Source organism: Flavobacterium sp. (assembly GCF_031422135.1).
GTDB lineage: Bacteria > Bacteroidota > Bacteroidia > Flavobacteriales > Flavobacteriaceae > Flavobacterium.
The window spans coordinates 1-57,671 of record NZ_JANOQD010000066.1; the positions used below are offsets into that span (position 1 = coordinate 1).

At 32.4% G+C, this 57,671-nt stretch carries 46 protein-coding genes and 1 pseudogene (1 of these 47 running past the window's edge); 19 read left to right on the forward strand and 28 right to left on the reverse strand.

Going from position 1 to position 57,671, the window contains the following annotated elements; translation table 11 throughout:
• Positions 1–144 precede the first annotated feature (144 nt).
• Positions 145–381: a hypothetical protein gene (locus RMO70_RS09080; protein ID WP_310556120.1), complete on the reverse strand. Its 237-nt coding sequence runs from the start codon at positions 379–381 to the stop codon at positions 145–147.
• 83 nt (positions 382–464) lie between these two features.
• On the reverse strand, positions 465–656 hold the full coding sequence (locus RMO70_RS09085) for a hypothetical protein (RefSeq protein WP_310556121.1): 192 nt from the start codon (positions 654–656) through the stop codon (positions 465–467).
• Here RMO70_RS09085 and RMO70_RS09090 point away from each other — a divergent pair.
• The 6 genes from RMO70_RS09090 to RMO70_RS09115 all read left to right on the forward strand — a co-directional run bounded on the left by RMO70_RS09090 (position 651) and on the right by RMO70_RS09115 (position 7,321).
• Complete coding sequence (locus RMO70_RS09090) at positions 651–821, forward strand: hypothetical protein (protein ID WP_310556122.1); 171 nt, start codon at positions 651–653, stop codon at positions 819–821. The two genes, RMO70_RS09085 and RMO70_RS09090, sit on opposite strands and share 6 nt — an antisense overlap.
• Positions 822–1,043: 222 nt before the next feature.
• Positions 1,044–2,573 carry a glutamine-hydrolyzing GMP synthase gene (gene guaA / locus RMO70_RS09095; RefSeq protein WP_310556123.1) on the forward strand — a complete coding sequence of 510 codons (1,530 nt, stop codon included), beginning with the start codon at positions 1,044–1,046 and terminating at the stop codon, positions 2,571–2,573.
• A gap of 139 nt (positions 2,574–2,712) precedes the next feature.
• On the forward strand, positions 2,713–4,656 hold the full coding sequence (locus RMO70_RS09100; protein WP_310556124.1) for a LysM peptidoglycan-binding domain-containing protein: 1,944 nt from the start codon (positions 2,713–2,715) through the stop codon (positions 4,654–4,656).
• A gap of 17 nt (positions 4,657–4,673) precedes the next feature.
• On the forward strand, positions 4,674–6,593 hold the full coding sequence (locus RMO70_RS09105; protein WP_310556125.1) for a LysM peptidoglycan-binding domain-containing protein: 1,920 nt from the start codon (positions 4,674–4,676) through the stop codon (positions 6,591–6,593).
• Positions 6,593–6,997, forward strand: coding sequence for an OsmC family protein (locus RMO70_RS09110; protein ID WP_310556126.1), 405 nt, complete (start codon positions 6,593–6,595; stop codon positions 6,995–6,997). The genes RMO70_RS09105 and RMO70_RS09110 overlap by 1 nt, the downstream gene beginning before the upstream one ends.
• A gap of 90 nt (positions 6,998–7,087) precedes the next feature.
• Positions 7,088–7,321 (forward strand): DUF3820 family protein, encoded by a 234-nt coding sequence (locus RMO70_RS09115; RefSeq protein ID WP_310556127.1) that lies wholly within the window; start codon positions 7,088–7,090, stop codon positions 7,319–7,321.
• Positions 7,322–7,377: 56 nt separating this feature from the next.
• On the opposite strand, the gene RMO70_RS09120 is transcribed toward RMO70_RS09115, so the two are convergent.
• Complete coding sequence (locus RMO70_RS09120; RefSeq protein ID WP_310556128.1) at positions 7,378–7,752, reverse strand: RDD family protein; 375 nt, start codon at positions 7,750–7,752, stop codon at positions 7,378–7,380.
• Between the two features lie 205 nt (positions 7,753–7,957).
• On the opposite strand from RMO70_RS09120, the gene RMO70_RS09125 reads away from it, so the two are divergent.
• Positions 7,958–9,571, forward strand: coding sequence for a CTP synthase (locus tag RMO70_RS09125; protein ID WP_310556129.1), 1,614 nt, complete (start codon positions 7,958–7,960; stop codon positions 9,569–9,571).
• 212 nt (positions 9,572–9,783) lie between these two features.
• On the forward strand, positions 9,784–11,676 hold the full coding sequence (gene yidC, locus RMO70_RS09130; RefSeq protein ID WP_310556130.1) for a membrane protein insertase YidC: 1,893 nt from the start codon (positions 9,784–9,786) through the stop codon (positions 11,674–11,676).
• A 68-nt stretch (positions 11,677–11,744) separates the two neighbouring features.
• Here yidC and RMO70_RS09135 read toward each other — a convergent pair whose 3' ends face one another.
• Positions 11,745–12,713, reverse strand: a complete 969-nt coding sequence (locus RMO70_RS09135) for a fasciclin domain-containing protein (protein WP_310556131.1) — start codon at positions 12,711–12,713, stop codon at positions 11,745–11,747.
• Positions 12,714–12,776: 63 nt separating this feature from the next.
• On the opposite strand from RMO70_RS09135, the gene RMO70_RS09140 reads away from it, so the two are divergent.
• From RMO70_RS09140 to pafA, 6 genes are all read left to right on the forward strand, one after another.
• The gene (locus RMO70_RS09140) at positions 12,777–13,496 is read left to right on the forward strand and encodes a hypothetical protein (protein WP_310556132.1); all 720 of its coding nucleotides are present in this window, start codon (positions 12,777–12,779) and stop codon (positions 13,494–13,496) included.
• Positions 13,497–13,567: 71 nt separating this feature from the next.
• Positions 13,568–14,755 carry a tRNA 2-thiouridine(34) synthase MnmA gene (mnmA, locus tag RMO70_RS09145; protein WP_310556133.1) on the forward strand — a complete coding sequence of 396 codons (1,188 nt, stop codon included), beginning with the start codon at positions 13,568–13,570 and terminating at the stop codon, positions 14,753–14,755.
• Positions 14,756–14,808: 53 nt separating this feature from the next.
• Positions 14,809–16,437, forward strand: a complete 1,629-nt coding sequence (locus RMO70_RS09150) for a S8 family serine peptidase (protein ID WP_310556134.1) — start codon at positions 14,809–14,811, stop codon at positions 16,435–16,437.
• Between the two features lie 8 nt (positions 16,438–16,445).
• Positions 16,446–17,384, forward strand: a complete 939-nt coding sequence (locus RMO70_RS09155; protein ID WP_310556135.1) for a nitronate monooxygenase — start codon at positions 16,446–16,448, stop codon at positions 17,382–17,384.
• 20 nt (positions 17,385–17,404) lie between these two features.
• Positions 17,405–17,815, forward strand: coding sequence for a hypothetical protein (locus RMO70_RS09160; RefSeq protein ID WP_310556136.1), 411 nt, complete (start codon positions 17,405–17,407; stop codon positions 17,813–17,815).
• A 76-nt stretch (positions 17,816–17,891) separates the two neighbouring features.
• Positions 17,892–19,505: an alkaline phosphatase PafA gene (gene pafA / locus RMO70_RS09165; RefSeq protein WP_310556137.1), complete on the forward strand. Its 1,614-nt coding sequence runs from the start codon at positions 17,892–17,894 to the stop codon at positions 19,503–19,505.
• A 68-nt stretch (positions 19,506–19,573) separates the two neighbouring features.
• Here the strand turns inward: pafA and RMO70_RS09170 are convergent, their stop codons facing one another.
• From RMO70_RS09170 to RMO70_RS09190, 5 genes are all read right to left on the reverse strand, one after another.
• On the reverse strand, positions 19,574–21,385 hold the full coding sequence (locus tag RMO70_RS09170) for a carboxylesterase family protein (protein WP_310556138.1): 1,812 nt from the start codon (positions 21,383–21,385) through the stop codon (positions 19,574–19,576).
• A 47-nt stretch (positions 21,386–21,432) separates the two neighbouring features.
• Entirely contained in the window at positions 21,433–21,873 is a 441-nt protein-coding gene (locus RMO70_RS09175) for a hypothetical protein (RefSeq protein WP_310556139.1), read from the reverse strand.
• A 371-nt stretch (positions 21,874–22,244) separates the two neighbouring features.
• A complete protein-coding gene (locus tag RMO70_RS09180) occupies positions 22,245–30,260 on the reverse strand; it encodes a T9SS type B sorting domain-containing protein (protein ID WP_310556140.1) in 8,016 nt (2,671 codons plus the stop codon).
• A 102-nt stretch (positions 30,261–30,362) separates the two neighbouring features.
• On the reverse strand, positions 30,363–31,562 hold the full coding sequence (gene lysA / locus RMO70_RS09185) for a diaminopimelate decarboxylase (protein ID WP_310556141.1): 1,200 nt from the start codon (positions 31,560–31,562) through the stop codon (positions 30,363–30,365).
• Positions 31,563–31,666: 104 nt separating this feature from the next.
• Positions 31,667–32,092, reverse strand: coding sequence for a hypothetical protein (locus tag RMO70_RS09190; protein ID WP_310556142.1), 426 nt, complete (start codon positions 32,090–32,092; stop codon positions 31,667–31,669).
• A gap of 168 nt (positions 32,093–32,260) precedes the next feature.
• On the opposite strand from RMO70_RS09190, the gene sucC reads away from it, so the two are divergent.
• Positions 32,261–33,454: an ADP-forming succinate--CoA ligase subunit beta gene (gene sucC / locus RMO70_RS09195; RefSeq protein WP_310556143.1), complete on the forward strand. Its 1,194-nt coding sequence runs from the start codon at positions 32,261–32,263 to the stop codon at positions 33,452–33,454.
• Positions 33,455–33,673: 219 nt separating this feature from the next.
• Positions 33,674–34,009, forward strand: coding sequence for a hypothetical protein (locus tag RMO70_RS09200; protein WP_310556144.1), 336 nt, complete (start codon positions 33,674–33,676; stop codon positions 34,007–34,009).
• Here RMO70_RS09200 and RMO70_RS09205 read toward each other — a convergent pair.
• The 6 genes from RMO70_RS09205 to RMO70_RS09230 form a co-directional block, all read right to left on the reverse strand.
• A complete protein-coding gene (locus RMO70_RS09205; RefSeq protein ID WP_310556145.1) occupies positions 33,996–34,469 on the reverse strand; it encodes a DUF1569 domain-containing protein in 474 nt (157 codons plus the stop codon). The genes RMO70_RS09200 and RMO70_RS09205 overlap by 14 nt on opposite strands.
• A 7-nt stretch (positions 34,470–34,476) precedes the next feature.
• The gene (locus RMO70_RS09210) at positions 34,477–34,989 is read right to left on the reverse strand and encodes a transcriptional regulator (RefSeq protein ID WP_310556146.1); all 513 of its coding nucleotides are present in this window, start codon (positions 34,987–34,989) and stop codon (positions 34,477–34,479) included.
• Between the two features lie 12 nt (positions 34,990–35,001).
• Positions 35,002–35,298 carry a type II toxin-antitoxin system HigB family toxin gene (locus RMO70_RS09215; RefSeq protein ID WP_310556147.1) on the reverse strand — a complete coding sequence of 99 codons (297 nt, stop codon included), beginning with the start codon at positions 35,296–35,298 and terminating at the stop codon, positions 35,002–35,004.
• A 79-nt stretch (positions 35,299–35,377) separates the two neighbouring features.
• The gene (locus RMO70_RS09220; protein ID WP_310556148.1) at positions 35,378–35,845 is read right to left on the reverse strand and encodes a DUF1456 family protein; all 468 of its coding nucleotides are present in this window, start codon (positions 35,843–35,845) and stop codon (positions 35,378–35,380) included.
• A 27-nt stretch (positions 35,846–35,872) separates the two neighbouring features.
• The gene (locus RMO70_RS09225) at positions 35,873–36,916 is read right to left on the reverse strand and encodes an aminotransferase class I/II-fold pyridoxal phosphate-dependent enzyme (protein ID WP_310556149.1); all 1,044 of its coding nucleotides are present in this window, start codon (positions 36,914–36,916) and stop codon (positions 35,873–35,875) included.
• A 2-nt stretch (positions 36,917–36,918) separates the two neighbouring features.
• The gene (locus tag RMO70_RS09230; RefSeq protein WP_310556150.1) at positions 36,919–37,929 is read right to left on the reverse strand and encodes a dipeptide epimerase; all 1,011 of its coding nucleotides are present in this window, start codon (positions 37,927–37,929) and stop codon (positions 36,919–36,921) included.
• Positions 37,930–38,031: 102 nt separating this feature from the next.
• On the opposite strand from RMO70_RS09230, the gene RMO70_RS09235 reads away from it, so the two are divergent.
• Positions 38,032–38,433: an excinuclease ABC subunit B gene (locus RMO70_RS09235; protein ID WP_310556151.1), complete on the forward strand. Its 402-nt coding sequence runs from the start codon at positions 38,032–38,034 to the stop codon at positions 38,431–38,433.
• 78 nt (positions 38,434–38,511) lie between these two features.
• On the opposite strand, the gene RMO70_RS09240 is transcribed toward RMO70_RS09235, so the two are convergent.
• The 12 genes and pseudogenes from RMO70_RS09240 to uvrB form a co-directional block, all read right to left on the reverse strand.
• Positions 38,512–38,970, reverse strand: coding sequence for a DUF6252 family protein (locus RMO70_RS09240; RefSeq protein ID WP_310556152.1), 459 nt, complete (start codon positions 38,968–38,970; stop codon positions 38,512–38,514).
• 17 nt (positions 38,971–38,987) lie between these two features.
• A complete protein-coding gene (locus RMO70_RS09245; RefSeq protein WP_310556153.1) occupies positions 38,988–40,250 on the reverse strand; it encodes an OmpA family protein in 1,263 nt (420 codons plus the stop codon).
• Between the two features lie 3 nt (positions 40,251–40,253).
• On the reverse strand, positions 40,254–40,763 hold the full coding sequence (locus tag RMO70_RS09250) for a hypothetical protein (RefSeq protein WP_310556154.1): 510 nt from the start codon (positions 40,761–40,763) through the stop codon (positions 40,254–40,256).
• A gap of 31 nt (positions 40,764–40,794) precedes the next feature.
• Positions 40,795–41,880 carry a hypothetical protein gene (locus RMO70_RS09255; protein WP_310556155.1) on the reverse strand — a complete coding sequence of 362 codons (1,086 nt, stop codon included), beginning with the start codon at positions 41,878–41,880 and terminating at the stop codon, positions 40,795–40,797.
• A 22-nt stretch (positions 41,881–41,902) separates the two neighbouring features.
• Positions 41,903–43,465: a hypothetical protein gene (locus tag RMO70_RS09260; protein ID WP_310556156.1), complete on the reverse strand. Its 1,563-nt coding sequence runs from the start codon at positions 43,463–43,465 to the stop codon at positions 41,903–41,905.
• Positions 43,466–43,470: 5 nt separating this feature from the next.
• Positions 43,471–43,959, reverse strand: a complete 489-nt coding sequence (locus RMO70_RS09265; RefSeq protein WP_310556157.1) for a T9SS type A sorting domain-containing protein — start codon at positions 43,957–43,959, stop codon at positions 43,471–43,473.
• Between the two features lie 66 nt (positions 43,960–44,025).
• Positions 44,026–44,463 carry a hypothetical protein gene (locus RMO70_RS09270; protein ID WP_310556158.1) on the reverse strand — a complete coding sequence of 146 codons (438 nt, stop codon included), beginning with the start codon at positions 44,461–44,463 and terminating at the stop codon, positions 44,026–44,028.
• A 29-nt stretch (positions 44,464–44,492) separates the two neighbouring features.
• Positions 44,493–44,648 carry a hypothetical protein gene (locus RMO70_RS09275; protein WP_310556159.1) on the reverse strand — a complete coding sequence of 52 codons (156 nt, stop codon included), beginning with the start codon at positions 44,646–44,648 and terminating at the stop codon, positions 44,493–44,495.
• A gap of 205 nt (positions 44,649–44,853) precedes the next feature.
• Positions 44,854–47,625, reverse strand: coding sequence for a response regulator (locus RMO70_RS09280; protein ID WP_310556160.1), 2,772 nt, complete (start codon positions 47,623–47,625; stop codon positions 44,854–44,856).
• Between the two features lie 89 nt (positions 47,626–47,714).
• Positions 47,715–47,828: pseudogene (locus tag RMO70_RS09285) on the reverse strand (UvrB/UvrC motif-containing protein); the annotation flags it as partial.
• A gap of 135 nt (positions 47,829–47,963) precedes the next feature.
• The gene (locus RMO70_RS09290; RefSeq protein ID WP_310556161.1) at positions 47,964–49,031 is read right to left on the reverse strand and encodes an NHL repeat-containing protein; all 1,068 of its coding nucleotides are present in this window, start codon (positions 49,029–49,031) and stop codon (positions 47,964–47,966) included.
• 99 nt (positions 49,032–49,130) lie between these two features.
• The gene (uvrB, locus tag RMO70_RS09295) at positions 49,131–51,122 is read right to left on the reverse strand and encodes an excinuclease ABC subunit UvrB (RefSeq protein WP_310556162.1); all 1,992 of its coding nucleotides are present in this window, start codon (positions 51,120–51,122) and stop codon (positions 49,131–49,133) included.
• A gap of 398 nt (positions 51,123–51,520) precedes the next feature.
• Between uvrB and gltB the strand changes: the two genes are divergently transcribed.
• Both gltB and RMO70_RS09305 read left to right on the forward strand, forming a co-directional pair.
• On the forward strand, positions 51,521–56,047 hold the full coding sequence (gene gltB / locus RMO70_RS09300; RefSeq protein ID WP_310556163.1) for a glutamate synthase large subunit: 4,527 nt from the start codon (positions 51,521–51,523) through the stop codon (positions 56,045–56,047).
• Between the two features lie 57 nt (positions 56,048–56,104).
• Positions 56,105–57,559, forward strand: coding sequence for a glutamate synthase subunit beta (locus RMO70_RS09305; RefSeq protein ID WP_310556164.1), 1,455 nt, complete (start codon positions 56,105–56,107; stop codon positions 57,557–57,559).
• Positions 57,560–57,574: 15 nt separating this feature from the next.
• Here RMO70_RS09305 and rlmF read toward each other — a convergent pair whose 3' ends face one another.
• Positions 57,575–57,671 carry the end of a 23S rRNA (adenine(1618)-N(6))-methyltransferase RlmF gene (gene rlmF / locus RMO70_RS09310; protein WP_310556165.1) on the reverse strand. 848 nt of this gene lie beyond the right edge of the window, so only the last 97 of its 945 coding nucleotides appear in the window; its start codon lies beyond the right edge, outside the window — the gene reads right to left on this strand; it ends in the stop codon at positions 57,575–57,577.

Sequence of the window (57,671 nt, forward strand, 5' to 3'; positions counted from 1 at the left end):
TCGTTTGCATAATGCATACTTTGGGATTTGACTTTCAGCTTATCCGTCTTTGGCTCTACACTAAACTTACACTTTACGGTCGCATCTTGAACTACGATATGTTTTGCCCCCATTTTTTATAAATTAAAAATTACGAATTATTTTTTATTCTACTTCTGTTGGGTATAGGAGTTGGTCTCCATTAAAACGTTCATATTGATCTACAATTTCATTCATTCGTCTTGTAACATCATTAACAATGAAATCAAAAACTTCTTCATCTTCTAAATCAAAAGGTTTTAAATAATCAAAAACAATTTTGAGGTCTCTTTCCTTATCAGAAACAACAATTTCAGTACCGCCTAATAGTGGAAATAGTACTTCATAGTGTTTGTCTGTCATACTTTTATGAATTAAAAATTAACGAATAAAAAAATTCCCAAATAACCAAACAATCATACCATAGCCACTTTAACTTCCAGATTTTATGATGTTTGTAAGTCAATACCTGCTCGCAAATATATAGAATCTATGTTAAATGTTTTCATATCAAGTATTATTTTTTGTTCAAAAATTTCTATAGCCTTTTGCGATGAAGCATCATCGTATTTAGTTTCTCTAACCACCTGCTCCAGTGCAAGTCTTTTTCTATAATCGTTTAAAATATCAATTTGCATATTGATGATAAATTTGGAATTGATATTGATGATATTTATAATGTTAAGGAGATATTAGAATTGGATTTAAAAGAAAAATTCGGATTAAAGATAACTAAATCTCAAAGCACTCTCGAAGAAGACAAACTGCATATTGGTTACTTGAAATTGGAAAAAATCATCTGATTACGTTGTCTAATTAGCCCTGATAGAAGCGAAAAGCTTTTGAAATTATAAATGCATTTTTTCTTAAAATAAAATAGCGACCAAAGGAAGCTCATTTTGTTTTTTAGAAAAAAGTATTTATAATGAAAAACTTGTAGCGAAGAGCAGGAAATAGCTCCTAATTTTTTTTAAAAACTTTAAATTTCTATTTTTAAGTTTAAAATTTTAAAAGTACTTTTGCCTATGCAACACAACGTACTTATTTTAGATTTTGGGTCACAATACACACAATTGATTGCCCGTAGAGTTCGCGAACTCAATATTTTTTGCGAAATTTTTCCTTTCGACAAAATTCCAACTGATTTATCAACTTACAAAGCCGTAATTCTTGGTGGAAGTCCATTTTCTGTTCGATCAGAGGATGCTTTGCATCCAGATTTGTCTGAGATTCGTGGTAAAATGCCTTTGCTAGCGGTGTGTTACGGTGCACAATATTTAGCGCATTTTTCAGGAGGAGAGGTGGCTGCATCGAACACTAGAGAATACGGTCGTGCAAATCTTACCTATATTAAGGAAGGCGAAATTTTTTTTGAAAATGTAAATTTGAATTCTCAAGTTTGGATGTCACATTCTGATTCGATTAAAAAACTGCCTACAAACGCAGTGAAAATGGCTAGCACACACGATGTCGAAAATGCGGCTTATCGAATTGAAGGGGAAACAACCTTTGCGATTCAGTACCATCCTGAAGTTTTTCATTCGACAGATGGGAAACAAATGCTAGAAAATTTCTTGGTTAAAATTGCAGAAGTGCCTCAAAACTTCACACCAAATGCTTTTGTTGACGAAATGGTAGCTGAGCTTAAAGAAAAGTTACAAGACGACAAAGTAGTTTTGGGGCTTTCTGGAGGTGTCGATTCTACAGTAGCAGCTGTTTTATTACATCAAGCAATTGGTAAGAATCTGTATTGTATTTTTGTCAATAATGGTTTGTTGCGTAAGAATGAATTTGAAAACGTACTCGAACAATACAAAGGAATGGGTTTGAATGTAAAAGGTGTTGATGCTGGCGATCGATTTTTGAGTCAACTTGCTGGAATTTCAGATCCAGAAACCAAACGCAAAACCATTGGTCGTGTTTTTATTGAAGTCTTTGACGATGAATCTAAAATTATCGAAGATGTGAAATGGCTAGCCCAAGGCACAATTTACCCTGATGTTATCGAATCGGTTTCTGTAAAAGGGCCATCGGCAACAATAAAGTCGCATCATAATGTGGGTGGTTTACCTGATTATATGAAGTTAAAAATTGTAGAACCTTTGCGAATGTTGTTTAAAGATGAAGTGCGTAGAGTAGGAGCCACCTTAGGAATTGATTCGGAACTGTTAGGAAGACATCCGTTTCCTGGGCCTGGATTGTCAATCCGAATTTTAGGAGATATAACCCCAGAAAAAGTTCAAATTTTGCAAGATGTCGATGCTGTTTTTATCAACGGATTGAAGGAACACGGTTTGTATGATACCGTTTGGCAAGCTGGTGCCATACTTCTCCCTGTGAACAGCGTGGGGGTGATGGGAGACGAACGAACGTATGAAAAAGTTGTTGCACTTCGTGCCGTTGAATCTACTGATGGTATGACAGCGGACTGGGTGCATTTACCGTATGAATTCTTGATGAAAATTTCTAACGATATTATCAATAAAGTGAAAGGTGTAAATAGAGTTGTTTATGATATCAGTTCCAAACCGCCAGCAACAATTGAGTGGGAATAATTTTAAAATAAAACAGATAAAAAGATTGATTTTACCGTTAAATGAATTAGAATAACAAAAATGTTAAAATATATTATGATAAGTCATTACAATAAATAACTTTGTGATGACTTATTTTTTTTTAATAAAATTGTACTCTATGAAATATCTTTCTTTATTCTTTTTATGTTTATCAAATTTTGTTTTCGCTCAACAGGAACAATCCATTTCTCACAAAGTTACTAAAGGCGAAACGATTTATCAAATTTCAAAAAAATACAACGTTACTCCTGACGAAATTTATAAAATAAACCCAGATGCAGAAAAAGGATTGCCAGAAAATGCGATATTAATTATTCCAAACAATCAATCGTTTTCATATAATTTAAAGAAAAGTAATATTGCAGTAAATACGAATTTTGGAAGTCATATCGTTCAAACTAAAGAAACCCTTTATGGTATTTCAAAACAGTATAACGTGTCTATTGAAGACTTAGAAAAGTTGAATTCTGAGGTTTTAAAAGAGGGTATAAAATCTGGACAAAACCTTCAAATTCCCGAAAAGAAAATTCAAAAAGAGGTTGTAAAAAGTAATCTTAAAACAACAAACGAAAATACGGTAAATTCCAAAAATCATATTGTTAAACCTAAAGAAACATTGTTTAGTATTGCTAGATTGTTTAATGTTTCTGTTGATGATTTAGATAAAACGAATGCTGAAATCTTGCTTGATGGTCTTCAAATAGGGGAAATAGTGACTATTCCAAACAAGAAAAAAACACTCAATGGTCAAGCCAGAATTATAAATTCGGAAACCGTTTTTCATATTGTAGAGCCTAAAGAAACTAAATTTTCCATTGCGAAGAAATACGGAATTAGCCAAGAACAACTCGAAATTCAAAATCCTGAAATTGTAAACGGTTTGATTATAGGTAATAAACTAGCTATTAATACCAAGCAAATAAAAGCCAAGAACGATAATGAAGAATTGATGATTGCTCTGGCTGAAAAACAAGTTGCTATCGAAAAAAGTAAGGCTAAAACACTCGAAATTGAAGATTTGCAAGACAAATTGACGGTTCAAAAGCAAATGAATCAAAAAGTACTGAAAGTAAATTCGCTAAAAGTAAATCTAAATGCTATCGATGAAACCAAAGGAGGATCGGCAGAGAAGTTAAAATTAGTTTTGGAGGCAAATAAAAACATCCAAGAGATACTAATATCCAAGTTAGATTCGTTAGTAGTAACAATGAGTGACGATTTAGAGCTACTAAAAACCAAAGAAATTGATGATTTGGAACAATCAAAGCAATTAGAAAAAGAATCCTATAAGAATATTGGGCAAACAAATTCAATGTTGCAATTGCTAAAGAAAGACCTTGCTGATAATAGAAAAATTTATACGGGTTTAATGTTTAAAGTTCAAAAAATTTCTTTTGATGAAAACCGAGAATACAAGAAAAAAGTAAGAGAAAATCAAAAAAATAATTTAGATAAAAATGATTTAGCTTCCATTGAAGCTATTGGTAAAATAAAGGAACAACAGGAAACCAATGATAAACGAAATGAATTGCTTTTAACAAAAATTGATTCTATTGTGGTTGAAAAAAATATTGAATTAAAACGTAGAATAGGAAAAGCATCATTCTACAGTGCTGAAGCTCGAGATTATGATGATAAATTAGCGCAAGCAAAACTAAAACGCTACCAAAAGAAAGCAGTTGAAACTCAAAATGAGAATCAAAATCCGACAACAGTAGTTGTTAAAACCCGTGAAGAAATTAGAAAAGAGCTAAGCAAAGATGCCTTTGATCAAAATGCGATGATTAAGATTGAGGTTTTAAACGCTATTAAGGATGTTAGTAATGGATACTATGTTGTAGCTGATGTTTTTACTGAAGCAAAGCCTAGAGATGAGTTGGCAATGAAACTTACTGATTCTGGGGAGATTAATACTAATTTCTTTTATAATGTAGGTGTTTTTTCATATTATGTTTACACAAAAACATTTGATAATGTTGATGAAGCATTATATGAATGCAAACAAAAGTCAGGAAAACTACTTTATGAAAAAATGTTTATTGTACAAATTAAAAACGATTAATAATCTAAAATTTAGAGATGAGATTTTTACATAAATTTGTTATAGTTGTACTTTTTTTTCCTTGTTTTTTGTATTCGCAAAATACAGTACAACACAAGGTTGAAAAAGGAGAAACTATTTTTCAAATTGCAAAAAAATACAATGTTTCGACAGCTGAAATTTTTAAATTGAATCCAAATGCACAAAACGGAATTCAAGAAAATGTTCTATTGTTAATTCCAGACAAATCTGGAAGAGGAATCCTAAAAAAAGTTGAGATAAAAACAGCTACATACACTGTTAATCATAGAGTTTTGCCTAAAGAAACTTTGTATGGAATTTCAAAATTATACAACATTACTGCCGAAGATATTGAAAAAGAAAACAAAGAAATCTTAAAAGAAGGGTTGAAAATTGATATGGTTTTGATAATTAAAACCAAAACACCAGTAAAAAAACAAGAGGAAAGTAAGCAAATTGCCTCAAAAAAGCCTATTTTTCATATCGTAAAACCCAAAGAAACTAAGTATTCCATTGCCAAGCAATATGATACTACTGTGGAAAAGTTAGAAAAACTAAATCCTGAAATAATTTCTGGTTTACCTGACGGATACAATCTTCTAATTAGTGGAGAAAGACCAAAAGTAATTGAGTTAAAACCTGAAATTTCAATAGAAGCACCCAAGATTAGCGAAGTGTTGCATTTAATCGAAGCCAAAGAAACATTATTTAGTATTTCGACTAAATATCAAGTAACTCAAGAGGAATTGATTGCTTTGAATCCAGAATTAAAAGACAATATAAAAGAAGGAACCACAATCAAAATTCCTTTGAAGAGTAGTGCTACAACTCAAAAGAAACCCTACAATGATTTATCAAAAACAATCAAATTAAATGGAACAAAAAAGCTAGCTTTATTACTGCCGTTTAATATAGCTAAACTAGATCAAGACACTATAAACTCTACGAAATCAAGATTAAAAAAAGATAAATTTCTAAATATGACACTTGATTTTTACGCAGGAGCATTAATAGCTATAGATTCTGTTAAAAAAATGGGATTAAATGTTGATATTACTATTTTAGATTCTGACGAAACAAAATCAACTTCGGATATTTCCCGTTTAATATCGCAATATAGATTAAAATCGATGGATGCAATTATTGGTCCATTTTATCAAAACAATGCTGAGAAAACAGCTGAATTGTTAAACTCTTCAAATGTACCTGTCATATCACCATTATCAAAAGATTATGACAAAAGTTTTTCTAATTTAATTCAAGCAACTCCAACATCTGAATTCGTTAAAAACGAGATGTTTGAATTTATGCGTTCCAAAAACGGAAACATAATAGCCGTTGTGGATCCTAAAAAAATAGCCGCAAAGCAATATTTACTTGAAAACCATAAAGATATCGTTTTTGCTGAGTTTAACGAAAAAGGCATTCTAAATGTAGAGCAATTAAAATCACTTTTATCCAAAGACAAATTGAATTTTGTACTAATGGAAACAGAGCGGACTAATCTTATTTTAAGTACAACAAGTGCCTTGCTCAATGCACTTAAAGAGTATCAAATTCGATTGGTAATCCTTTCGGAAAACGAAGCATTAGATTATGATGAAATTGCAATGAGCAGATTAACAAAACTCAAAATGCACTATCCATCACTGGTTCGAGATAACGATTCTGAAGAAGCTAAAATTTTTGAAAGCACATTTAAAAAGAAAAATAAAATACTACCAAACGCCTTTGCGACCAGAGGATTTGATGTAACTTTTGATGTATTAATGCGATTAAATCAAGAGAAATCATTTCTAGAAACGCTTGACGAAACGGCTTCGGAACAAGTTGAAAATAAATTTTATTACACACCAAACGCAAATGGTGGCTATACAAACAATGGTGTTTATGTTTTATATTATGACACCGATTTAACCATAAAAGAAGCTAAATAATGCCAACTTCAAAAATAACATATCAAGGAGATTTACGCACATCATCAGTGCATTTACAATCTGGAACAGTAATCCTTTCAGATGCACCATTGGATAATAACGGCAAAGGAGAAGCCTTCTCGCCAACTGATTTAGTTGCTAATGCTCTAGGAAGTTGTATTATGACAATAATGGCTATAAAAGCCAGAGATTTAGATGTTAACTTTACAAATTCAACCGTAGAAGTAACTAAGATTATGCAGACAGAACCAAGAAAAATTGCTAAAATTCAATTGGTTTTTGATATGTCAATTTCGGTCTCGGAAAAAAACAGACTCATTTTAGAGCGAGTTGCAATGAATTGCCCTGTCCTGTTAAGCTTAAATCCGGATATTGATAAAGAAGTAACTTTTAATTGGAAGTAATATTTATTGATAGTTTTGTCATTTCGACGAAGGAGACTCGAGTGATAGCGAACAGACGAAGTAAATCACAACTTAATTACTTTATGCACTTTGAACACTAACCAAGAAATTTTAATTAAATTGGCTCATACTAAAATGCCTTTTGGTAAATATGAAGGCAAATATCTTATTGATTTACCAGAGTATTATGTGGTTTGGTTCAAGAATAAAGGATTCCCAAAAGGACAACTTGGTGAACAATTAATGATGGTTTACGAACTTAAACTCAATGGGCTTGAAGAACTTATACGAAATATAAGATTCAAATATCCATTAAACAAATAAAAAAAATCCTGTCTCAATAAATTGTGAGACAGGATTTTAATTTTTATGAGATGAAATTATACTTTGTTTACAACCTTAGTTTTAGCTAAAGTATCGCCTAATCTTGGTTTGTCAATGATTACAAAAATAGCATCTAATAGAGGAATGAATAATGTTACATTTCTTGTTAGGCTGGCCATAAAATCTCCATTAAGTGACGATCCATCTTCTCTAACTGCAGCATACTTCATTACTTTTTTACCAATACTTTGCCCACCAAATAAGGCATCTCTAAGTAAGAAATAACCTAAAGCAACTAGATATCCTACATACAAAAGTGCAGTTATACCAGTGGCACCAGTTATAAAAGCAAATACCAACATTGGTAAATAAGCAATTACACCATCAATAAGGTAAGCTAAAAATCTGTTAACTTTTGAAACTTCATTCATAATTTTTAATTTTAAGTTTGTTTATCTATCAAATATATAAAAAAAATGTTAAAAAAATAAAATCTTAGTTTAAGTTAAAAAAAAGATATTAACAGTTGTTGATAATCAATTGCACAAATAAACAATTTAATTAAAATCCAATACTTCAAAAAATGCAATAACTCAATTAAATTCTTATTTTTGCGCAACACAACAACACAATACAATGAATCAAACAAAATATATTTTTGTAACTGGTGGCGTAACTTCTTCCTTAGGAAAAGGAATTATAGCAGCATCATTAGCAAAATTATTGCAGGCAAGAGGTTACAGAACAACAATTCAAAAATTTGATCCTTATATCAATGTCGATCCAGGAACTCTAAATCCTTATGAACACGGTGAATGTTATGTTACTGACGATGGTGCTGAAACCGATTTAGACCTAGGTCACTATGAACGTTTCTTAAATGTGCCAACATCACAAGCCAACAACGTCACCACGGGAAGAGTCTATCTTTCGGTAATCGAAAAAGAACGTCGTGGCGAATTTTTGGGCAAAACCGTACAAGTCGTACCACACATTACCAACGAAATCAAAGAAAGAATGCAATTGCTAGGCAATTCTGGCGATTACGACATTGTGATTACCGAAATTGGAGGAACAGTGGGTGATATAGAATCCTTACCTTACATCGAATCCGTACGCCAGCTCGTTTGGGAACTCGGCGAAAACAACGGAATAGTGATTCATTTAACTCTTGTGCCTTTTCTAGCCGCAGCTGGGGAATTAAAAACCAAACCAACCCAACATTCTGTTAAAACCTTGATGGAGAGCGGAATCAAAGCCGATATTTTAGTGTGCAGAACTGAATATGTACTCTCCGAAGATTTGCGTCACAAACTAGCCTTGTTTTGCAACGTCAAACGAGAAGCCGTAATCCAGTCCATTGATGCTTCTACTATATATGATGTTCCTAATTTAATGCTCGAAGAAGGATTAGACAAAGTTGCACTCAAAAAATTGGCATTGCCAGAAAAAGCAGCGCCAGATTTAAAACAATGGAATGAGTTTCTCCACAAACTCAAAAATCCAAAACACGAGGTAAGCATTGGTTTGGTCGGAAAATATGTCGAATTACAAGATTCCTATAAGTCCATATTAGAAGCCTTGATTCACGCTGGAGCGACAAACGAGACAAAAGTCAATGTCATTAGTCTGCATTCAGAACATATCGATGCCAAAACGGCAGAAAATCAACTCAAAGGACTCGATGGCATACTAGTTGCACCAGGATTTGGAGGTCGAGGAATTGAAGGAAAAATCGAAACTGTTCGTTACGCTCGGGAACAAAACATCCCTTTTCTAGGAATTTGTCTTGGAATGCAAATGGCAGTTGTCGAATATTCTCGAAACGTATTAGGTCTAGCAGACGCTAATTCGTCCGAAATGAACGAAAACACCACGAATCCAGTCATCAGTATTATGGAAGAACAAAAAACCATAACCGACAAAGGCGGAACAATGCGACTTGGAGCCTGGAAATGCGATATTAAGCAAAACACATTGGCACACAAAATATACGGTAAAACCAGTATTTTAGAACGACATCGTCACCGATATGAGTTCAACAACGAATATCAAGAACAGTTAGAAAAAGCAGGATTAAAAGCCACTGGAACAAACCCAGAAACAGGATTGGTTGAGATTATTGAGATAGAAAATCACCCGTTTTTTATAGGTGTTCAGTACCATCCAGAATACAAAAGTACCGTTGCTAACCCACATCCATTGTTCGTCAATTTTGTGGCTGCAGCGGTAAAGAATAAGAAAAATTAGGAGCATTTTTTTTGGGCATATTTACAATTTTTAGTTCCTGCTGTCCGCTATATCTTTTTTTTATTTGTCTATTATCAGTAAAGTTCAAGACAAATAAAAAAAAGGATACCGCTTCCATCAGGGCTATGGACTAAATTTTTCGCATATTTGCACTTTAAAAGAAAACAATAAACAAGAATAAAGCTTTTTACCAAAAAGCAAAATTAATTAAAATGGAGAAAAAGAAATTAGACTTAAATTCAATCATAGGTTTTGTGTTGATATTTGGAATTATGATGTGGATAATGTATCAAAACCAACCATCAAAAGAAGAAATAGCTAAAAAAGCAAAGCAAGAACAACTTGAAAAGCAAAAAAGTACCAATAGCCAAAAACCAACTGTCATTGCTCCAGTTGTTGCAACAAGTGACCAAGCAAATCCTGAAGCCATTGCTAAATTGCAAACCACATTAGGAAGTTTTGCCTATTCTGCAACATTACCATCTGCAAAAATTGGATTTACAACTATTGAAAACGAATTGATAACATTAAAAATTGCAAATCAAGGAGGTTACATAGCCGAAGCAACACTCAAGAATTTCAAATCCATTTCTAAAGATTCTGGAAAACTAGTCCAATTAGTAAAAGAGAATAATGCAAATTTGAACATTACGCTTGTTACTAAAGACAATCGCGTTTTGAATACCAAAGATTTGTTTTTCGAACCAACATTAACTAAAGTAGGAGAAGATCAAGTGCTTTCTATGAAACTAAAAGCAGGACAAAACCAGTTTTTAGAATACAAATACGTCTTGAAACCAAAACAATATATGTTAGATTTTGATGTTCGTTCAGAAGGGCTTGCATCCGTTTTAAATACATCAAAACCAGCTGATTTAGAGTGGAGTTTAAAAGCCATTCGCAACGAAAAAAGCATTTCATACGAAAATACAATAACCGATTTTATGTATGAATATGAAGATGGAAAAGACGATTGTCTAGGACAAGGCGATAGCGAAGAAGTGGTTAACGATGTGACTTATGTGGCATATAAGCAACATTTTTTCAGTTCTATTTTATTAACCAAAAAACCTTTTAAATCAACAAAATTAGCATCACAAAATTTGGTAAAAGACGATAAAAAAGATACTATTTTTACTAAAAATTTCAAAGCAATTTTACCATTAGCTTTTAATAACGGAGAAGTTGATTACAAAATGAATTGGTACTATGGTCCAACAGATTATAAAATATTAAACGGATACGATAGAAATCTTGACGAGATTATTTCTTTTGGTTGGGGAATATTCGGTTGGATAAACAAGTTTATTTTCATACCATTATTTGGATTTTTGGGTGCATTTTTATCCTACGGAATTGCCATTATTGTATTTACAGTAATTATAAAAATGGCAATGGCGCCTATTACCTACAAATCATTTTTGTCGCAAGCCAAAATGAAAGTGTTGCGTCCAGAAATTACCGAGTTGAATGAAAAATTTGGTAAAGATCCAGTCAAAAAGCAACAAGAAACTATGAAATTGTATAACAAAGCAGGTGTGAACCCTATGGCGGGTTGTATTCCAGCTTTGATACAAATGCCATTTATGTTTGCCTCGTTTCGATATTTTCCTGCGGCAATCGAATTGAGACAAAAAGGATTCTTGTGGGCAGACGATTTGTCTTCCTATGATTCTATTTTAAAACTACCTTTTACTATCCCGTTTTATGGAGATCACGTGAGTTTATTTCCTATTTTAGCTTCGATTGCTATTTTCTTTTATATGAAATACACCACGGGAGATCAGCAAATGGCGGCGCCACAACAAGACGGAATGCCTGATATGGGGAAAATAATGAAAATAATGATTTACATTTCTCCATTAATGATGCTTTTCTTTTTTAATAATTATGGTTCAGGATTAAGTTTGTATAACTTGATTTCGAATTTGGTAACATTAGGATTAATGTTTGTCATTAAAACCTATATCGTTGACGAAAAAAAGATACACGCTCAAATAGAAGAGAACAAATTGAAAGAGCCTAAAAAACCAAGTAAATTCCAACAAAAAATGCAACAAGCAATGGAACAAGCTGAGGCGCAAAAGAAAGCTAATAAAAAATAAAAGTCATAAAAAAATCCCCAATTCCATTACGAATTGGGGATTTTCCTTTGGGGAAAATTGGAAATATATTACAATGTAGGCAGAAGTACTTTGTCCAAAATGTGTATTACGCCATTAGAACACTGAACATCAGCTGGAGTAACATTACTTACTCTTAGGTTTACATCTGTAATTCTAACAGTTGGTGTCAACGCTAAAATAAACGATTGATCAGGTAATGCAGTTGCTTTCGATCCAGCAGTTAAACTAGCAGCTAAATTGTTTCCGGGTATAGCGTGGTAAAACAAAACTTTAGTTATGTTTGCAGCAGAAACAGCAGCTATTCCACCTGGAGTAGCTGGATCATTGTCTAAAGCTGTAAAAGCAGCATTAGTAGGTGCAAATACTGTTAACGGTCCCGCTCCTGACAATGCGGTTTTGACAGCTGCTTGTGCCGCACTAGTCACAACAGTTGCTAGTGTTGAAAACGCAGGGTTTGCTGCAGCGTGTGTAACAATTGTTGGTAAGTCTATTACTTTATCCACAATGTGTATAACCCCATTGGAAGCTAAAACATTAGGAGTTGTAACAACAGCTCCTCCATTTAGTTTTACTTCTGGACCTGTTTTTTTTACATACATACTCATTGTATTCGTTCCAGAAGTAGCACTTTTGGCAAGGGTTTTGATATAGCTGTTGTCAACTAAAGCAGTGGATTGAACTGAACCAGTAACTACGTGATTTAACAAAATCTCTTTCAATGTAGCAGGTGGAACATCATTTAAACTGTTAAACTGGTTAGCGGTTAAAAAAGATCTAAAAGCGTCATCAGTTGGAGCAAATACGGTATATGAGGCACTACCATTTAATGTACCTACTAGCTCAGCTTTAGTTAGGGCTTGAACTAAAATGGTTAAATTAGCATTCCGACTAGCTAATGCTGAAATCGTGTTGCTAACTGGTAATTGCACAACGGCATCGTCATCGTTGCATGAACTAATTGTTACAGCTACAAAAGCAAATAAGGCAATTTTCTTGAGGTTTGAAATAATCTTCATAATTTTGAGTTTTAATTGTTAATACGAATTTATAAATTAATCTTTAATATTGTTCAATAAAAAATGAAAAAAGTTAAACAGAGTGAAATATTCATGTTTTTGTTAACGTTTTGTATTACTGTAAGTTACGCACAAATAGAAGATGCAAAAGTTTCAAAAGGGTTGCGTCACGGTAAACAAAAAGGATATTATGAAAATTCTAATATTTTGCGTTACGAAGGCAACTTCAATAACGGAAAAGAGCAGGGACTCTTTACTTATTACGCAGAAAGTGATAAAATTATTGTGATGGCAACCAGAAATTTTGATGGTAAAAATAATGCGTACACTATATTTTTTGATGAAAAAGGGAATAAAGTAAGCGAGGGAAATGCTAAAAATAGACTTCGCGAGGGCATTTGGACGTATTATCATAATACATCAAAAGAAGTAATGACTATCGAAAATTATAAAAAAGATAAGCTGGAAGGGAGTAGAAAAGTTTTTTACATCACTGGAAAATTAGCGGAAGAAGTTTTTTACAAAAATGATTTGAAAGAAGGGGTGTCAAAAAAATATTCTAAAGAATCTAAACTGGTGGAAGAATCTGTTTTTAAAAATGGACTTTTGCAAGGAAGTTACAAAGTATTTGATGAATCTGGTAATCAAGTAATAAGTGGACAATTTGACAAAGATCTCAAAAAAGGACTTTGGAAATACTATGCTGGTGGAAAATTGATTAGACAAGTTAATGTTGATACTATTAAAGGAATCATAAAACCACAATTTAGAAAAAAAGAGTAACTATCTTTGCAAAAAAAATAAATTACAATTTTGGAAATCTAAAAAGCCAAAATTTAAAATCTAAAATTATAATGAAACGTGTTGTCGTAGGTCTTTCAGGAGGAGTTGATTCTAGTGTTGCTGCTTATTTATTACAAGAGCAAGGTTATGAAGTAATAGGTCTGTTTATGAAAAACTGGCACGACGACTCTGTTACAATTTCTAATGAATGTCCTTGGCTTGAAGATAGTAATGATGCCTTATTAGTAGCTGAAAAACTTGGAATTCCTTTTCAAACTGTTGATTTAAGCGAACAATACCAAGAAAAAATCGTTGATTATATGTTCAGCGAATACGAAAAAGGAAGAACACCAAATCCTGATGTGCTTTGTAATCGAGAAATTAAGTTTGATGTTTTTATGAAAATTGCACTCTCACTCGGTGCGGATTATGTGGCTACAGGACATTATTGCCGTAAAGGTCAAATCGAAGTAAACGGAAAACCAACATATCAACTTTTATCAGGAGTCGATGATAATAAAGATCAATCATATTTTCTTTGTCAATTATCTCAAGAACAATTGGCAAAAGCATTATTCCCTATTGGTGAACTTACAAAACCTCAAGTTCGTGAAATTGCTGCAAAAATGGAATTGGTAACAGCAGAAAAAAGAGATTCTCAAGGATTATGTTTCATTGGAAAAGTGCGTTTACCTGAATTCTTGCAACAACAATTACTACCTAAAGCAGGCGTAATTTATGAAGTGGATGCAAACCACGAAATATATTATCCAAAAGAAATCAACTTTGATTCCATAGAAGAAAAACTAGCTTTTGAAGCTAATAATATTGATTATACTCCAGAATTGGCAAATGTAGTTGGAAAACATCAAGGAGCACATTATTTTACCATTGGACAACGAAAAGGGCTGAATGTAGGTGGAACGAAAGAAGCTTTGTTTATCATTTCAACGAATGTTCATACCAATACAATTTATACTGGTCAAGGCTCCAATCATCCTGGATTGTTTAAAAAATGCTTGTTTGTAAAAAAAGAAGAAATCCATTGGATTCGTCCTGATTTGAAATTAGAATCAGGTCAAACAATGCCTGTTTTAGCTCGTATTCGATACCGACAAGAACTTCAAAAAGCAACGTTGCATCAATTTGAAAACGGAATGTATGTTGCTTTTGAAAATCCACAATCTGCTATAACTTCAGGGCAATTTGTATCTTGGCATATCGATGATGAACTTATTGGTTCAGGTGTTATTTCATAAATCTAATTTTTAAACATCTTTTTGTATCTTTGATTCATTAAAATTCACTTTTAATGAAAAATGTATTCTTTTTATATTGTCTCGTAACGTCATTTTCAGTTTTTTCACAAGAAGATGCTTGGGTTTATTTTAATACAAAAGTAAACGCTCAATATTATTATAACAATCCATTGCAAATGCTTTCGCAAAGAGCTTTGGATAGAAGGTCCACTCAAGGTATTGCATTAGACATTAAGGATATTCCATTGCATCAGCCTTATATTGACCAAATTAGTGAAGCAACAGGAATTACAGTTATGGCTAAATCAAAATGGTTAAATGCACTTCATATACGAGGAACTCAGACAAATATTGCTGCATTGACTAGTTTGTCATTTGTTGAAAAAGTAGTTTATGCCAATCATAGTCTAAATCCAAGCGGTAGAGTTGCTTCAAAAACACAAAAAGCAAATAAGACTGATAAATTTCAAGAGTTTAAGATTAACTTCAATTACGGAACTTCTGCAACGCAAGTTCAAATGCTAAACGCACATATTTTGCACCAGCAAAATCATACAGGACAAGGAAAAATAATAGCGGTTATGGATTCTGGTTTTCCAGGTGTGGATACAACAACTCCTTTTCAACGATTGCGGGATAATAACTTAATTTTGGGTGGTTACAATTTTGTAAATGATAATGCCAATCCTTATGTAGGTTTTCAGCACGGTACTCAAACCCTTTCTAATATGGGAGGATATGAAGATGGACAGTTAATTGGAACAGCCCCTGATGCAAAATACTACTTGTTCGTGACTGAAGATTATGCTAGTGAAAATCCTATTGAAGAATCCAACTGGGTGGAAGCAGCAGAAATGGCTGATAGTTTAGGAGTTGATATTATTAGTACTTCATTGGGATATTATGGATATGATAATCCAAATTATAGTTATACTTATAGTGATATGAACGGAGTAACTTCATTTATTTCTCAAGGAGCTAGTATTGCTTTTACTCGAGGTATGATTTGTGTAACATCTGCAGGAAATTCAGGGAATTCCATCAATCCTTTAAATAGATATATTTCTGCTCCAGCAGATACCGCTAATACATTAACTGTTGGAGCTGTAAATGCTGTTGAAGTTAAAACAGGATTTAGCTCTATTGGACCATCGTTTGATGGAAGATTAAAGCCAGATGTTATGGCATTAGGCGCTAGTGCAACTGTAGCCTTTGAAACAGGAGTCATAGGGACTAATAATGGAACCTCTTTTTCTTGTCCAATTCTAGCTGGTGGAGTAGCCTCATTGTGGTCAGCGTTTCCTAGTAAAACCAATTCCGAAATTGTACAATTAGTCAAAGCGTCATCGGATAGATTTAGTAATCCGAACAACAATTACGGGTATGGAATTCCTGATTTTCAAGTTGCTATGAATTTAGCTTTGGGAACTCCAGAATTTAATAGTAACTTGGTTTTAAATATTTATCCAAATCCTACGTCAGACTTTATAATTGTAACAAGTCCAGATTTTTTAATTGGAAAACAAATAAAACTTTACAACAATTTAGGGCAATTAGTACAACAAACAAGTATCGAAAATAAAAACCAACGCATCTCAATACAATCTTTAGGTACTGGAATCTATTTTTATAATATTTCTTCCTTTGAAAAAACAATACAAGGTAAAATAATAAAGCAATAAAATTTTTAATGAACAAAATTACTTCACTTTTCAATATAAAATACCCAATAATTCAAGGCGGAATGATATGGAATTCAGGTTACAAACTAGCAAGTGCTGTTAGTAATGCTGGAGGTTTAGGTTTAATTGGAGCAGGGTCAATGTATCCAGAGGTATTACGGGAACACATTCAAAAATGCAAAAAAGCAACCAGCAATCCTTTTGGTGTTAATGTGCCAATGTTGTATCCTAATATTGAAGAAATAATTGCAATAATTGTTGAAGAAGGTGTTAAAATTGTTTTTACTTCTGCTGGAAATCCTAAAACTTGGACTAGTTATCTTAAAGAAAAAGGAATCACAGTGGTTCACGTTGTGAGTAGTTCAAAATTTGCACTCAAAGCACAAGAAGCAGGAGTTGACGCCGTAGTTGCCGAAGGATTTGAAGCAGGCGGACACAACGGTCGTGAAGAAACTACTACTTTTACTTTGATTCCAATGGTTAAAGAAAAAATAAATATTCCATTAATTGCTGCTGGTGGTATTGCCACAGGTCGTGGTATGCTCGCAGCAATGATTTTGGGAGCCGATGGCGTTCAAATGGGGAGTCGATTTGCCGCTTCAACAGAAAGTTCGGCTCACGATAATTTTAAACAAACCATACTTGAAGTAGAAGAAGGTGGGACGCAATTGACTTTAAAAGAACTTGCTCCAGTACGATTAATCAAGAATAAGTTTTATAACGATATTCAAGAATTGTATGCAAAATGTCCTACTCAAGACGAATTAAAAATACTATTAGGTCGTGCAAGATCCAAAAAAGGAATGTTTGAAGGTGACTTGATAGAAGGGGAACTCGAAATAGGACAAATTGCGGGATTAATTCACGATATCAAACCTGTTGCTAGTATAATTGATGCTGTTATTGCTGAATTTGAATTGGCTAAAACAGAAATAAATAATTTATAAATAAAGTTCAATTATTCTTAATGAAACAATTAATAAATATTTCAGTACTGCTTTTTCTTTTTTCTATCTCAAAAATATATGGTCAAACTTATAATTTTGAGACAACGGATTTAAGCATTTCTGTAAAAGATAACACTAAAAAGTGGAGTGATTTTGCTAATCCTAAAGATGTAAAAATTTCGGTAGTTTTAGATACTAAAAAAGACAGAATAACAATTTATTCTGAAATTTATCAGTTTTTTAAAATTGTTAATTACAAAGAAAAACAAATTGTAAATAACCGAGATATTGTTTCTTTTGATTGTGTGAATCAAGAAGGAACGAAGTGCTTATTGGCAATTCATACCATTAATGATCAAAAAAATTCAAATCAACTATATGTCTATTTCAAAGATATTGTTCTTATTTACAATATGATTTATGTAGAATAAATTTAAGGTATTGTTTATATTTTAATTCTAGTATTTAAATTCTAATGCCTATTTTTGCAGAATTAAAATAAAAAAAATGAAAAAAATAGTTGCCATTCTTGCTTTATTAGTTTCAATAGCAGGTATTTCACAACAAAAACCAAAGTTAATCGTAGGTATTGTTGTGGATCAAATGAAGATGGAATACCTATACAGATATGAAAGTGATTTTTCTGATAATGGTTTCAAACGATTAATGGGAAATGGATACACTTTCCATAATATGCATTATAATTATGCTCCAACTTTTACAGGACCAGGTCATGCTGCAATTTATACTGGTGCAACTCCATCCATAAATGGGATTGTAGCAAATGAATGGTTTCATAGAACACTTAAAAAAGAGATTTATTGCACTGGTGATGAGTCTGTAAAAACTCTTGGTGATGGTTCTGATAAGGAAGGTATGATGTCTCCAAAATTATTGCAAACTACTACAATTACTGACGAATTGAGATTAGCCACTAATTTTAAAGGTAAAGTAATAGGGATGAGTCTAAAAGATCGTGGTGCCATATTGCCTGCTGGACATTTTGCCAATTGGGCATTTTGGATGAGCAAAAAGGGAGCATTTATTTCCAGTACTTTTTATGGAACTGCGTTGCCAAATTGGGTAACCGATTTTAACAATGAAAAACGCTACTTGCCTTATTTAGAAAAAGGTTGGAAGCTATCAAATCCTGCTGAAGTTTATAAAGAAAGTCTTCCAGATGAAAATCCGTATGAAGGGACAATGTATAAGAAAAAGCCGTTTTTTCCTTACGATACCAAAGCTATGATGGAAAGCAACGATCCAGCCGTAATACGATTGAGCCCTTTTGGAAACAATTTATTAGCTGATTTTGCAATGACGGCCATCGAGAAAGAAAGTTTAGGAACTGACGATATTACAGATTTTTTAACAGTAAGTTTCTCCTCTCCAGATTATATAGGGCATACTTTTGGGTCTCGATCTATAGAAATGCAAGATACCTACTTGCGTCTTGATCAAACTATTGCCGAGTTGTTAACCTATTTAGATACAAATGTTGGCAAGAATAATTATTTACTATTCTTAACATCTGATCACGCAGCTGCTGAAAATGTAAATCATTTAAAAGATAATAAATATGAAGTAGATCATATTAGTTCAAAAAATATAGAACAAGCTTTTTCAGAATTTTCTAAAACCACTTTTGGAGAAGATTTAGTATTAAACGTTTCCAATTTCAATATTTTTTTTAATAAAGAAGTTATCAAGGCAAAAAATTTGGAATTAAATAAAGTGAAAGAATCATTTAGAACCTTTATGTATACCCAAAAATATATTAAACGAGTATATTCTGAAGAAGAGATTTTAGCTTCAACAGGATCTGATTTTTATTTAAATTTTGTAGCTAAAGGTTTTGATCCTGTTCAAAGCGGAGATTTGTTATTTACTTTAAAGCCTGGTTTTGTCGAATATATGGGCGTAGGAACTACACACGGTTCGCCTTATACTTTCGACACCCACGTGCCTTGTATTTTTTATGGTTGGAATATTCCAAAAGGAGAATCTCACGATAGAAAAGAAATAACTCAAATTGCACCAACACTTGCACAAAAAATAAAAATTCAGTTTCCCAATGGTACAGAAGCTAAAGTAATGACGGAAGTTTTTGATCAAAAATAATTCCCCAATCAAGTGAATTTAAAAAGCCGAAACATTTTTAGTTGTTTCGGCTTTTTTTTTTTAGAAATTTATTTTTTTGCGATTCGTTTAATAACTTCTCCGTATTTGGTAATTATTTTAACGTAATAAATTCCTTGTTTTTTGATTTCCGAATCAAAACTTTCTTCGAGTACATTATTTTCTTCTTTTTGAAGATTTCTTTCCGTAATAATTCTACCAGAATCATCAAATAATTGAACTATAACATTACCTTGGTAAGCACTTTCGATCGAAAGAGTTACCTTTTCAACAAATGGATTTGGACTAATAGTTATATTCATTGCTTCTGATACTTCTGAGTCTTTCAATTGAATTGTGTGCGTTGTTTTACAACTACTACCATCGGTTACTTCTATAGAAACTGTGGCATTCCCTTTTGCAATACGATTAATCGACAATAAATTATTTGAGATGCTGTTAAACTCATTTATTTTTGCAATCTCATTTGCTGAACTAACAATTTTATAGTTTAACTCTTGTCCTTCGGGATCAGTAAAATAGTCATTTAAATCAATACTTTTGTTACTTGAAAAGTATTCTAAACCTCTTGTTAGGACAGGATTTAGATTGATACTAATATCAATACTAACAGAATTTCCTCTTGCCAATTGACGACTATATGGTGTAACAGTAAGTTTTCTTGTTACTGCATTAGAATTCCATTGAATCAAAACAGTATTGTTTAAGGGGTTTTTGTCTACAAATGTGCCTCCAACAACTTGCCAGTCATAGTAAAATGCTGTTTTTGGAACAGAGTAGCTTTGTGCAGGACAAGTAGTGCATACACTAGTATTTCCAGTTATTGTAACGTCATTTGGTTTTAAACGAGTGTCATAAAAATACTGACTTCCTCTTGGTGCAATGTCAGTATATAGATTAGAACCATTGTAATGTACGTCGTGACCACGATTTGTATATGGGTAAAAAGTATTTGGGGCACCTACACTAGCAGATCTTATACTCATTTGATTTCCTCCATAAACTGTTGGCAAATTAAAACCTGGCAACCAGCTTAGTGAAGAAAAAGGCTCGCCGCTGTTATATGGAACTACATTGTCATCAGAACTATGAAAGTAAACTGTAGGAACATCAGCAGGACCTTCAATATAAGTGAGTTCTCCTAATGCGCCAGCATGACTCAATACCCCGTTTGCTTTACCACTAACTAGACTTCCATCAGGATAAGTTTTATTATCACCAATGCTTTCTATGCCTCCCAAATCTATTCTTCCAAGATAATTTCGAGTTGAGGCTGGTCTTTCAGAATCTTTGTCTAAAAAAACACTATGCAATGCTAAAAATGCACCAGAACTGTGCCCACCAATAAAAACTTGATTTGGATCAACACCGTAAGCAGCCGCATTTTTTCTAAAAAACCTCACAGCTGATCGTCCATCCTGTGATGCTCTGTAAACAGCTCTCTTAGAAAGTTGTTGATCTCCAACATTCATTCCTAATCTATAATCAATTGTTGCAGTTACAAACCCACGTTTAGCATATGCTTGACAAAGTTTCACTATATCGACCTTTGTTCTGGTTCCATTTACAAAACCACCACCAAATGCAAAAATGATGACAGGTCTTTTGGTTAATGTGTCACCTGATGGGCGGTAAATATCCATTTTTAATGTTACAGTTACCTGTCCATAAGAATCTTCGTTGGCAAGTTTATTGCCAAATAAATTTGTTGTTTTTACCGTGGGGATGTTGTTACTAAAAATTACCCCTTTAGTTTCTTGTATTGTCGTTATAGTTTCATCTCGATAACGATTAGGTAGTTGTTGTCCTTGTGCATACATTGAATATGCAATAGCAAGACAATAAAATAATTGTTTTTTCATAAAATTAGAATTTAGTTTGGTTTAAATTGGTTGTTAAAAATTGTTTATTATTTTGTATATAGTTTGTTTACTTTTTTTTGAAATTTATTATTTTTGTGATATACTTTTTCGATTTCTTTATATTTTGATGGAAGTATTTTTTGGCTAATGATATATTTTTCCAATTCTTTATCATAAACTTCTTTATCGGTCTCCATCAATTTTTGGAGTTTACCCATTTCTTTGGATTCGTCATCTGTAAGTTTGATTGTATTTCCAGCAAATTGAGATTGTAGTATTTCCGTGAGTCTTTGTTCTGAAATTTTAATTTTCAGAGCATTTTGTTGCATAGAAACAATTGTATTAAAAGGGAAGTCTAATGTATGTTTGTATATTTTTATGAATGTTTTCAATTCAGCTTTAGAATATTTTTCTTTTTCCTTTACTTGACTAATAGTATTTAATGAAAAGAGGAGTATGATTGTTTGAAATATTAACGTTTTTATCATAAAATTTTTAAGTATAATTAATAACAGATGTTAAAAAAAATGTTATATTCAAATATAAAACATTTTATTGATTATACTTCAATTTTTAAAAATAAAATAGAATGTATTTTTTTATGACAAATTGACGTAGTCAACCCGTATCTCAAAAAAATAAAATATTCTTAGTAGCATTCAAATTGTATTGATACTACTAAGAATATTGATATCGTTTAGATTGAAATTTTGGTATTACTCTTTTTGGAAGGTTAAAAGATTGTTGTTGCTAGATTCAAAATCATTTTTATTTAAATGATTTTGAATCTAACTCAAATATAAAAAATTGCAAATTTTGTATAAAAAATATTTTGGAATTTTCTGTCTCTGGTTTTTTATTATCGTTTCATTGCAAAATGTGATTTGAATATTTTTTCTTGTCCATTTTCCATATAGGTTACAGTAAACCAATAATCGTCTGCTGGAAGTGGTTGCCCATTATATATTCCATTCCAACCTTCAGAAGTTGGACTTATCTGTTTAAGGAGTTTTCCATAGCGATCAAAAAGATATACTTTGGCATTGGGTTGGTCTTTAATACCTTTAATATTCCAATGTTCATTATAACCATCACCATTTGGAGTGAAAAATTTATCATAATCTAAAACAATTACAGAAAGTTTGGTGCTTTCGCAACCATTTCCATCATAAACAGTAATAAGGTGCGTTCCATATTGTACATTTTCAAAAATATTGCTTTCTTGAATGGATTCGTCATCAATTTGATACGAATAGTCACCTAAACCAGTAGCGGTAATTACCACTTTTATATTATCTGCAAACGAATATTCCACGCTGGCCGAAGCAATGGCTGGTTCTGATCGAATTACGGTAGCAAAATTTGGTTTAGAGGAACAATTTGGATATAATTTATCAGTGGCAATTACAAAATATTCTCCTGCTGATGTAGCTTCAAATGTAGCTCCAGTTTGCCCAGAGATAGGAGTAGGGTTAGTTCCTAAATACCATTCAAAAGTATAATCAATAGTGCTTAAACCACTATCTATTATGTGCGAACTTAATAAATTTCCAGTAGTTTGATCAAAACAAACTGTTCCGTCATTTGGTGTTGTTTCTGCAAGTTTATTTACTTTGTAAACAAAAGATAAAGTGGCATCGCATTTATTTACAGTAGTAGTATTGACTACACTAACAAAAATGGTTTGAGGATTTGACGTATTTGTAAAATTTGCTAAATCTGTAATTGGGTTTATTGAATTTAAATCACTTTGAGAAGCATAATATTGTATCACATAATTTGGATTCCCATTTTGAGGACTTCCAAGAATTCCAGCATTTAGAGTCGATAAATCAAATTTTGTAAAACCATCATTATCATCATCAGTATCACAAACAAGAGTTGTATTTGGATTGGGTTGTGTTGCTGTAGTTTCCAATTCGGCAACTAAACTTAGCGGAGAAACATTTCTACAATTTGTTATATTGTTTCTTAAACTGACCCAAATGGTTATAGAAATACTAGTATAACTATTCGGTAAAGAGCCATTTCCTGTTTTAGCATCAGCTTCTGTAAGATGGTAACTCACTGTAAACTGGGAAGGATTTATTTCTCCTGAAGTGGCTTGGATGTTTTTGGTGCTTAAATCAAAAGTAGCTTGGTTACTTCCCGTATTTCTACATACATAAAAATCACTCATTGGAACAACAACTGGTAAAGGATTTATTTTTAATGTCAAAGGTTTAACTGAATAACATCCGTTTGAATCTTGAAAACGTATCCAAACTATTTTCTCAGGTTGGTTGACTTGATAATTACTGTTTGGAATCATATCTGGACTTGTAATTCCTTCATTTGCTCCTGCTTCAGAAGTATAACTTGTTATGGTGTAATTCGAAGGCGTATTTGGAGTAATGGTCATCGAGCCAAAATAGTTTGCTAAATCAAAGGATTGAATTCCGTTATTGTCTAAATCACATTTGCTAGTACTGAAATTATTCACAATAATTGGACTGTATTTTGTGAAATTCAAAACTTCAATCGATGAACATAAAAGCGTGCTATCTGTAATTCGAACGTAAATAGGAGTATTGTAATTACTAATTGAGTACTCTTCTGGAGTCTGAAAAGCTTGATTTTGCTGAAAAGCATCATTGAAACTTGAGTAAAAAGCTACACTTACATCTGTTAGGGTTAAAGGAGCAAGAATTCCGTAGGTGATTTGCGTTAGATTTATTTTTTCTGAGCCATCAGCATTATTGTCGCATAAGTTTATGGATATTGGAAAATTATAATCAGTATGAAAAGGATTTAAATTTATTGTAGAATAAGAAAAACAACGGGTCAAATTAAAAGTTACCTTAACAAAAACCACACTTGGATTCGGGAATTGATTAATATAATTTGAAGGTGAATTTATAGCATTTTGATTTGATTGTAATTCCGCCAAAGTTCTAAAGTAGGTATAACTTACATTATTTTCAGTGGTAACTTGTGATGTTCCTGCAAACTGGACTTTGGTCAAATCAAATACTTCGACACCATTATTATCTACATCACATACTAAAATTTCTACTACTGGAACAACCACGGGTAATAAGTTTACTTTTATCTCAAATGGAATATGGGCTTCACATTTTTGATTGGTGCCATTGTTTATAATTTGTGCAATTATGGTTTGCGGGTTTTGAATGTTTGTATAAAAATTTGAATTCACAATGGGAATATTTGCGTTGAAATTTGCTAACGAAGCAAAATATTGTATTGCATAATCTGGATTTCCATTTTGTATACTTCCTAAAATAGAAGCATCTAAAATGGATAAATCGATGTTTGTAAATCCGTTATTTATACCGTCATTATCACAGTAGGTTGTTGAAGCCACTCTTGGAGCTGTAATTGTTGTTGCAATTTCTGCATTCAGATTCAAAGAAGCAATGTTTCTGCAACCGGTACTATTATTTTTAATACTTACCCAAATTGTTGTTGTGACGCTTTCATAAAGAAAAGGTAATGCATTAGCTCCTGATTTTGCATCATCTGAAGTGGAATGGTACGAAACGGAAAACTGCAATGGGTTTTGTCCAGCTAGTGCTTCCACATTTTTGGAACTCAAATCGAAAGTAGCTTTTCCAGTGACTACATCTTTACAAGAATAATAAGTTGTCATAGGACCAGCAAGTGGCAATGGTAAAACATTTAAAGTTAAAGATTTAACAGAATAGCACCCATAAGAATCTACAAAACGTATCCAAATTATTTCTTGTGGTTGATTGACTTGATGATTCGTATTTGGAATCAAATCTGGACTTGTAATTCCTTCATTTGCACCAGCTTCAGAGCTATAACTTGTTATGGAGTAAATCGAAGGATTTGCTGGTGTTGTCATTGTGGCAAAAGAATCTTCAGGATCAAAAAACTGAATGCCATTGCTGTTTAAATCACATTTGCTTTCTTGTGTGCTGAAAACAAGTATTGGATCAGGTTTTACAAATTTAAGTTGTTCTATTGAGGAACATTGGGAAACAATATTCGTTATTTTTACAAATATTGGTGTTGAAAAATTTGTAAAAGTATAAGGATTTGGAATGGTAGAAGTTCCCAAAAGTGCTTGTGCATACGTATTATAAAAACTCAAAACTACATCGGCAGTTGTTTCAGGGGCAATTATGTCAAAAGTTATTGTTGCCAAATTCACTTCTTCTGTATTGTCTGCGTTGTCATCGCAAAGAGTAATTTGCGTTGGAAAAATATACGTTTTGTAAAAAGGGACTAAAGTAATTTGAGCATACGAATCACAATTAGTCACTGGAGACGATAATCTCACGTAAACCGTTAACGGATTAGTAACTGAATTGGTATAAGAATTTGGATTGATTATATTGGTTACAATAGGATTATTATTGGCTTGCATTTCTTGCAATGTTCTAAAATAAGTAAAAGTAACACCCGTTTGTGCAGTAATTAATAGTTGTGCATCTGTAAGGTTGAATGTGGCAATACCATCGTTATTATCGTCACATTCTGTAAGAGTTGGGTTAGCAGTTATAAGCGGAACTTGCGGTAAATTTTGTATAATTACCGATTTTGTTCGGCTACAACTATTGATAACATCAGTCCCTTTTACAAAAATTGCTTTAGGAAATTCGGAAATTAAAATGTTATAATTATTAATGTTTGTTGTTATCGGATTTGAATCTGCATCAGCATCAAATTGGCTTAAAAAGTATTGAAATGTAAACGGACTTGGATCAAAAACAACAACACCATTTAGCGATACTAAGTCGATAACATAGTCACCATCAAGATCATCATCACAAATGTCGATTGTACTGTCTAAAAATTTTGGTAAATTATAAATTTGTAATTCAATTCGTTTTACAGTATAACAAAGCGTGATATTATCTACAAAACGAACATATACATACGAAGTTTGATCACCAATAACAGTATGTGCTGTAGGAGTTGGAATTTGTGTTCCAGCACTAGTAGCTAAAAAAAATGTGTTATGATATGTAATGGTATAATTCGTTGGATTCAAAATCATTCCATTAGTTCCAGTTCTAGGTATCGAAGTTTCTAAATTAAAAACTCCCTGCAATTGGTTTGTTGTTGATATGTCACAAGTAAACTGAATTTCATCAAAAGCTTCTATAATTGGTTGTCGCTTAAAGTTTAATTTTGCTATTGAAAAACATTTGGTTACTGGATTGGTTACTTTTACAAAAACTATTGCAGATAAATTATTTGCATCAAAAGACGTGATGTTGTAATTTATAGTATTAAAGTTAGAAAAAGCACTTAAATCCTGCAAGGCATTACTTTGTGAAGCATAATATTGAAACGTAAAAGTTGCTGGCAATGCTGGAGATACCAATTGATTTTGATAAGAATATAAATTTACGATTTCTGTACCATTGCCAAGATTATCACATATTTCGGCAGTAAAATCAGTAATTATTGGCGATTGGATTAAATCGATTTCTACTGGAATTATTTTGGAACACGTAGCATTTGCTCCAGTTGTTATTTTTACATATACAATTGTTCCATCAACTACAGGAAAATTTGGCAGAATAGCATTTGTTCCTGCAATAGCATCTGGCTCATTTGTATAATATTGAAAATTATATAAAAAATAATTTGTGGTAATTTGCGGATTGAAAATACTCATCAAAGGAATTGTTTCCGAATTGTTATTTTCAAAATCGCAATACGTTACCGTTGGGTTTGTTGCTAGTGTAATGGATTGTACAGAAATAGGGATTGGTAATACTCTTGTACAGTTCGTTATAGTATTTTCTAAAAATAAATATACAAAACCATTTACTCCTAATGTAGTGGAATCATAAACATATGTATTCCAGTCAACAGATATTAAATTGTTTCCATTATCAAGCTGCGCATCTTGAAGGTTAGTATATAATTTTTTTATGATAGGTTCAGCTAATGTTTCATTCACTATTGAAGCCACAAATGCATTCATCGCATTTAATGTTACAAAACCATCATTATCAGTATCGCAAACTTCGTAGGCAGTAAACGGATTGGTTGAAATTGAATTGGAAAAACCAAAATCTATTTTTATTATTGCTGGACAAACCACAGGAACAATTAACGGATCAGGTTCTATACGTATCCAAACTGAAACTGCTGGGTTTATAGGATAACTGGTGTTTGTGTTTGCAATTAAATTTGTTTCATTATAGGCTCCAGCTTCTGCGGAATGTATTGTGAATATTGAATTTACAGGATAGGTAGGAATAATATCAGCTAGGATTAGCGATAAATTTACATTTTCAGTTCCATCGGCTCCAATATCACAAACATTTTTGACTATGGTTGTTGTAGCAAACGGTTCTAAAATAAAATTCAAGTCGTATTTAGAATCACAACCATACGAACTTACTTTTACATACACAATTGTGCTTGGTGATTGAACATTTGCAACTGTTATGGCATCATTTGGATCACCTGTTAAATACTCGGATAAATTTTCAAAACACAATATGGTTTCTCCAGGATTTTCTAATTGAATTTGTGCTATGTAGGGCAATAAATCTACATTTTCTTGATTGTCATTAAATGTATCACAAATAGGAAAATCTTTAAGCACATTTTTTTTGTATTTGAAAGGAATTATAATTTGTTTGATACCCACATTCCCATTTCCATCAGTATAGCGTACCCAAATAGGCACAAATAATGCGGGTGCTGCTGGCTGTGTTGGTGTAAATGAGGCAACTTCTGCAACAGTTAGTTGTACAGATATATCTTGTGTTTGCGCACCTATCAAAGTAGTATAAAAACCAGTTGTGGTTAATATTGTCGCTATTGGAGGCAATACATTTGCCATTACGGTTGTAAATAATGCATTCAAATCAAACGATGGAATTGGGTCGCTTATATCATCTAAACAAACATCAAATCCGCTACCACCAGAACCACCATTACCACCATTTCCTCCATTATCACCACCTTCTGCCACACAAAATGAAATTACAATTGGTTCAATAGTTCTACAATATGTTCCAGATGCTTCTGCTCCAATGTAGATTGTTGCTGTTGTTGCAGGAGGAATAATAGTTACTGGATAACTAGAAAGATTTGTTATTGGATTACTTCCAGTAGTTGCATTTGATGCCGAACTGTAATAATTATAAGTGATGTCACTTAGTAACGCTGGTCCTGTCAAAATACTTGGAATTATTGTCGATATATCGAAATTTTCTACCGTATTGAAATCTGTATTTGGAATACAAAAAGTAGTGATTGGAGCTAAATCAAGAAGTGGAAGCAATTGAATTCTAATTTTAGCAACTGCCCAACAATTCACATTCGTTGAATTGCGGACTCTCACAAACACTTCAGTAAATCCAGGCACAGTAGCCACAGTGGCTGTAGTAATGGTTGTGCCAAATAATCCAGCTTGTGCGTCAGCTAATGTTAAAAAATAAGTGGTACCCATTGTTCCGGCATTAAATCCGCTAATTTGAGGGTTCAATGAGGATAGCGTTACTACTTCCGTTCCGTTATTTCCAATATCACAAATGTTGATTTGTTGGTCCGTAATTTGTGGTGTAGGCTGAAGATTTAATGTTATTTTTCCAGTCACATAACATATCCCAATAGTTTCTCGGTAATAAAAAACTCTAGTAGGCGTTGTCATCGTAAATACGAACAGTTGTGGATTTATACCTAAATCTGCCTCATTTTGAGTATTATGAAGTGTTTTAACCGTTATTGGATTGTCATTAGCATCAATTAATTCGGGTTCAATATCAATAATATGACTCAAAAAAGGTGGTGTGTCATCACAATAATTTCGAACTAAATCTGGAGCAACAGGATAATTCAAATCAAAATTTACATTTATGGTACTTTGAATTGCTATTGGGGTACAAGTGGCATAGTTCACTTTGACAGTATAGGTTGGATTACCAACGGTTGGAATTACTTCTATCGGATTTTGAATGCCTAATGAAACTCCAGCATTGTTAAACCATTCAATTGTTGTGGTGCTCAATCCCGATGGGACAAAACGATAGGATTCGTCAGTAGCACTCCAAACACTTGTGTTTCTATTTGGTGCTGCAATACCTTGGGTTCCATCAGCATTGTTTAAACCTATTAGGGAATTTGTAATTCCATTATTTCCACTTGAATTTCCTAAACAAGTAAGTGGTTTGTCTTTTACATTGATTTCGACAACATTGGTAGACTCAAACAAAACAATTTGAAAAGTAGATTGTTTGGTATTTGATCCACTACAACCAAAATGATTGACTTGATTGTAATTAATTACAAATTTTCTAAAAGGAGCTGTTCCTGTTAAAATTGTAGAAATAGTTCCACAGTTTTGTCCAGTATTACACCCAAAAACTCCAGGAGCATTTATTAAATCTTGAAATCCACCAAAAATTGCATTCCTTACTAGAGATGGACTTGGAACCTGATTTGATATGGAAGAAAATGAAGTTTCGGGATTTAACGGATTGTAATTAAATCGAACAATACCATTATCAGCAACATTAAGCGAAGTATAAGTATTGCCATAAAAACAAAACGGAAACCCAATGGCAATATTTGAACTCCATTGATCGTCAGATGTGTAGGGAATAACGGTTCCATCTGAAAAATTTCCTACTTGATTAAAAGCAACTTGAGTAGCAGTATAATCGGTTGGATTTTTTAAATCTGGAAAAGTCGCAGTAAGTTGAATTTTTTTTGGAGGAATAAAATTATAGTCACAATCAATAGTTATAATCCCTGTGTTATTAGGAGTATTATTATTGTTACCATTATGGTCACTAATTATCACTTGGGGGTTTTGACTGTATACTGTAACTTGGAATAAATATACAAAGAAAAAAAGCGAAGTAAATTTTAATTTCATAAATAGGATATATTTATCAAAACTAATTTATTTCGCTTTAAATGAGAATTTTATCGGGTAAATAACTTCAATTTCCGATGAAAGCCAAAAACAGTATGTAACCTAAACCATTACTTGATTTCTTAAAATATCTTCCATTTTTTCACGTTCCCGAATTAAGTGCGCTTTTCCATCTTTCCATAAAACTTCAGCTGGTTTGTAACGTGAGTTATAGTTGGATGCCATCGAGAAGCAATATGCACCTGCATTTCGGAAAGATAAGATATCACCTTCTTTTATTTCGGGAATGCGACGGTTGTTCGCAAAAGTATCGGTCTCGCAAATATAACCTACAACGGTATAAAATCGTTCTTTCCCCTTTGGGTTAGAAATATTATCGATGTGATGTTGTGCGCCGTACAACATTGGTCTTATTAAATGATTAAAACCAGAATCGATTCCTGCAAAAACCGTTGAAGTAGTTTGCTTAATCACATTTACTTTGGCCAAGAAAAATCCCGCTTCGCTAACAATAAATTTACCAGGCTCGAATGTTAGGGTCAATTCTCTTCCGTATTCTTTCTCAAAAGCAATAAATCTTTTGGATAATTTGCGACCTAGTTCCTCAATATTGGTTTCAATATCGCCTTTTTTATAAGGTACTTTAAATCCAGATCCGAAATCTATAAAATCAAGTACCTTGAAATTTTTAGCGGCATCAAATAAAATTTCGGCAGCATATAAAAACACTTCTATATCTAGAATGTCCGAACCCGTATGCATATGAATTCCGTTGATGTGCATTCCCGTATTTTCTACAATACGAAGTATGTGTGGAATTTGATATATCGAAATACCAAATTTACTATCAATATGTCCTACTGAAATATTTTCGTTTCCACCCGCCATCACGTGTGGATTAATACGAATGCAAACAGGAGTTTTAGGATATTTTGTCCCAAAATGTTCTAAAACCGATAGGTTGTCTATGTTAATTTGAACACCCATTGCGGCAACTTCTTCAATTTCTTCAAATGAAACCCCATTTGGAGTATATATAATTTGTTGAGGTTCGAAGCCAGCGTGAAGACCAAGCATTACTTCTTGATAGGAAACCGTATCAATTCCAGAACCTAAATTTTTAAGTAATTTTAGAACAGAAATATTAGACAATGCCTTGACAGCGTAGTTAATGCGAAGCTTATCTACTTTTGCAAAAGCAGATGTTAAGCGGTTGTACTGTGATTCAATTTTTGCTGCGTCATAAACGTAGACTGGACTGCCAAATTGTTCGGCAATGGCTAATAATTGTTGCGATTCCATTTTAGATTGTTTAAAAAAAACGAATGTACCTAATTATTAAAGTATTTCAAAATAGAAACTTTAATTAATTAGGTACATCAAACAAAAACAAACCGAAAATTATATTATTTTATAAAATCTAGTGTTGCACCATCAAGATAACTTTCATCAATTCTTAATTGATTGTTTTCAAAACTTACACAACCATAATTCTCACTATTTATTTTTACAGATTCAACGCATAATAGCTCTTGAGCAGGATTACTGGTTGTCTCATAAGAGTAAATTCCACTTTCAAGTACATCGTCTAAATTCGAATTTGCATTTGTATTGACAACAGTTACTTTCTGGCTTGACTCATCAAAAGTCCAAGTAATTATTCCAGGTGCAAAGTTGTGTTCTATACCTGATAACATTCCAGATACTTTTATTAACTTCCAAGTTCCATTAACACTAGCATTTATTGGTGCTGGAGTATTATTGTTAGTGTCATTGTTATCATTGCAACTTGATAAAATTGAAATTAGAAATAGGTAAATTAAATTTTTCATCGAATTAAATATAAAATTTATTTCTCATAAGATGTCATAAGCGTAAAATAGTTGCGTTTAAACATTCAATTTTTAAATAAATAAGTATAAAATAAAAAAATAAAATCTTTTTTAAAATTAGCCGAAATTTACTATTTTTGTACCACTTAAAAAGTCAAAAAAAACATTATGGACATACACGAATACCAAGGAAAAGAAATATTAGCCAGTTATGGTGTGAAAACACAACGTGGTTATGTTGCTAATAACCCACAAGAAGCAGTTGCTGCTGCAAAACAATTGACTGCTGAGACTGGAACAGGATGGCATGTTATTAAAGCGCAGGTTCATGCTGGTGGTCGTGGAAAAGGTGGAGGAGTAAAGCTAGCTAAAAATTTGCAACAAGTGGAGGAATTAGCGGAGCAAATCATAGGAATGCAATTGATTACACCACAAACTAGTGCAGAAGGTAAAAAAGTACATAAAGTTTTAGTTGCTGAAGATGTGTATTATCCTGGCGAAAGTGAAACTTCAGAGTTTTATATGTCAGTTTTGTTAAACAGAGCTACAGGTCGTAATATGATTGTTTATTCTACCGAAGGTGGAATGGATATTGAAGAAGTGGCGGAACACACACCACATTTAATTTTTAATGAGGAAATCGATCCTGGTGTTGGTTTACAAGGGTTTCAAGCAAGAAGAATTGCCTTTAATTTAGGTCTTTCGGGAAATGCTTTCAAAGAAATGGTGCAGTTTATTGAGGCGCTGTACAAAGCTTATGTAGGTTCTGATGCTACAATGTTTGAAATTAATCCTGTGTTGAAAACATCGGATAACAAAATAATAGCAGTTGATGCTAAAGTAAATTTAGATGACAATGCATTGTACCGTCACCCGAAGTTAGCAGAAATGCGCGATGTTCGTGAAGAAAATGCCATTGAAGTAGAAGCTAAAGAAGCAGGATTGAATTATGTTGACCTTGATGGAACCGTAGGTTGTATGGTTAATGGTGCTGGACTAGCTATGGCGACTATGGATTTGATTAAATATGCTGGTTTTGAACCTGCAAATTTTCTTGATGTAGGTGGAACTGCCGACGCAAAACGTGTGGAATTAGCTTTTAGAATTATTTTGAAAGATCCAAACGTAAAAGCAATCTTAATAAATATTTTTGGAGGAATTGTTCGTTGCGATCGTGTAGCTCAAGGTGTTGTTGATGCCTATAAAAATATGGGTGATGCAATCAAAGTACCAATTATTGTGCGTTTGCAAGGAACCAATGCCGAAATTGCTAAAGAATTAATTGACAATTCTGGAATGCCAATTTTATCAGCAGTTCAGTTTCAAGAAGCTGCGGATCAAGTTCAAGCGGCTTTGTCATAAGTCATATATATAATCCTATTAAAAACCATTCTTTATTTTTTTAGAGAATGGTTTTTTTATGAAAAAAAATGATTCGTAATTTTAATCAATTTATTTTGAGAGTTACAACAATATGAATTAATTGTTGCGTAGGTTAAGTTTCTTTTAAATCTTTTCTGTAAGTTTTTTGGTATTGTTTTAATATGATAATTTTGCATTATTAAAACAATTACCTACACAATGAAACAGTTATTTACTTTAATTTTTATATTATTTTTTTCTACAATTTTTTTTGGTGCAACTATAAATCATTATGAAGACCATTCAAAAGCAGCTAATGTTGTAGCTAAATATTTAAGCACTATTACTTTTGATGAAGAGATTAGTAGTGATGCTTCAATAAATATAATACTCTCCGTAACAAGTGATAACGAAATAGTAGTATTAACAGTGAATACACACAGTAATGATATTAGAAGAGCCATTAAAAATGCTTTAAACCAAAAGAAAATGTATGATGGTAATTTAATTTCTGGTAAAGAGTATTCTTTTGTGCTAAATGTTAAAGGGAGTTAGTTGATTTTTTTAAAATATCATTCATAATTTTGATATGATGATGGGTATGAATGTTTAAAAATTTTATGGTTTCTTTTGTATTTAAAACCCCAAAATAGGGATGTTTGAAATTGTGATTTGGTTTCAGGAATTCCAAATCATTTATCAAAATATAAGCATTTTTTAGCTGTAATTGTAAATCTGATAATTTAATTTCATCAATCGATTGAACTGATTTTGGTGCTTTTGCTTTTCCTCTAGGAATTGATCCTAATAAGTAGACTAAACTCTTTTTAAAGTTAAACTTCCACTTGTAATCTTCAGGATTTGAGGTTTTTATAGTTTGTGTTACTCCATTTATAACTTTTAAACAATGATCGAGATGCCATGCTAAATTGCTTTTGGAAACTTTAGGATTTACAGCTTCGTGAAATTCAATTTTTGATTCTAAATCGTTTAGTAATACCTTCAACTTTTGCATCTAAAAATTATTTTTTAGCTTTTCCATTATTAAACTTTACTTTCTCTACGATTTGTAGTTTTGATTCAGATTTAATATGTTGAGATCTTGATTTAACAGTTTTATTTACAACTTGTAGTTTTGAATTATGATTTGCAATATATAATATTCCTCTTTTTCTCAAAGAATAATCATTTATCAAAACTCCAGCAGAAAGATTGAGTTTAATTGTTAAATTACGAATCATTTCAATAGTTAATTTTCTTCGTTTATTTAAAATTGCAGATACAGTACTTTCTCCACCAATTGAATCAATCAAATCAATTCCTTTTAAATTTAGTTCTTCCATTCTAATTTTTATAGCTTCAATTGGATCTGGAGTATCTATGGGAAAATGTTTGTTTTCGTATTCATCTATAAGTATCGCAAGTATTTCTGCTTCATCGCCTTCGGGTGTTCCAATTGATGCATCAAAAAGAATTTCAAATTTTTTTAAAGCTTCATTATAATCAGTTTCTGTTTTTATTGGAGATATGTTCATTTTACTATCATTTTAAATTATATTGGCATCAATTTTATCATATTCAGAATGTGTCCCAATAAATCGAATGAAAATCCATTGCCTTTCAAAATTAAATTTTACTACCAGTCTATGAGAATTTCCATTTATGTTAAAAACCACGCTTTGACTCTTTAAGATACTAGCATTTGCATAGTTTTGTTTCACATCAATGGGTGTTTTCCAATTTGCGTTCAATGCAATGTCATACCAAGTTTTTAAATATTGTTCAGTTTCTGGATAGTTTTGCCAATAATTTCTAAGTGTTCCCTTGCTGAATATTCTTGTCATCAATTTAAATTATAAGTAAAGATAAAAAAAACTTCGCAATTTGCGAAATTTCTTAAAATTAAATAAAAATTATTTTTACTTATGATTTCTTTTTGTTTCCATTATTAAACTTTACTTTCTCGACTACTTGTACTTTTGGAGCAGGCTTTTTACTTTTTGGAGCCGCTTTTTTAGTAGTATTCGGTTTGGTATTACTTGGTCTTGTTCTATAGGATACAATTTCTTTTTCGTCTTTGTGATCTTTAGGTTGATTACTATTGATAGTTTTTGAATTCACAGGAATTTCAGCTCTGTGTTTGGCTAAAACATCATTAGGATTTTTAGGATTTTCTTTAGTTCCACGCAAGTGAATTACCAATCCGTTAAGGAAATTGCGCAAAATTTGATCGCCACATTCTACATAATTTTCGTGATTTTCAGCACGAAAAAACGCACCAATTTCAGATTTTGAAATTCTAAAATCAACCAGTTCAAGGATTTCTACTATTTGATCGTCACGAAGCATTAAAGCTACTCGTAGTTTTTTGAAAATATCGTTATTTGTCATTTTATTTTTTTTACTAAAGTACGTATTCTATTGTTGTGAATTGGAAATATTATTAAGAATTGTGATCAATTTTTTCAAATCAGTTTTGGTATGATTTGCAGTTATTATGATTCGGTTTAATTCGCCAGCTTCGTTTGGATATTTAAAGTTGGTTATTATGATGTGATGTTGTGCTAAAATTTTGTGCATTCCAACTATTTTTGGATACAAAATAGGATAATTGACATTGAAATCTAGGTTTTTATTTTTTATTAAATAAGTGTCAATATATTCTAAATTGTTCTTTAATTTCTGAATTTGATTAGTATAAATGGCTTTGGCTTCGGTAATTGAAATTGCATAACCAGGATTCATTCCCGCTCCAGAAACATAATTTCCTAGAGTTTTGATTTTGCTAATAAATTTTTGGCTTCCGCCAATAATGCCACCAGTTATGCCCATTGCCTTTCCTAATGACGAAATTATTATTTTATTTTTAATATTTTGGTATCCAATAGATTCATAATAACCACAACCATTTTCGCCTATAATTCCTAATGAATGCGATTCGTCAAGTACCAATGTAATTTCCTTGGTGGAAGGAATTTTTTCAATAAATGATAAATCAATAGGTTCAATACAAGTTACTGGGATGGCATCGGTTAGAATTGTGATTTTTTCAATGGTATTGTCAAATAATCTTGAATTTAACTGATTTTCAATATACACAGGAAACATTTCGTTTGCTTTTATGGCATTATGTACATTGGGCAAATAAAAGAAAGTATTCCCATCATACGTTAATTGCTCGATTACCAATTTTCCAGCCAAGCTTCCTGACGAAATTGTTACTGTTGCTTCCGAATGTATAAATTTTGCTAAATAATTTTCAGAATCCTCATAAGCAGCTAATTGGATATTGGCATTTCGTGAACTTCCATACGAAGTTCCCCATTTTTGAATGTTTTGAATGATTATTTTTTGAAATGCTTTGTTTGTAGGTAAACCCAAATAGGCAGTTCCTCCAAAATATAGAAATTTTTGATTATCAATATCAATAGTTCTATCGGGAAACTGGTTTACGATATTCATAATTATAGTAGAGTTACACCAGTTCCGTTTAGTTTAGAGTACATAATTTTTCCATCAACAATTTTTACGCCAGTGGCAATATCTTCAGCTAGGAGCAATGCGCCGTCCATATCCACATAATCTAATTGAGGTAGTAAATGTGCAATGGCAGAAATTCCAACCGTAGATTCCGTCATACAACCAACCATGGTTTTCAATCCTAACTTTTTGGCTTCTTCAATCATTCGCTTTCCAGGAGTGAGTCCACCACATTTTACCAATTTAATATTTACACCGTGAAAATGTTGATAACATTTAGCCACATCTTCTTCAATAATACAGCTTTCGTCAGCAATAATAGGCAAAACAGAATGTTTGAAAACCTCTTTGTGCGCTTCCCAATTGTCTGCTTTCATTGGTTGTTCTAGAAACTCAACGCCTAATTTTTGGAGTGCAATGGCATTGTTGATGGTTTCGTCCACTTCCCAGCCACAATTGGCATCAATTCTAAAAATGGAATTAGTATGTTTTCGCAATTCTGTTACTATTTCTATATCGTGTTTGGTTCCAAGTTTTATTTTATAAATTGGCCAAGGCAATTCTTGCATTTTAGCCACCATTTTTTCGATAGTGTCAATACCAATGGTGTAATCGGTCATTGGGTTTTTCTCGATGGAATAATTCCATAACTCATATAATTTTTTGCCTTTTTTTCGGGCATACAAATCATTGTAAGCCAAATCCAAAGCACACAAAGCAAACATATTATCTTTGAGATATGGGTGCATTTTGTTCCAGAAAAACTCTGGCGTTTCGTCTTCAGTATTTTCAATAATACTTCTTAATTTATCCAAATCCCGAATCATCATTGGCACCGTAATGTTATAGTACGGATTGGAAGTGGCTTCGCCAAAACCATAATATCCTTCGCTTTGTAATTCCACAATCAAAGAAGGTTGCACATCTATTGATTCTCTAGAAATAGTGAAAGTATGTTTTAACTTGAGTGTATATTCTTTTAAGATGAGTTTCATTTGAGATTTTTTATAAACTTTATAAAAGTATTTATCTTTTGTTAGAAATAAAAACATTTGTGTTTTGATTTTAAAATAATATTTTTGTCAAAATTTTATAAAATGAATTCACGTGCCGAAAAAATAAGTTTATTGTCAGAAATGATTGAATTTGCTATTGTCGATGATAAGTTACACGATAAAGAATATGATTTTTTATATTTATTATCGAAAGAGTTAGAAATCGAAAAGCCAGCTTTCATTGATTTGTTTAGAAAAAGAGATTCGTTTTTACCTATAAAAGATGAGTTTCAGCGTATTGTTCATTTTTATAAACTAGCATTATTGATGTATTGTGACAATATATTGCACTCCAAAGAAAATCTTTTCATTCACGAAAAAGGAATTAAAATGGGTTTGAACCCAAAAGCTATGGATAGAGTTTTGGATTTAATGCAATGTGCACCAAATCATATTGTAGCTCCAGAAAAAGTGATTTGTGCATTTCAGGAGCAGCATAATTAAATCTAAATTATTCTATAAGACTACACAAAAGATATTATCTTGAGGTAGTCCTAATAGAATATCTTAATAATTATTGCTTTATGGATTAATCACAATATCAGAAAATCTTCCGTTTACTTGATTGATTCCCAGTATGCTAGTTCCTGATGTCAAATCAAAAGTACCAGATAATTTGTTTCCAATATTTGATGTAATGGTAATTGTGCCAGTTCCTGCTATCCAAGGACTCGATGTTGTCGGTCTAGTATACGTAAATTCGTTTTCTACACCAATCGTATAAGTAGCAACGGCTAGCGAAGTTAGTTTGATTTTAATAACTTCACTAGATCCATTTCGACCAAAAATTTCTTTTGAACTTGCATTTGCAAAAGGATTGGTAACTGGCGATAAACTTGCCGCACCACCTTCTCCATATAAAAATTCTGGTAGACCTGGAGGAGGAGGAGGACTTGCCGCTTCTTCATCTTTATTGCAAGAAGTCAAACTTAGTGTTATCATAATGACCGCTAAAATCGATTTTAAAATTGTTGTTTTCATTTTAATTAAATTAAATATTAGTTAATAACTTTAAATGCTACTCTACGGTTTTGCATTTTTTCTGATTCGGATTTGTTTCCAGCAATATTTTCGGATTCACCGCTTCCAAAAATGCTCATTCTGGAACTTGAAATGTCAAAGTTTTTATTCAAATAGTTTTTTACACTTTCGGCTCTTTGTTCAGATAATTTTTGGTTGGCTTTTTCGTCACCATCGCTGTCAGTATGTCCTGTAATACTTATTTTTATATCCGAATTTTCGTTTAATGCTTTACCTAAATCATTCAAAATTGTAGCACTTGAACTTTTGATAGTTGCTTTGTTGGTATCAAATAAAATTTCGTTAGTCGAAAAACTGCCAGTCTCGATTAATTGGTGTCTTTTGTCTTCGCCTGCTTCTGCTAATTTCAGATTGGAAATAAAAAATTTATCAATTGGGTTTTTATACGTTCCAATAAAAAAGATAATTTGGTTGTAATTGGCATCGCCAAAAGCTGTTGGCAAATCCCAAAATTTTTTGCCATCAACGTACATTCTAAAACGATTTTTTTGTCGCCAAACTTGCACTCGCACTATGCTAGTATTTTTGCTAAAAACCGGAATGTCAACTTTATTTTTCATAATTTCTTTTTTTTCAGAAATTATAAAAACTTCGCTACGACCTTTTGCTGATAATGAATTGGATGGATGAACATTAAAGATTACAGCCTCTTTTCGTTTAAAAACCGTGTTCCAAACATTGTCGGCTTTCGTAGTTTTTTCAGTAAAAACAATATTTAGTGGCGTAGAATAATTGCTGAAATTATCTGTGATGGTTACATCAAACTCAAAAGTAAAATTTTTGGGTAGTTTTGAAATATTCAGTGGCGAGAAACTTCCTTTGTCTGACAATTGCAACCATTTTTTAGAATCGCCATCAAAAGTTACAATTTCGCCACTGCTGTTGGTAAACCATTTTACAGGAAAATCTCCAATGGCATCACGGCTGAAATTTTCTTCGAATAGAATTTTTGTTCCAGAAACAAAATCGCTTCCTGAACTAGAAATTGTTTTGTTTTTTGATGATTCTGAAGACGTTTTTCTTGTACTTTTTTTATTATTTAAAACGTCGTCCATAGCGTCATTAGTCTCTTTTGTGGCTTTTTGCTCTACTTTCCGTTCAATAGCTCTTTCTGTTGCTTTCTCGGCTTTTTTTGCTAATTTATCTAGAAATTGAGCGTTTGAGATTAGCGAAAAAAATGTAGAAAAAATAACAAGTATTGTTTTTAAATTTGTTTTCATAATTTATTGAGTTATTCCAGATTTAAAAGACCCTTCTGTTATCACTTTTGCGGGATCAGAACAAAATCCAGTTCGTTTACCTGTAAATGAGAAAGTGCCTGAAATTTCAGTTGCTGATAAGGCGGTTATTGTCAATGTTCCTGTTGTTCCTGAGCAAGTACCTGTTCTCCAAAGTGCAGTTGCAGAAGATGCATCGCCGTATTCCATTCTTAAAACGTATTCTTCTGTCGAAGGTGCAGGATATGAATATGTTACTGTTCCTATTGGACGATCGATCTGTATTTTAAAATTTCTGTTGTCTGCTAAAACCGATGTTATAGTAATCCGATCATTATTGTTATTTGACAAAACTCTAAATGCAGCATCAGTTTGGTATTGAACACCATCGACTTTGGCTCTCAAAAAATAATCGAAAGTTGGTGTAGGAGCTGGTGCTGGCGCATCGTCGTTTCCACAAGAGAAAGCTAAAACTGCTATCAATAAAATGACGAATGTATTTTTTAATGTTTTCATTTTTTTCATTTTTTTTGTTTTTATTGTTTTTTTAATTTATTGTGATAAACTGCCCATAAACTTCTGCAACAAAATTTCCTTCATTTAAAATTGTTGCATTATTGTTTTTCCAGACTTTTGCTTTGGTATAACTTCCATCTTCAAATTGAGCTTCTGCTCCTGCTAGATAGACGTCATTTCCAAAAACATCTATTGCAAAAACTCTTGCGTCTTTAGTTCCATCTGTAATAAGAATTGAAGTATTATTTTTCCAGTATTTAGCCTGCAATTTTAATGAGCTAGACATTTCATATCCACCAACATATATATCGTTTCCAACTTTTTTTATTGATGATGAATATGCCTGTTTGCTACCATCGGACAAATTGGTGGGAAATCCGTTTTTCCAGTATTTAGCAACATTTACAGTTCCATTCCATTCATAACCAGCAACATATATTTCACTACCATTAATTAGTATAGCAGATGTAGAAGCATTGTTTGTGCCGTTAGATAGTATTGTTTCAACACCGTTTTTCCAATATTTTGCTACATATATTCCGGCAGCATTTTTTTGCTTTCCTGCTATATAAACATCATTTCCTTGAACTGCTATCGCATTAGCATTAGAATCGTATTGCTGTGGAAGCATAGTATTAATTACACCATTTTTCCAGTAGCACGCTTTAGTATATGGAATTGTTCCAAACAACACAACACAACTTCCAGAAACATAAACATCGTTTCCAACCACAACTATATCATTAGCATAAGAATCACCAACAATAGTAACTGGCAATATTGTTGCTAGGTCGTTTTTCCAATATTTTGCAACATATTTTGTTCCATCATATTCATAACCCGCAACATAAACATCATTGCTTTCAACAGCGATTTTCAATGCAAATGCGTTTTGAGCACCATTTGTTAAATTTGTAGCGGTTCCATTTTTCCAATATTTGGCAACTGTTCTTCCAGCACCATTATATTCATAACCACAGGTGTATATATCTTTTACCGATCGAACTGTTGCCACTGGTGCAGGTGCATCTTCGTTTTTACTACAAGAAGTAATTGCTAATTCAAATATTATTAGCATTAAAAATGATATTTTTTGAATTGTTTTGAAATTTTTCATAATTATTATTTTTATAGTTTTTTTAGTAAACTTTGAATCCGCTTATAAAAAACGTTCCTTCACCACCAAAACCAGAAAGTGTTACATTTGTACCACCAATTCCACCTAAAGGTCCTTGAACAATTCTAATACTTATAATATCATTAGCATTAAGCTTTAAGTCTGTAGAAAAATCAAAATTTTGGTATAGATTATTTGCAGAAACGTGTCCTTTGAATTTTGTTGAAATTCCATTTACAAATAAGTGAACTGTTGCTTGATAATTTAATGGTAATGCAGGATTGAATCGTGTTGAAGCATTTATGTGGTAAAATCCAGTTGAAGGAATTGTCCATTCATCTGTTGAAGTGTCATAAGCATTTGCATCATCAGTTTCTTCCGAAACAAAATCTATTTTTGTTAAAATATTGGGTACAATTATTTGGCTTGTTGTTTTTACAATATGGATTCCTGTATTAGAATTAGATGTTTGCCAAGTCGCATTTCCACTCGCATCAGATGTCAAAACTTTATTCAATCCAGCTCCAGATGTAACTTGCAAATTGGTAGTTTTGGTTTTTCCAGCTACTTCTAGTTTTTCTGTTGGAACTGTTACACCAATTCCGATAGTACCTAAAGCTGTATCGCCCATATTGGTACCGTAAATAACATTACCAATTGATAATTGGTTATCACTTGTTGGAGATGGTACACTAGTATTTTCTCCTATGCCTATATTTCTGCTACCTGAAGTTAATCCAACTAATGAGTTACTTCCCAGAGCTGCATTTCTGTTTCCTATTGTTAAAGTTTGTAATGAAAAATTTCCAATTGCTGCATTATAATATCCGTGAGTATTGTTGTACAAAGAATTGTTTCCAAAAGCCGAGTTGCCATAACCTTGAATATTATTCGGATAAGCATCGTACCCAACTGCTGTATTTAAGTTTCCAGATGATCCTGCTGCAATACCCTTATTTAAAGCATTTGTGCCAATTGCAACATTACCTCCTGCAGTATTAAATTCCCCTGCTGCAACTCCCAAGTAGGTGTTTGTTGCACCTAATTTTCCTGCTTTGGCATTATTTCTTTTGAAAACAACATCAACATCATTGGTAGATCCAATAAAATCGGTGTTTAAATCGACTGTGTTTCCAGTTTTTTTCCAAGAATCGCCACTGTTTGCTGCATAAAACGAATTTTCTGCAACTTGCGAATAAGGAACTGTGTTCAATTGACTTGTGTTGGTAATGGTATAATTTGTACCGCCAGTTGGGTCGGTTTCTATTTTAATGAAATGCTGTCCTGCAAGCCAGTTAATATTAAAAAAAGTGCTAGTAATTGCAGTTCCTTCGCCAATCACAAATGTTGCCAAGCCATTAGTATTAGTGGTTGTTGTATGACTTTCGGCAAATACTACTGTTCCGGTTGCGCTGCCTTGAAGTATGCTTATTTTTACTCCAACGGTTGCATTAGTTATCAAAGCATTACTACTATTTCTAATAACAGCCTGATAATTCATTCCTGTAACAACTTGAGCATTTGAGTTTAGAGAATAGAAAATAGAGAATAGAAAAAAGACCCGTAACTTTATATAATTTTTCATAATATTTAGTTTTTAATGATTTTAAAAGTTTTGATTGTTTGTTTTGAAATAGGTTTTACAGTATCAATTACTTGAAGAAAGTATATCGAGGCATTCAAATTTTCTAAAGAAATTGATGTTTCGGAATTTTTGATTTTCTCCTTAAAAATTTGTTTTCCAGCCATATCGAACAGTTGATAACTAAAATTTTCTGAAACCAAATCCGAGATTTTTAGTGTGATGTTGTTTGCTGTCGGATTTGGATAAATCGTCATTTCTAAAACAATGTTTGGAAAATTGTTTGTTCCAAGCGTAGAAATCTCAAAAGTTTGTTGCAAACCTTCTGAAACCGAACCATTTGTGGCAGACGAAAAACTTAGAGCTACTTGCCCAATAGAATAACTCACGCTTCCGCCAATTCCAGTTGCATTGCCACCAGCTGAAACACCAGCATTTTGTGCTTTTGAAATAAAACTTAGAAAAGCAAATACGAGTAAAAAGAATATTTTTTTCATAAAATTGATGTGATTTAATACATATAGTTACAATTAAAACGTTGTGCTTTTTAGTGTCAGCAAATTTTAATTTTGTCTGTCCAAAAACCATGTCCCGCCGCCTGTTGTTGAAGTACCTGAACCATAAGTTCCCGCAGAAAACTTACCTGTTGAAGGATCGTAGTTTGCCGTGATATTTATTGCTGTACTTGAACCTGTGTAAGAATACGATGCATTAAACACATTATTTACAAGTGTGTATGTGCCACGACCTGCTACTGAGCCGTTAAGTGTTGCACCATCTGCAACAAAAACTCTATTTCCTGCTTCAACCACCATAGAAAATCCCCTGTCGGGTGTTACTGTTCCAATACCGTATTTTCCTACATAATATCCAATTATTTGAAAATTTGGTTTGGCCACAGGTGTTTCCTCATCTTTACTGCAAGAAGCTGTTGCTGAAATAACTAAAATTGTGATTGCCAATAGCAATATTTTCGAGAAATTTTTAATTTTTGTGTTCATAATTTTTGGTTTTTGAAATTAAATTGATTTTATTTATTAAATTTTGCTTTGACTAATAGTTTATTTTTATTGATAACATTTAATTCATATTCCCCTTTTTCGAGATGATTTACATTGATGTAAATTTTCTTGTCTGGCAGTTTTTCAATCTCAGCTTTATAGGTTGTGTTTTTCTTGTTAGGCATTATAAAGTAGGATTTGGTTTTTTTGTTGATGTAAAATTATATCCAATCCCAAAAAACTATCGTGACTATTGTAACAAGCATTATGAATTATGTAACATTGTGTTACAAGCCAGTAAAATCGATGGTTTAGAACAAAAAAAATGTCAAAGTTTTTGGCTTTGACATTTAAAATTTTATAAAGTTGTTACTTTTTTTAGTATGGTTCTTACTTATTTATCATTTCACTAGGTGTACACTGATACATTTCTTTGAAGCATTTAGAAAAATACGACACATCATTAAACCCAACTGCGTAAGCAACATCAGATATATTTCCATTACCTTTTTTTAATAATTCAGAGGCGGTTTTCAATCGTTCATTTCGTAAAAATTCAGTAGCCGTAACACCAAGTAATGATTTTAATTTTCGGTGCAATTGCATTCTGCTCATTCCAACAGCAGTTGAGAAATTTTCTGATGTAAATTCTGAATTGGAAAGATTTTTATCTAAAACAACTTGTAGTTTTTCTATAAATTTCTCGTCAACAGAATTAATTACCAAATCAACAGGTCGTAAAACCAATTCTTGGCTGTATCGTTTTTGAAGTTTTTTTCGTTCGGCAATTAGTTGATTAACAGTCGCTTCCAGTATTTCGTTGTTGAATGGTTTGGTCAAAAATGCATCCGCAGTGCTTTGTAAACCTTCGAGTTTATATTCGTCTGACGATTTAGCGGTCAATAAAACTATTGGTATAAAAGAGGTCAACTCGTTGTTTTTTATTGCTTTGGTAAATTCAAAACCATCCATTTTTGGCATAACAACATCGCTAACAATACAATCTGGAATTTCTTTTTGAGCCAATTTATAGGCTTCTTCTCCATCTTGGGCTTGAATAATGGTGTAATTTTCTTGAAAAATAGTTGCGATTACGTTTCTAATATCTTGGTTGTCATCTACAATTAACAAAATTGGCAAATCATTTTCTGAATTAATTTCATTACTTATTGTTTCAATATTTTTAGTTAGCGGAATCAAAATTGCATTAGAAACATTATTTAATGGAATAAAAACTGTAAAACTTAAAACATTATTTTCGATATTGGTGATAATTTTCCCTTCATATAAATCAACTAATTCTTGGACCAACGACAAACCTATTCCAACACCTTGACTTACATCTTTTTTCTGATAAAAACGCTCAAAAAGTTGGGGTAAATCTTCTTTTTTAATTTCGGTTCCAGAATTAGTAATTTTCAATTTCAATTCTTGATTTTCTATCGATGCTTCGAATGTAATTGTTTCGTTTTCTAGTGTATATTTAAAAGCATTTGATAATAAATTAGTTGCAATTTTCTGAATTATATCTTTGTCAAATGAATAATTTTGAGATGATTTTTCAATATTTGAAACAAAATTTAAATTATTTTCTGAAGCCTGAAATTGGAATGGTTCGATTATCGTATGCAAGAAATTGGCAATATTTCCATCTTTTAGAATCAGTTTTAAATTGCCAGAATCTAACTTTGATAGTTCCAAAAGTTGGTCGACCAATTCCAACATTCTATTCGAGTTATTATCGATCAATGCTAATTCTTTAAGTTGGTTTTCATCATTAGTTTTGGATTTTAAACTTTGGACTGGACTTTTTATCAACGTTAATGGGGTTCGAAATTCGTGCGAAATATTAGCAAAAAAACGGGATTTTAGTTCGTTTAAGTTTTCTAAAACCTTTTTATCTATTGTTGCCTTGTATGATTTTAAATGCAAGGCATAGCTAAAAAATAAAATTTCAATTATTGTACCCAACAAAATAGAAAGATTAGTTCTTACAATTTGTTTTGATATATGTTTACTAAACAAAATAGTTTGAAAATTTTCAAAAAATGTTTGTAGCAGATATGATGAAAATAAAATCACACTGCCTATAAAAACATATTTTAGGTATTTATTTGATTTGTTTTTATAGAGTTGCATTATGAAAATGAGTAAAAACCCGAAAGTTAGAAATTTAAAAATTTTAATAATGAGATAAGCGGCTTCGTCAAAATTCAAATCATTTTTAAAAAATATAACAATCAAATACAATAGATATATTGAAGTTATTGTTGTGAATACTTTAACAAATTTTGTAAGCCTTGTATTGCTTATCTCTAACAGTGATTTTGCAAACAAGCCATAAGTTACAATCGATAGAGTATAAGCAATTTCTTTAATAAGTTCAAAATAAAGCATTATTCTTCCTGAGAAAAAGTTTTGATTTCGATCAATCATTAATATAATTAGAATAAAAACAAAAAATAAATAAAAAGTGTAATACAAATAGTATTTAGTTTTGGTATTAAAGAATAAAACTAAATTAAATAAAAACAAAAGTAATATCCCTCCTGATAATATCCCTAAAAACATTCTGTTCAATTGAAATTTTCGATACGATCCTAATAAATAGGAATCATATATTGCTGTTGACATAATGTTAAATTTAAATATTAAATCATAGTCAGAGTAATTTTTCTGTTTAAGAACTATTGTTTTTGTTTGATTTGGTAAAAAAGTGATGCAAAAGGAATTTGATTTTTCTTTAGAATAGGTTGAGTCAGATTCTTGCACATAACCAATTGTCTTTTTGATAGTATCTGTTTCCGAAATTATAAATACAGCAACCTTTTGTGAATTTGAAGTATTAAAAACAGCCTTTAAAGTATTTGAAGTTTTATTTTGAATTTTCCCAATAAAAAATGCTGTTGTAGGGTAGTCTATTTTTTTTTTAGATTTAAAACTTGAATAGTCTTTTGTAAATTTATTTTTAAATTTTAATACCTCTTTAAGATTTAATTCATTGTTCTTTGTAAATAAATAAGAAAATGAACTTGTAATTTCACTATCAAAATTTTCATTTGTAATTTCATAGGGTAAAAGGGTTGATAAATCGTTATCATTTTTATACTGAGCAAATAATACATTTGAGAATAATAGTAAAAGAGAAATAATTTTTTTCATTCTAGTTTATTTTAAAGTGATGCAATTTTAGGTAAAATTTACTTTTGCAAGTATAAATTATGTAACATTTACTGTTACAATTGTTTTTTTTAAATTTTCTCCTGCAACGCCTTAATCTCATCACGCAACTTCACTGCTTGCATAAAATCTAATTTTTTAGCCGCTTTTTCCATAAATTTTCGTTTGTCACGAATGATTTTTTTGTATTGGATGTTTTTTAATTCTTGATTTATTTATCTTGTTTAATTTTACTGATAGAAATTAAAAAAAAACAAATCTCTAATACTTATTTTAAATAAAATATTTCGACTCTTTATAAAAAAAAATTATTCTATAACTTAATTCTTTATTATTTTTCTAATTTTATTGTTAAACTGATCCGCTACATACACATTCCCCGAATTATCAACCGCCACACTTGAAGGATAATCAAATTGAGATGCAGTACCAATACCATCAGCAAAACCTCTAGTGCCACCTGCTAAAGTACTAACTACACCAGTTGGACTTATTTTTCTAATACTATGGTTATCTCTATCTGCTACATATACATTCCCCGATGCATCAACCGCAACGCCATGTGGAAAATAAAATCGTGAAGTAGCACTACTACCATCGGCAAAACCTAGTGTACTTCCTGCTAAAGTAGTGACTACGGCTCCTGGACTTATTTTTCTAATTTTATTATTATTCCTATCTGCTACATACATATTTCCAGATGCATCTAAAGCCACACTAAAAGGACGATCAAATTGTGCGGAGGTTCCTGTACCGTCTGCAAAACCTTGCGTGCCTCCAGCAAAAGTCGTAACCACGCCAAATGGATTTATTTTTCTAATTCTATCGTTACCAATATCCGCAACAAATACATTCCCATTAGCATCTACAGCTAAACTGTAGGGAAGATGAAATTGTGCGACAGTACTTGTACCTTCAGCAAAACCTAGTGTACTTCCTGCTAAAGTAGTAACGGAACCAGTTGGGCTTATTTTTCTAATTTTTTGATTTTCAGTATCTGCTACATAAACATTCCCAAAAGCATCTACAGCTACTCCATTAGGTGTATCAAATTGTGCTGTAGTACTTGTACCATCGGCAAAACCTTGTGTACTTCCAGCTAAAGTAGTAACCACTCCAGCAGGACTTATCTTTCTTATTTTGTGACTACCTGTATCCGCTACGTACACATTTCCAGAAGCATCTATTGCAACACCAGTAGGGGAACTAAATTGTGCCGTAGCACCTGAACCATCAGCAAAACCTTGTGTACTTCCGGCTAATGTACTTACTTGTTGTGTTTCTTGTTTGGGTGATAAAATTTGTTGTGGAGTATCACTTTTGTTACAACTTGAAGAAACAATAATTGAAAATGAGAATATCACTAACTTTAAAAAATTTTTTTCCATTTTTTGTTTTATTATGGGTTAAATAATCTTAAAGTAAAAGTAGATTAAAATTTTTATTTTACTATTATTAGATTTGTTTTTATTAAATTGAAAAATAGATTAAATTTTCTCTTGTAAACTTTTAATCTCATCTCTAAACTTCGCCGCTTGCATAAAATCTAAATCTTTGGCCGCTTTTTCCATTGCTTTTCGTTTGTCACGAATGCGTTTTTCGATTTCGGGTTTTGATAAATATTCGGTTTCAGGTTCGGCTGCGATATTTCCAGAAGTATAGCCTAATTCATAATCCACTAAAGGATTTTTAGTAAACGCACTTTCAATTTTTTTATTCAATGCCATTGGAACCATATTATTTTCAGTATTGAAATTGATTTGTTTGGTTCTGCGATAATTGGTTTCATCGATTGTTTTTTGCATACTTGCCGTGATTTTATCCGCATACATAATGGCTTTTCCGTTGAGGTTTCTCGCCGCACGACCAATTGTTTGGGTTAACGAACGATGACTTCTCAAAAAACCTTCTTTGTCTGCATCTAATATAGCAACTAACGAAACCTCAGGTAAATCTAATCCTTCTCGCAAAAGATTGACACCTATTAATACATCAAAAATTCCTTTTCTCAAATCTTGCATAATTTCAATACGTTCTAAAGTATCAACTTCCGAATGAATGTAACGACAACGAATGTCTAATTTGGCTAGATATTTGGCCAATTCTTCCGCCATTCTTTTGGTTAACGTTGTGACCAAAACCCGTTCGTCAATTTCGGCTCGAAGTTGAATTTCTTCAATTAAATCATCAATTTGATTCAAACTCGGGCGAATTTCGATAATTGGATCTAACAATCCCGTTGGACGAATGACTTGTTCTACAACAACACCTTCTGTTTTTTGCAATTCATAATCGGCTGGTGTTGCTGAAACATAAATGACTTGGTTTTGCATCGATTCGAATTCATCAAATTTCAATGGTCGATTGTCCATTGCGGCAGGCAATCGGAAACCATATTCGACTAAATTTTCCTTTCGAGAACGGTCGCCACCATACATTGCGTGTACTTGCGAGAGTGTTACGTGACTTTCGTCAACTACCATCAAATAATCTTTTGGGAAATAATCTAGCAAACAAAAAGGTCTTGCGCCAGTTGTTCGTCCATCTAGGTAACGAGAATAATTCTCGATTCCAGAGCAATAACCCAATTCTCGAATCATTTCTAAATCGAAATTGGTTCGTTCTTCTAATCGTTTGGCTTCAAGATGTTTGCCAATTTCTTTAAAATAATCGCATTGTTTGACTAAATCTTGCTGAATTTGCCAAATGGCATCTTGCAAAACATCGGGAGAAGTCACAAACATATTTGCGGGATAAATCGTCAGTTTTTCAAATTTTTCTATAATTTGAGATGTTTTTACATCAAAACTTTCAATTTCTTCGATTTCGTCTCCAAAAAAGTGAATTCGAAAAGCATCGTCAGCATAACTTGGATAAACATCGACTGTATCGCCTTTGATTCGAAAATTTCCTGGTGTAAAATCGGCCTCAGTTCGAGAATACAAACTTTGCACCAATTGATGCAATAATTTAGTTCTTGAAATAACTTGTCCAACTTCAACAGGAATGATATTTCTCTGAAATTCAGTAGGATTTCCAATTCCATACAAACAAGAAACCGACGAAACGACTATAATATCACGACGACCCGAAAGTAGTGAAGCCACAGTTGACATTCGCATTTTCTCCAATTCTTCATTAATAGACAAATCTTTTTCAATGAAAACTCCTGAAACAGGCATAAACGCTTCGGGTTGGTAATAATCGTAGTAGGAAACAAAATATTCTACTGCATTACTGGGAAAAAATTGCTTGAATTCGGAATATAACTGCGCCGCCAATGTTTTGTTGTGGGCTAAAACTAGTGTTGGTCGTTGTACATTTTCGATAACATTGGCAACAGTAAATGTTTTTCCAGAACCTGTAACACCCAGTAAAGTTTGGTATTTTTCATCATCAACAATGCCTTTCGTCAATTTGTCGATGGCTTGTGGTTGGTCGCCTTTCGGCTGGTAATCGGATACTACTTGGAAGTTCATTTACTTTAGTTGGAAAGTTACAAATTTACAAGATTGAAATTAAATACTTCAAAATTATAAATCAGATTTTTAAATTATTTTTTTGATTATATGATTGTTCTTAAATATATTTTCACAAAACATCTTTTTTTGGATTTATGTAGGTCGATATTATAGTTTCAAATTGATTAAGAATAGTATTTATTTGTAATAAGATGTACTTATAATATAATGGAAAAGTGCTATTTATGACTAATTGTTTCAAAAAAACATTTACAAATCATCATTTAAAACCATTAAAATTAAGAATAATTTATTAATAAGTTATTTTTATATCAAAAACATAAATTTTATCTTAAATTATATAAATTATTATCTTTTAATTAACTAAAATTATATTTTTATATCAAAAAATAGAAATGAAAATTAAAGAACAGGGGCTTTATTTACCCGACTTTGAACATGACAATTGTGGAGCTGGTTTTATTTGTAATTTGAATGGAATAAAATCAAATGACATCATTCACAAAGCACTCGATATTTTAATAAAATTAGAACATCGTGGTGCTGTAAGTTCTGATGGTAGAACAGGAGATGGAGCAGGAATATTATTCGATATTCCTCACGATTTTTTTAAAAAATCCTGCCAGTTCGAAATCCCTGAACCAAAAGAATATGCTGTTGGAATGCTATTTTTACCAAAATCAGTTAATCAAGTTTTATTCTGCAAAACTACTTTTGAAGCTGAAGTTAAAGCCGAAGGATTATCCATTTTAGGTTGGAGAACTGTTCCAGTAGATGCAACCAATCTTGGTCAAATTGCTTCCGAAAAAGAACCAACTATTGTCCAAGTTTTTATTGGTAAAGGAGCTTTAATTTTAAATGATAATGAGTTTAACGCCAAATTATTTTCAGCTAGAAAAATTTCTGAGCATACCATTATTAAATCAAAAATTTCTGAAAGTCATAAATATTATTTTTCTAGCTTGTCAATAACCACAATTATTTACAAAGGTTTATTGATGCCTGAAGATATTAGTCGTTATTATATGGATTTGACAGATGTTAATTTAGTAACCCGATTGGCTCTAGTTCATCAACGATTTTCGACCAACACATTTCCATCTTGGGAATTAGCGCAACCTTTTCGATATATGTGTCACAATGGTGAAATAAATACTTTACGTGGTAATATAAGCCGTATGCGGTCAAGGGAAGAATTGATGAAAAGCCCTATTTTTGGGGATAACATCAAGAAATTATTCCCCATAATTCTAGAAGGTAAATCAGATTCGGCTTCTATGGATATGGTTGTCGAATTATTACTAATGACAGGTAGAACATTGCCAGAAGTAATGATGATGGTGGTTCCTGAAGCATGGGAAAAACATAAAACGATGACTGATGATAAAAAAGCATTTTATGAATACAATTCATGTATAATGGAGCCTTGGGATGGACCTGCTTCGATTCCTTTTACTGATGGAAATGTAATTGGAGCATTACTTGACCGTAACGGATTACGACCTTCAAGATATACACTAACTAAAACTGGATTCGTCATTATGTCATCAGAAATTGGAGTACTCGATATTCAACCTGAAGATGTAGTTAAACACGGAAGACTAGAGCCTGGAAAAATGTTTTTGGTCGATATGAATGAAGGTAGAATCATTGAAGATGATGAAATTAAAAACGAAATAGTAACCAGACGACCTTATCGGAAATGGTTGAACGAAAATTTATTGAGTCTTGCGGAAATTCCTTATACCAACAATCCTATTCCATCTGAAGTACTTGACTTTGATACCCGTTTACGGTTATTTGGCTATACTGATGAAGACTTGAAGATAATTATAAACCCAATGAGTACAGATGGTGCAGAAGCCATTAGTTCGATGGGGAATGACACACCGCTGGCTATTTTGTCTGACAAACCACAATTGCTTTACAATTACTTCAAACAATTATTTGCTCAAGTAACCAATCCACCATTGGACGGAATTCGGGAAGAAATAATTACTGATATATGCCTTGCTATTGGAGGGGATTTTAATATTTTTGAAATTGAATCAAAACAATGCAAAAAACTAAAAATTAAAAATCCAGTTATTTCTAATGAAGATTTAGATAAAATTAGAAATATTAATCATTCTGATTTTAAATCGGTTACAATTTCAACACTTTATGAAATTAAAAAAGGAGTAAATGGTCTAGAGTATGCACTAGAAAAATGTGTTCAAGCAACTTTCAAAGCAGTCGAAGAAGGCTGTAACATTGTGATTCTTTCCGATAGAAGTGTAGATGATGAAATGGCTCCAATTCCAATGCTTTTAGTTTGTTCCTACATTCATCATACATTAAATATTCTAAAATCAAGATCAAAATTCGGAATAATTATCGAATCCGCAGAACCAAGAGAGCCACATCATTTTGCCTTACTTTTTGGGTATGGTGCTAGCGCAATTAATCCTTATATGGTTAATGAAATTATTATTAATCAAATAGATAAAGGAATAATTACAGATATAAAATCCGATTATGCCATAAAAAATTACAACAAAGCCATTGCAAAAGGAATTGTTAAAATAATGAATAAAATAGGTATTTCTACATTACATTCTTACAGAGCTGCACAAATTTTTGAAATTCTAGGATTAAACAAGCAAGTAACCAATAAATATTTCCCATTCACACCTTCTAGAATAGAAGGAATTGGATTAATGGAAATAGAAAAAGAAATAAAGAAACGCTATAAGAACGCTTTCCCAAATTCTAAAATAGCTAATTTATTGCCACTAGAAGTAGGTGGTATTTATAAATGGAGACGAAATGGAGAACAACATATGTTTAATCCAACAACAATTTCTAAATTACAACAGGCAGTTCGCTTGAACAGTCCTGAAAGTTACAAAGAATATGCTAATATGGTCAATAATCAAAGTAAAAATCTAATGACAATTAGAGGTTTGTTTGAATTTAATAATCTTGATCCAATTGACATTAATGAAGTTGAACCGTGGACTGAAATTGTAAAAAAATTTAAAACTGGAGCAATGTCGTATGGTTCAATAAGTCAAGAAGCACACGAAAATTTAGCGATTGCAATGAATCGGATTGGTGGAAAAAGCAACTCCGGCGAAGGTGGTGAAAATGCAAAACGTTTCCAAAAAGAAAGCAATGGAGATTCTAGAAATAGTGCTATAAAACAAGTTGCATCTGGTCGATTTGGTGTTTCTATAAATTATTTGACAAATGCTACAGAAATTCAAATAAAAATGGCGCAAGGGGCTAAACCCGGTGAAGGCGGACAATTGCCAGGCGATAAGGTTCTACCTTGGATTGCCGAAACTAGAAATTCTACTCCCTATGTTGGACTTATCTCACCACCACCACACCATGACATATACTCTATCGAGGACTTATCACAGCTTATATTTGATTTAAAAAATGCCAATCGGGAAGCAAGAATCAACGTGAAATTAGTCTCAGAGGTTGGTGTTGGAACAATTGCTGCAGGAGTTGCTAAGGCCAAAGCTGATGTTATTTTAATTTCGGGGTATGATGGAGGTACAGGAGCAGCACCACTAACATCATTACAACACACAGGAATTCCTTGGGAACTTGGTTTGGCAGAAGCACAGCAAACATTAATCTTGAATGATTTGCGAAGTCGAGTCGTCCTGGAATGTGATGGACAACTCAAAACTGGTCGTGATGTAGCCATAGCAGCATTGTTAGGTGCAGAAGAATTTGGCTTTGCAACAGCTCCACTTGTTGCATCAGGTTGCATTATGATGCGTGCTTGCCACTTGAACACTTGTCCAGTCGGAATTGCAACTCAAGATCCTGAATTAAGAAAAAATTTCAAAGGAACTCCAGAGCATATAATCAATTTTATGTATTTCATAGCTGAAGAATTGCGAGAAATAATGGCGCAACTTGGTTTTAGAACCCTAAAAGAAATGGTTGGGCAGTCTCAAAAATTAAATGTCAGTGATGCCATTACTCATTATAAAGCCAATGGATTGGATTTGTCAAAAATATTATTTAAACCTGAATTAGCCAAAACAGTCCCAAGTCACAATACAATTTCTCAAGATCACGCACTAGAAAAAGTCTTAGATTTTGAAATTATTAAAGCAGCAATCCCATCTATTTATCGAAAAGAAAAAACGAGAATTAATTTTAAAATAAAAAATACTGACCGATCGGTTGGTGCAATTTTAAGTAATGAAATTTCTAAAATTTATGGTGCTAATGGTTTGCCAGACGATACCATATTAGTCGATTTTGAAGGTTCAGCTGGGCAAAGTTTTGGTGCATTTGCTACCAAAGGGTTGTCATTTAAAATTCAAGGAAACTGTAATGATTATCTTGGAAAAGGGCTTTCAGGAGCAAAATTGATAGTTAAAGTGCCAGAAAAAGCGACTTTCAAACCCGAAGAAAATATTATCATTGGAAATGTTGCTCTTTATGGTGCAATATCTGGCGAGGTTTATATTAATGGAATGGCAGGAGAACGATTTGCGGTCAGGAATTCCGGAGCAACAGCCGTTGTAGAAGGAGTTGGAGATCATGGTTGCGAATACATGACGGGAGGGACAGTTGTTGTACTTGGCAAAACTGGTCGGAATTTTGCCGCAGGAATGAGTGGCGGAATTGCTTATGTTTTTGATGTAGAAGAAGAATTCGAAAATAGTTTGTGTAACCTCGAAATGGTTGAAATTGAATTACCAACAGAAGAAGATTTTATTAAAATTAAAAAATTAATCAAAAATCATTCGTTATTTACAAATAGTCCTTTGTCCAAAAGAATTCTTCAGGAATGGGAACTTCAAAAAAATAAATTTTTAAAAGTGATGCCAATAGATTACAAAAAAGCATTGCATAGATTGAATTCAGAAATGGTTTTAAAAGGTGAACTTGAGGGAGCAATAATTTAAAAAAAAATAGAAATCTATTTTTCATATCAAATAGAATAAATTTTAGACAAGAATACTATGGGAAAAATAACAGGTTTTTTAGAATTTGAAAGAGAAATCGAAAGTAATATAGAATCTGTAGAACGTATCAATAATTATAACGAATTTACAATTCCACTATCGAATGAGAAAATTAAAATGCAAGGGTCACGTTGTATGGATTGTGGTATTCCTTTTTGTCACAGTGCTTGCCCATTAGGCAATTTGATTCCAGATTTTAATGATATGGTGCATCAAGAAGAGTGGAAATCAGCTCTAGAAATTTTGCAATCAACCAATAATTTTCCTGAGTTTACTGGAAGATTGTGTCCAGCGCCATGTGAAAAATCATGTGTTTTGGGAATTATAAACGAACCAGTATCAATAGAAAATATTGAAAAAAATATTGTCGAAATAGGTTTTGAAAATGGGTGGATAAAACCTCAAATTCCTCAGGTTAGAACTGGAAAAAAAATAGTGATAGTAGGTTCAGGTCCTGCTGGATTAGCTGCAGCACAGCAATTAAATAATGCTGGACACACTGTGTCAGTTTTCGAAAGAGATGATGCAATAGGTGGATTGTTGCGTTATGGAATTCCAAATTTTAAACTCGAAAAACGAATAATTGATCGAAGAATCGCAATTTTAAAAGAAGAAGGTATTTTGTTTCAAACAAATGTAAATGTTGGGGTAAATTACGCTATTGAAGATTTAAAAAAATTCGATGTAATTGTATTGTGTGGTGGAGCAACAGAAAAAAGAAGTTTACCAACAAAAGGCGCAAAGAGTAAAGGCGTAGTTCAAGCAATGGATTTTTTGACACAGCAAACTAAGGTTTTATACGGTGATAAAATCGACAATCAAATCACTGCTTTTGATAAAAATGTTATCGTAATTGGAGGAGGTGATACAGGTTCAGATTGTGTAGGAACATCTAACAGACAAGGCGCTAAATCGGTTACTAATTTCGAGATTATGCCAAAACCACCTGTTGATCGTAGTCAAACAACTCCTTGGCCTTTTTGGCCATTGCAATTAAAAACAACATCCTCACACGAAGAAGGTTGCGACAGAAATTGGCTTATTAATACCAAAGAATTTTTGGCAAATGAAAAAGGAGAATTGATTGCTCTAAAAACAGTTGAAGTAAAGTGGAAAACTATTCAAGGTCAACGACCAGAATTGATTGAAAAAGAAGATTCCGAAAAAATTTGGCCATGCGATTTGGCTTTGCTTGCTTTGGGTTTTACGGGTCCAGAAAAAACGTTAAGCGAACAATTAGGACTCAACATCGATAATAAAAATAATTTCGCAGCGAGTAATTATCAAACAAATATCCCTAACATTTTTACCGCAGGCGATATGCGACGTGGACAATCTCTAATAGTTTGGGCAATCTCAGAAGGTAGAGAGGCCGCTAGAGCTGTCGATTTGTATTTGATGGGTTCAACCAATTTACCAACCAAAGGAAATGGAGATTTACCTAGTCTATGATTTTTTAAAAAATGCTCAAAAATTCCAATTTTTTTGTTGTGATTCACTCAAGAAAGTCCAAGCTACAATTCTACTTGTTTTTTGACCTTGTGACATATCGATGGTTTTTATT

Bases quoted from the DNA above. Each gene is read 5' to 3' on its own strand.
- RMO70_RS09080 (WP_310556120.1), bottom strand. From the start codon at position 381: ATGACAGACAAACACTATGAAGTACTATTTCCACTATTAGGCGGTACT.
- RMO70_RS09085 (WP_310556121.1), bottom strand. From the start codon at position 656: ATGCAAATTGATATTTTAAACGATTATAGAAAAAGACTTGCACTGGAG.
- guaA (WP_310556123.1), top strand. From the start codon at position 1,044: ATGCAACACAACGTACTTATTTTAGATTTTGGGTCACAATACACACAA.
- RMO70_RS09100 (WP_310556124.1), top strand. From the start codon at position 2,713: ATGAAATATCTTTCTTTATTCTTTTTATGTTTATCAAATTTTGTTTTC.
- RMO70_RS09105 (WP_310556125.1), top strand. From the start codon at position 4,674: ATGAGATTTTTACATAAATTTGTTATAGTTGTACTTTTTTTTCCTTGT.
- RMO70_RS09110 (WP_310556126.1), top strand. From the start codon at position 6,593: ATGCCAACTTCAAAAATAACATATCAAGGAGATTTACGCACATCATCA.
- RMO70_RS09120 (WP_310556128.1), bottom strand. From the start codon at position 7,752: ATGAATGAAGTTTCAAAAGTTAACAGATTTTTAGCTTACCTTATTGAT.
- RMO70_RS09125 (WP_310556129.1), top strand. From the start codon at position 7,958: ATGAATCAAACAAAATATATTTTTGTAACTGGTGGCGTAACTTCTTCC.
- yidC (WP_310556130.1), top strand. From the start codon at position 9,784: ATGGAGAAAAAGAAATTAGACTTAAATTCAATCATAGGTTTTGTGTTG.
- RMO70_RS09135 (WP_310556131.1), bottom strand. From the start codon at position 12,713: ATGAAGATTATTTCAAACCTCAAGAAAATTGCCTTATTTGCTTTTGTA.
- RMO70_RS09140 (WP_310556132.1), top strand. From the start codon at position 12,777: ATGAAAAAAGTTAAACAGAGTGAAATATTCATGTTTTTGTTAACGTTT.
- mnmA (WP_310556133.1), top strand. From the start codon at position 13,568: ATGAAACGTGTTGTCGTAGGTCTTTCAGGAGGAGTTGATTCTAGTGTT.
- RMO70_RS09150 (WP_310556134.1), top strand. From the start codon at position 14,809: ATGAAAAATGTATTCTTTTTATATTGTCTCGTAACGTCATTTTCAGTT.
- RMO70_RS09155 (WP_310556135.1), top strand. From the start codon at position 16,446: ATGAACAAAATTACTTCACTTTTCAATATAAAATACCCAATAATTCAA.
- RMO70_RS09160 (WP_310556136.1), top strand. From the start codon at position 17,405: ATGAAACAATTAATAAATATTTCAGTACTGCTTTTTCTTTTTTCTATC.
- pafA (WP_310556137.1), top strand. From the start codon at position 17,892: ATGAAAAAAATAGTTGCCATTCTTGCTTTATTAGTTTCAATAGCAGGT.
- RMO70_RS09170 (WP_310556138.1), bottom strand. From the start codon at position 21,385: ATGAAAAAACAATTATTTTATTGTCTTGCTATTGCATATTCAATGTAT.
- RMO70_RS09175 (WP_310556139.1), bottom strand. From the start codon at position 21,873: ATGATAAAAACGTTAATATTTCAAACAATCATACTCCTCTTTTCATTA.
- RMO70_RS09180 (WP_310556140.1), bottom strand. From the start codon at position 30,260: ATGAAATTAAAATTTACTTCGCTTTTTTTCTTTGTATATTTATTCCAA.
- lysA (WP_310556141.1), bottom strand. From the start codon at position 31,562: ATGGAATCGCAACAATTATTAGCCATTGCCGAACAATTTGGCAGTCCA.
- RMO70_RS09190 (WP_310556142.1), bottom strand. From the start codon at position 32,092: ATGAAAAATTTAATTTACCTATTTCTAATTTCAATTTTATCAAGTTGC.
- sucC (WP_310556143.1), top strand. From the start codon at position 32,261: ATGGACATACACGAATACCAAGGAAAAGAAATATTAGCCAGTTATGGT.
- RMO70_RS09200 (WP_310556144.1), top strand. From the start codon at position 33,674: ATGAAACAGTTATTTACTTTAATTTTTATATTATTTTTTTCTACAATT.
- RMO70_RS09205 (WP_310556145.1), bottom strand. From the start codon at position 34,469: ATGCAAAAGTTGAAGGTATTACTAAACGATTTAGAATCAAAAATTGAA.
- RMO70_RS09210 (WP_310556146.1), bottom strand. From the start codon at position 34,989: ATGAACATATCTCCAATAAAAACAGAAACTGATTATAATGAAGCTTTA.
- RMO70_RS09215 (WP_310556147.1), bottom strand. From the start codon at position 35,298: ATGACAAGAATATTCAGCAAGGGAACACTTAGAAATTATTGGCAAAAC.
- RMO70_RS09220 (WP_310556148.1), bottom strand. From the start codon at position 35,845: ATGACAAATAACGATATTTTCAAAAAACTACGAGTAGCTTTAATGCTT.
- RMO70_RS09225 (WP_310556149.1), bottom strand. From the start codon at position 36,916: ATGAATATCGTAAACCAGTTTCCCGATAGAACTATTGATATTGATAAT.
- RMO70_RS09230 (WP_310556150.1), bottom strand. From the start codon at position 37,929: ATGAAACTCATCTTAAAAGAATATACACTCAAGTTAAAACATACTTTC.
- RMO70_RS09235 (WP_310556151.1), top strand. From the start codon at position 38,032: ATGAATTCACGTGCCGAAAAAATAAGTTTATTGTCAGAAATGATTGAA.
- RMO70_RS09240 (WP_310556152.1), bottom strand. From the start codon at position 38,970: ATGAAAACAACAATTTTAAAATCGATTTTAGCGGTCATTATGATAACA.
- RMO70_RS09245 (WP_310556153.1), bottom strand. From the start codon at position 40,250: ATGAAAACAAATTTAAAAACAATACTTGTTATTTTTTCTACATTTTTT.
- RMO70_RS09250 (WP_310556154.1), bottom strand. From the start codon at position 40,763: ATGAAAACATTAAAAAATACATTCGTCATTTTATTGATAGCAGTTTTA.
- RMO70_RS09255 (WP_310556155.1), bottom strand. From the start codon at position 41,880: ATGAAAAATTTCAAAACAATTCAAAAAATATCATTTTTAATGCTAATA.
- RMO70_RS09260 (WP_310556156.1), bottom strand. From the start codon at position 43,465: ATGAAAAATTATATAAAGTTACGGGTCTTTTTTCTATTCTCTATTTTC.
- RMO70_RS09265 (WP_310556157.1), bottom strand. From the start codon at position 43,959: ATGAAAAAAATATTCTTTTTACTCGTATTTGCTTTTCTAAGTTTTATT.
- RMO70_RS09270 (WP_310556158.1), bottom strand. From the start codon at position 44,463: ATGAACACAAAAATTAAAAATTTCTCGAAAATATTGCTATTGGCAATC.
- RMO70_RS09275 (WP_310556159.1), bottom strand. From the start codon at position 44,648: ATGCCTAACAAGAAAAACACAACCTATAAAGCTGAGATTGAAAAACTG.
- RMO70_RS09280 (WP_310556160.1), bottom strand. From the start codon at position 47,625: ATGAAAAAAATTATTTCTCTTTTACTATTATTCTCAAATGTATTATTT.
- RMO70_RS09290 (WP_310556161.1), bottom strand. From the start codon at position 49,031: ATGGAAAAAAATTTTTTAAAGTTAGTGATATTCTCATTTTCAATTATT.
- uvrB (WP_310556162.1), bottom strand. From the start codon at position 51,122: ATGAACTTCCAAGTAGTATCCGATTACCAGCCGAAAGGCGACCAACCA.
- gltB (WP_310556163.1), top strand. From the start codon at position 51,521: ATGAAAATTAAAGAACAGGGGCTTTATTTACCCGACTTTGAACATGAC.
- RMO70_RS09305 (WP_310556164.1), top strand. From the start codon at position 56,105: ATGGGAAAAATAACAGGTTTTTTAGAATTTGAAAGAGAAATCGAAAGT.